The 55,883-nt window shown below is 57.8% G+C and carries 59 protein-coding genes and 1 pseudogene (1 of these 60 only partly in view); 46 read left to right on the top strand and 14 right to left on the bottom strand.

From position 1 onward, the window contains the following. Positions 1-25 precede the first annotated feature (25 nt). Together KBY99_RS00615 and KBY99_RS00610 are read left to right on the top strand one after the other, a co-directional pair. Entirely contained in the window at positions 26-262 is a 237-nt protein-coding gene (locus KBY99_RS00615) for a type II toxin-antitoxin system Phd/YefM family antitoxin (RefSeq protein ID WP_254931000.1), read from the top strand. Further along, a complete protein-coding gene (locus tag KBY99_RS00610) occupies positions 262-708 on the top strand; it encodes a type II toxin-antitoxin system VapC family toxin (RefSeq protein WP_254996709.1) in 447 nt (148 codons plus the stop codon). Before KBY99_RS00615 ends, KBY99_RS00610 begins: the two co-directional genes overlap by 1 nt. On the opposite strand, the gene KBY99_RS00605 is transcribed toward KBY99_RS00610, so the two are convergent. Beyond that, positions 705-2,129 carry a DEAD/DEAH box helicase gene (locus KBY99_RS00605; RefSeq protein ID WP_254996708.1) on the bottom strand — a complete coding sequence of 475 codons (1,425 nt, stop codon included), beginning with the start codon at positions 2,127-2,129 and terminating at the stop codon, positions 705-707. The genes KBY99_RS00610 and KBY99_RS00605 overlap by 4 nt on opposite strands. A 106-nt stretch (positions 2,130-2,235) precedes the next feature. Between KBY99_RS00605 and KBY99_RS00600 the strand changes: the two genes are divergently transcribed. The 17 genes from KBY99_RS00600 to KBY99_RS00520 all read left to right on the top strand — a co-directional run bounded on the left by KBY99_RS00600 (position 2,236) and on the right by KBY99_RS00520 (position 17,165). Then, positions 2,236-2,439, top strand: coding sequence for a ribbon-helix-helix domain-containing protein (locus KBY99_RS00600; protein WP_254996707.1), 204 nt, complete (start codon positions 2,236-2,238; stop codon positions 2,437-2,439). A 10-nt stretch (positions 2,440-2,449) separates the two neighbouring features. After that, on the top strand, positions 2,450-5,077 hold the full coding sequence (locus tag KBY99_RS00595; protein ID WP_254996706.1) for a primase-helicase zinc-binding domain-containing protein: 2,628 nt from the start codon (positions 2,450-2,452) through the stop codon (positions 5,075-5,077). Between the two features lie 287 nt (positions 5,078-5,364). Further along, positions 5,365-6,057 carry a PD-(D/E)XK nuclease family protein gene (locus KBY99_RS00590; RefSeq protein WP_254996705.1) on the top strand — a complete coding sequence of 231 codons (693 nt, stop codon included), beginning with the start codon at positions 5,365-5,367 and terminating at the stop codon, positions 6,055-6,057. Between the two features lie 104 nt (positions 6,058-6,161). Then, a complete protein-coding gene (locus tag KBY99_RS00585; RefSeq protein ID WP_254996703.1) occupies positions 6,162-6,545 on the top strand; it encodes a hypothetical protein in 384 nt (127 codons plus the stop codon). Positions 6,546-6,549: 4 nt separating this feature from the next. Beyond that, positions 6,550-7,083 carry a hypothetical protein gene (locus KBY99_RS00580; protein WP_254996702.1) on the top strand — a complete coding sequence of 178 codons (534 nt, stop codon included), beginning with the start codon at positions 6,550-6,552 and terminating at the stop codon, positions 7,081-7,083. Next, positions 7,083-8,738: a terminase gene (locus tag KBY99_RS00575; RefSeq protein WP_254996700.1), complete on the top strand. Its 1,656-nt coding sequence runs from the start codon at positions 7,083-7,085 to the stop codon at positions 8,736-8,738. Before KBY99_RS00580 ends, KBY99_RS00575 begins: the two co-directional genes overlap by 1 nt. Positions 8,739-8,776: 38 nt before the next feature. Then, positions 8,777-9,256 (top strand): sigma-70 family RNA polymerase sigma factor, encoded by a 480-nt coding sequence (locus KBY99_RS00570; RefSeq protein WP_254996698.1) that lies wholly within the window; start codon positions 8,777-8,779, stop codon positions 9,254-9,256. A 30-nt stretch (positions 9,257-9,286) separates the two neighbouring features. Further along, positions 9,287-9,718 (top strand): hypothetical protein, encoded by a 432-nt coding sequence (locus KBY99_RS00565; RefSeq protein WP_254996696.1) that lies wholly within the window; start codon positions 9,287-9,289, stop codon positions 9,716-9,718. Between the two features lie 535 nt (positions 9,719-10,253). Beyond that, complete coding sequence (locus tag KBY99_RS00560; protein ID WP_254996695.1) at positions 10,254-10,622, top strand: hypothetical protein; 369 nt, start codon at positions 10,254-10,256, stop codon at positions 10,620-10,622. Beyond that, positions 10,619-12,046 carry a tetratricopeptide repeat-containing serine protease family protein gene (locus tag KBY99_RS00555; RefSeq protein WP_254996694.1) on the top strand — a complete coding sequence of 476 codons (1,428 nt, stop codon included), beginning with the start codon at positions 10,619-10,621 and terminating at the stop codon, positions 12,044-12,046. Before KBY99_RS00560 ends, KBY99_RS00555 begins: the two co-directional genes overlap by 4 nt. A gap of 101 nt (positions 12,047-12,147) precedes the next feature. Beyond that, a complete protein-coding gene (locus KBY99_RS00550) occupies positions 12,148-12,702 on the top strand; it encodes a COP23 domain-containing protein (RefSeq protein WP_254996693.1) in 555 nt (184 codons plus the stop codon). A 2-nt stretch (positions 12,703-12,704) separates the two neighbouring features. Continuing rightward, complete coding sequence (locus KBY99_RS00545) at positions 12,705-13,457, top strand: hypothetical protein (RefSeq protein WP_254996692.1); 753 nt, start codon at positions 12,705-12,707, stop codon at positions 13,455-13,457. A 179-nt stretch (positions 13,458-13,636) separates the two neighbouring features. After that, entirely contained in the window at positions 13,637-14,239 is a 603-nt protein-coding gene (locus KBY99_RS00540) for a hypothetical protein (RefSeq protein ID WP_254996691.1), read from the top strand. 21 nt (positions 14,240-14,260) lie between these two features. Beyond that, on the top strand, positions 14,261-14,461 hold the full coding sequence (locus tag KBY99_RS00535; protein ID WP_254996690.1) for a hypothetical protein: 201 nt from the start codon (positions 14,261-14,263) through the stop codon (positions 14,459-14,461). A 227-nt stretch (positions 14,462-14,688) separates the two neighbouring features. Further along, positions 14,689-16,092, top strand: a complete 1,404-nt coding sequence (locus KBY99_RS00530; RefSeq protein ID WP_254996689.1) for a DUF4055 domain-containing protein — start codon at positions 14,689-14,691, stop codon at positions 16,090-16,092. Then, positions 16,089-16,592 carry a hypothetical protein gene (locus KBY99_RS00525; RefSeq protein WP_254996687.1) on the top strand — a complete coding sequence of 168 codons (504 nt, stop codon included), beginning with the start codon at positions 16,089-16,091 and terminating at the stop codon, positions 16,590-16,592. Before KBY99_RS00530 ends, KBY99_RS00525 begins: the two co-directional genes overlap by 4 nt. 9 nt (positions 16,593-16,601) lie before the next feature. Next, on the top strand, positions 16,602-17,165 hold the full coding sequence (locus tag KBY99_RS00520; RefSeq protein ID WP_254996686.1) for a hypothetical protein: 564 nt from the start codon (positions 16,602-16,604) through the stop codon (positions 17,163-17,165). 200 nt (positions 17,166-17,365) lie between these two features. On the opposite strand, the gene KBY99_RS00515 is transcribed toward KBY99_RS00520, so the two are convergent. Next, positions 17,366-18,508 carry a LysM peptidoglycan-binding domain-containing protein gene (locus KBY99_RS00515; RefSeq protein WP_254996685.1) on the bottom strand — a complete coding sequence of 381 codons (1,143 nt, stop codon included), beginning with the start codon at positions 18,506-18,508 and terminating at the stop codon, positions 17,366-17,368. A 40-nt stretch (positions 18,509-18,548) separates the two neighbouring features. Here KBY99_RS00515 and KBY99_RS00510 point away from each other — a divergent pair, with 40 nt between their 5' ends. The 4 genes from KBY99_RS00510 to KBY99_RS00495 all read left to right on the top strand — a co-directional run bounded on the left by KBY99_RS00510 (position 18,549) and on the right by KBY99_RS00495 (position 22,244). Continuing rightward, a complete protein-coding gene (locus KBY99_RS00510) occupies positions 18,549-18,770 on the top strand; it encodes a hypothetical protein (protein ID WP_254996684.1) in 222 nt (73 codons plus the stop codon). Between the two features lie 471 nt (positions 18,771-19,241). Further along, the gene (locus KBY99_RS00505; protein WP_254996682.1) at positions 19,242-20,039 is read left to right on the top strand and encodes a hypothetical protein; all 798 of its coding nucleotides are present in this window, start codon (positions 19,242-19,244) and stop codon (positions 20,037-20,039) included. 1,042 nt (positions 20,040-21,081) lie between these two features. Beyond that, positions 21,082-21,945 (top strand): hypothetical protein, encoded by an 864-nt coding sequence (locus tag KBY99_RS00500; protein WP_254996681.1) that lies wholly within the window; start codon positions 21,082-21,084, stop codon positions 21,943-21,945. Positions 21,946-21,962: 17 nt separating this feature from the next. Beyond that, complete coding sequence (locus KBY99_RS00495; RefSeq protein ID WP_254996680.1) at positions 21,963-22,244, top strand: hypothetical protein; 282 nt, start codon at positions 21,963-21,965, stop codon at positions 22,242-22,244. A gap of 141 nt (positions 22,245-22,385) precedes the next feature. On the opposite strand, the gene KBY99_RS00490 is transcribed toward KBY99_RS00495, so the two are convergent. Together KBY99_RS00490 and KBY99_RS00485 are read right to left on the bottom strand one after the other, a co-directional pair. Further along, positions 22,386-22,670: a hypothetical protein gene (locus tag KBY99_RS00490; RefSeq protein WP_254996679.1), complete on the bottom strand. Its 285-nt coding sequence runs from the start codon at positions 22,668-22,670 to the stop codon at positions 22,386-22,388. A 10-nt stretch (positions 22,671-22,680) separates the two neighbouring features. Continuing rightward, on the bottom strand, positions 22,681-23,433 hold the full coding sequence (locus KBY99_RS00485) for a C39 family peptidase (RefSeq protein WP_254996678.1): 753 nt from the start codon (positions 23,431-23,433) through the stop codon (positions 22,681-22,683). Between the two features lie 84 nt (positions 23,434-23,517). On the opposite strand from KBY99_RS00485, the gene KBY99_RS00480 reads away from it, so the two are divergent. The 10 genes from KBY99_RS00480 to KBY99_RS00435 all read left to right on the top strand — a co-directional run bounded on the left by KBY99_RS00480 (position 23,518) and on the right by KBY99_RS00435 (position 29,715). Continuing rightward, complete coding sequence (locus tag KBY99_RS00480) at positions 23,518-23,922, top strand: hypothetical protein (RefSeq protein WP_254996677.1); 405 nt, start codon at positions 23,518-23,520, stop codon at positions 23,920-23,922. A gap of 83 nt (positions 23,923-24,005) precedes the next feature. Then, on the top strand, positions 24,006-24,941 hold the full coding sequence (locus KBY99_RS00475; protein WP_254996675.1) for a major capsid protein: 936 nt from the start codon (positions 24,006-24,008) through the stop codon (positions 24,939-24,941). Between the two features lie 11 nt (positions 24,942-24,952). Beyond that, complete coding sequence (locus tag KBY99_RS00470) at positions 24,953-25,390, top strand: hypothetical protein (RefSeq protein WP_254996674.1); 438 nt, start codon at positions 24,953-24,955, stop codon at positions 25,388-25,390. A 5-nt stretch (positions 25,391-25,395) separates the two neighbouring features. Continuing rightward, the gene (locus KBY99_RS00465; protein ID WP_254996673.1) at positions 25,396-26,004 is read left to right on the top strand and encodes a hypothetical protein; all 609 of its coding nucleotides are present in this window, start codon (positions 25,396-25,398) and stop codon (positions 26,002-26,004) included. 13 nt (positions 26,005-26,017) lie between these two features. Continuing rightward, a complete protein-coding gene (locus KBY99_RS00460; protein ID WP_254996672.1) occupies positions 26,018-26,812 on the top strand; it encodes a hypothetical protein in 795 nt (264 codons plus the stop codon). Between the two features lie 347 nt (positions 26,813-27,159). Next, on the top strand, positions 27,160-27,282 hold the full coding sequence (locus KBY99_RS00455; protein ID WP_254996671.1) for a hypothetical protein: 123 nt from the start codon (positions 27,160-27,162) through the stop codon (positions 27,280-27,282). Positions 27,283-27,548: 266 nt separating this feature from the next. After that, positions 27,549-27,902 carry a hypothetical protein gene (locus KBY99_RS00450; protein WP_254996670.1) on the top strand — a complete coding sequence of 118 codons (354 nt, stop codon included), beginning with the start codon at positions 27,549-27,551 and terminating at the stop codon, positions 27,900-27,902. Next, positions 27,863-28,504 (top strand): hypothetical protein, encoded by a 642-nt coding sequence (locus KBY99_RS00445; RefSeq protein ID WP_254996669.1) that lies wholly within the window; start codon positions 27,863-27,865, stop codon positions 28,502-28,504. The genes KBY99_RS00450 and KBY99_RS00445 overlap by 40 nt, the downstream gene beginning before the upstream one ends. A gap of 95 nt (positions 28,505-28,599) precedes the next feature. Further along, positions 28,600-29,163, top strand: coding sequence for a hypothetical protein (locus KBY99_RS00440; protein WP_254996668.1), 564 nt, complete (start codon positions 28,600-28,602; stop codon positions 29,161-29,163). A 3-nt stretch (positions 29,164-29,166) separates the two neighbouring features. Continuing rightward, positions 29,167-29,715, top strand: coding sequence for a hypothetical protein (locus KBY99_RS00435; RefSeq protein ID WP_254996667.1), 549 nt, complete (start codon positions 29,167-29,169; stop codon positions 29,713-29,715). Between the two features lie 76 nt (positions 29,716-29,791). Here the strand turns inward: KBY99_RS00435 and KBY99_RS00430 are convergent, their stop codons facing one another. The 5 genes from KBY99_RS00430 to KBY99_RS00410 form a co-directional block, all read right to left on the bottom strand. After that, positions 29,792-29,965 carry a hypothetical protein gene (locus KBY99_RS00430; RefSeq protein WP_254996666.1) on the bottom strand — a complete coding sequence of 58 codons (174 nt, stop codon included), beginning with the start codon at positions 29,963-29,965 and terminating at the stop codon, positions 29,792-29,794. Positions 29,966-31,149: 1,184 nt separating this feature from the next. Continuing rightward, on the bottom strand, positions 31,150-31,473 hold the full coding sequence (locus KBY99_RS00425) for a hypothetical protein (protein ID WP_254962144.1): 324 nt from the start codon (positions 31,471-31,473) through the stop codon (positions 31,150-31,152). A gap of 152 nt (positions 31,474-31,625) precedes the next feature. Then, positions 31,626-32,024 carry a LexA family protein gene (locus KBY99_RS00420; protein WP_254996665.1) on the bottom strand — a complete coding sequence of 133 codons (399 nt, stop codon included), beginning with the start codon at positions 32,022-32,024 and terminating at the stop codon, positions 31,626-31,628. A 58-nt stretch (positions 32,025-32,082) separates the two neighbouring features. After that, positions 32,083-32,367, bottom strand: a complete 285-nt coding sequence (locus KBY99_RS00415; RefSeq protein WP_254996664.1) for a hypothetical protein — start codon at positions 32,365-32,367, stop codon at positions 32,083-32,085. Between the two features lie 39 nt (positions 32,368-32,406). Beyond that, complete coding sequence (locus KBY99_RS00410; protein ID WP_254996663.1) at positions 32,407-32,988, bottom strand: sigma-70 family RNA polymerase sigma factor; 582 nt, start codon at positions 32,986-32,988, stop codon at positions 32,407-32,409. An 833-nt stretch (positions 32,989-33,821) separates the two neighbouring features. Between KBY99_RS00410 and KBY99_RS14880 the strand changes: the two are divergent. The 3 genes and pseudogenes from KBY99_RS14880 to KBY99_RS00400 form a co-directional block, all read left to right on the top strand. Next, positions 33,822-38,045, top strand: a pseudogene (locus KBY99_RS14880) (DEAD/DEAH box helicase); the annotation flags it as partial. 1,690 nt (positions 38,046-39,735) lie between these two features. Continuing rightward, positions 39,736-39,981 carry a conjugation system SOS inhibitor PsiB family protein gene (locus KBY99_RS14875; RefSeq protein WP_409996509.1) on the top strand — a complete coding sequence of 82 codons (246 nt, stop codon included), beginning with the start codon at positions 39,736-39,738 and terminating at the stop codon, positions 39,979-39,981. 286 nt (positions 39,982-40,267) lie between these two features. Further along, complete coding sequence (locus tag KBY99_RS00400) at positions 40,268-41,530, top strand: RecB family exonuclease (protein ID WP_254996661.1); 1,263 nt, start codon at positions 40,268-40,270, stop codon at positions 41,528-41,530. A gap of 754 nt (positions 41,531-42,284) precedes the next feature. Here the strand turns inward: KBY99_RS00400 and KBY99_RS00395 are convergent. Next, positions 42,285-42,635, bottom strand: coding sequence for a hypothetical protein (locus KBY99_RS00395; protein WP_254996660.1), 351 nt, complete (start codon positions 42,633-42,635; stop codon positions 42,285-42,287). A 409-nt stretch (positions 42,636-43,044) separates the two neighbouring features. Here KBY99_RS00395 and KBY99_RS00390 point away from each other — a divergent pair, with 409 nt between their 5' ends. From KBY99_RS00390 to KBY99_RS00360, 7 genes are all read left to right on the top strand, one after another. Further along, positions 43,045-43,368 carry a hypothetical protein gene (locus tag KBY99_RS00390; protein ID WP_254996659.1) on the top strand — a complete coding sequence of 108 codons (324 nt, stop codon included), beginning with the start codon at positions 43,045-43,047 and terminating at the stop codon, positions 43,366-43,368. After that, on the top strand, positions 43,361-43,795 hold the full coding sequence (locus tag KBY99_RS00385; RefSeq protein ID WP_254996658.1) for a hypothetical protein: 435 nt from the start codon (positions 43,361-43,363) through the stop codon (positions 43,793-43,795). Before KBY99_RS00390 ends, KBY99_RS00385 begins: the two co-directional genes overlap by 8 nt. Further along, positions 43,795-47,082, top strand: a complete 3,288-nt coding sequence (locus KBY99_RS00380; protein ID WP_254996657.1) for a hypothetical protein — start codon at positions 43,795-43,797, stop codon at positions 47,080-47,082. The genes KBY99_RS00385 and KBY99_RS00380 overlap by 1 nt, the downstream gene beginning before the upstream one ends. 236 nt (positions 47,083-47,318) lie before the next feature. Further along, complete coding sequence (locus tag KBY99_RS00375) at positions 47,319-49,193, top strand: hypothetical protein (protein ID WP_254996656.1); 1,875 nt, start codon at positions 47,319-47,321, stop codon at positions 49,191-49,193. Beyond that, the gene (locus tag KBY99_RS00370) at positions 49,190-50,152 is read left to right on the top strand and encodes a hypothetical protein (RefSeq protein WP_254996655.1); all 963 of its coding nucleotides are present in this window, start codon (positions 49,190-49,192) and stop codon (positions 50,150-50,152) included. Before KBY99_RS00375 ends, KBY99_RS00370 begins: the two co-directional genes overlap by 4 nt. Continuing rightward, positions 50,149-50,856, top strand: coding sequence for a hypothetical protein (locus tag KBY99_RS00365; RefSeq protein ID WP_254996654.1), 708 nt, complete (start codon positions 50,149-50,151; stop codon positions 50,854-50,856). Before KBY99_RS00370 ends, KBY99_RS00365 begins: the two co-directional genes overlap by 4 nt. Before the next feature lie 5 nt (positions 50,857-50,861). Then, on the top strand, positions 50,862-52,163 hold the full coding sequence (locus KBY99_RS00360; RefSeq protein WP_254996653.1) for a DNA cytosine methyltransferase: 1,302 nt from the start codon (positions 50,862-50,864) through the stop codon (positions 52,161-52,163). 40 nt (positions 52,164-52,203) lie between these two features. On the opposite strand, the gene KBY99_RS00355 is transcribed toward KBY99_RS00360, so the two are convergent. After that, the gene (locus KBY99_RS00355; protein ID WP_254996651.1) at positions 52,204-52,470 is read right to left on the bottom strand and encodes a hypothetical protein; all 267 of its coding nucleotides are present in this window, start codon (positions 52,468-52,470) and stop codon (positions 52,204-52,206) included. Between the two features lie 396 nt (positions 52,471-52,866). On the opposite strand from KBY99_RS00355, the gene KBY99_RS00350 reads away from it, so the two are divergent. Continuing rightward, positions 52,867-53,136 (top strand): hypothetical protein, encoded by a 270-nt coding sequence (locus KBY99_RS00350; RefSeq protein WP_254996650.1) that lies wholly within the window; start codon positions 52,867-52,869, stop codon positions 53,134-53,136. A gap of 206 nt (positions 53,137-53,342) precedes the next feature. Here KBY99_RS00350 and KBY99_RS00345 read toward each other — a convergent pair whose 3' ends face one another. Together KBY99_RS00345 and KBY99_RS00340 are read right to left on the bottom strand one after the other, a co-directional pair. Next, on the bottom strand, positions 53,343-53,705 hold the full coding sequence (locus tag KBY99_RS00345; RefSeq protein WP_254996649.1) for an AbrB family transcriptional regulator: 363 nt from the start codon (positions 53,703-53,705) through the stop codon (positions 53,343-53,345). A gap of 138 nt (positions 53,706-53,843) precedes the next feature. Further along, positions 53,844-54,485, bottom strand: a complete 642-nt coding sequence (locus KBY99_RS00340; RefSeq protein ID WP_254996647.1) for a thermonuclease family protein — start codon at positions 54,483-54,485, stop codon at positions 53,844-53,846. Positions 54,486-54,583: 98 nt separating this feature from the next. Here KBY99_RS00340 and KBY99_RS00335 point away from each other — a divergent pair, with 98 nt between their 5' ends. After that, on the top strand, positions 54,584-54,913 hold the full coding sequence (locus KBY99_RS00335) for a hypothetical protein (RefSeq protein ID WP_254996644.1): 330 nt from the start codon (positions 54,584-54,586) through the stop codon (positions 54,911-54,913). 3 nt (positions 54,914-54,916) lie between these two features. Then, entirely contained in the window at positions 54,917-55,471 is a 555-nt protein-coding gene (locus KBY99_RS00330) for a DUF4236 domain-containing protein (protein WP_254996643.1), read from the top strand. Positions 55,472-55,475: 4 nt separating this feature from the next. Here the strand turns inward: KBY99_RS00330 and KBY99_RS00325 are convergent, their stop codons facing one another. Beyond that, positions 55,476-55,883, bottom strand: partial view of a hypothetical protein gene (locus KBY99_RS00325; RefSeq protein ID WP_254996642.1) — the end only. It continues 444 nt past the right edge of the window; only the last 408 of its 852 coding nucleotides appear in the window; its start codon lies off the right edge, out of view; it ends in the stop codon at positions 55,476-55,478.

The raw sequence follows: 55,883 nt of genomic DNA, 5'->3' as shown, positions 1-55,883 counted from the left end.
TTGGTCATCCAGATGGTCAACGGCCATGGTGCAGGTGACGGTGGCGGAAGCCAAGACCCAGCTCTCCAGCCTTCTGGATGCGGTGGAGGCTGGACAGGCGGTGGTGATCACGCGTCGCGGCAAGGCCATCGCCGAGCTGGTGCCGCGCTGCAGCGTGCGTGATCTGCTGCCCCAGCTCGCAACCCTGCGTGGCTCGTTACCCGAGCAGCCGACCAGCGGCGTGGAGACCATGCGGGCGTTGCGGGATGAGTCCGGCGCCTGATGCTCTACATCGACACCTGCGTGTTGCTGGCGGTGCTGACGCCGGAAGCGCACTCCGCCACGGCAACGGCGTTTCTCGCTGAGGCCAGTGCACCGCTGGCGATCAGCTCCTGGAGTGTCACCGAGCTCCATTCCGCCCTCGGCCTGAAGGTGCGCACCAAGGCACTGAGCCAGGCGCAAGCCGAGGCGGTGCTGCAGGGGTTTGAGCGCAGCCTGGCGCCGGGCCTGCTGGTGCTGGAACTGGAGCCGCAGGACTTCCGCAATGCCAACGCCTGCTTGCGCGGCTGGAGCACGTCCCTGCGAGCGGCCGATGCCCTGCACTTAGCAATCGCCAGCGGCCGTGGCGCCACCCTTTGCAGCCTCGATGCGCCGTTTGTCGCGGCGGCCCAACAGCTGGGCCTGGAGGCTGAACTCCTGGGAGCAGGCGGCAAGCCAGTCAGGCATTAAGCGCTGCGCTGCCTGGCAGCCCACACATGCCTGGCCCAGCCCGGCTTGTAACCACGCTCCTGCTCCCGCTCCAGCAGCTGCTCGAAGGTCCGGCAGCCAGCTGCCGGGTGCGTGCGCCGGGGCCTCTGTTGCTGGTTGGGCTTGGGTTTGGGCCGGTGGCGGGCTGCGCCCGTGACTTCAACCAGTTCACCCTCAACCTGCTGGAGTCCGCGGCGCTGCTCATCTCGTTCGTCAGCCAGGAACAGATGGCCGCAGTCGGGGCAGACCTGAGCCGCGCTGGGGCAGCTGCAGAAGCAGACCGGGCAGTCCTTGATCGGAATCGAGACCCCCTCGCGTCGGCGCCGGCCGGCAAGGTTCCACTCGCGCTCATCGGTGGGCAGGCCGTGGCGATGGGCATTGCCGACGTGATCGAGGATCACGGCTTCCTGTTTTCCCGGTGCCGGCCGCAGGGCCCGGCCGACCATCTGCAAGTAAAGGGAAAGGCTGGCGGTGGGGCGCATCAGGATCGCGCCACCCACAGAAGGGATGTCAGTGCCCTCGGAAATGATCATGCAGCTGCTGAGCACCTCCACATCGCCGGTGCCGAGACCTGCGATCAGGCGTTTGCGCTGATCAGCTGGGGTGGCGCCGCTCACCGATGCGGCCCGGATTCCTGCAGCGCAGAAAGCTGCGGCCAGCTGCTCGGCGTGCTCGATGGTGCAGCAAAAGCAGATGGCGGTGCCCGGGTATAGCCGGCGGCGGTAGTGCGACACCGCATCGCCAATGGCGGCCCGATCCCCAAAGGCGCGTGCCGCCTGCTCCAGGTCGAACTCGCCCATCTGCCGGCGCTGCAGTTTGCTGTTTCGCGCCGCTGGCCAGGAGAACACCTTGGGCCGGGCCAGCCAGCCCTGTTCGACCAGCCAGGTCGCTGAGGGACCAAGCACCAGGGCCTGGAAATAGCCGCCGGCTTCCACGCCCAACCCCTTGCCATCGAGGCGTTCCGGGGTGGCGGTCTTGCCGATCAGGTGGGCGCCTGGCCAGGCCTCGATGATCCGGCCCCAGACGTTGCCTGCCACCAGGTGGTGGGCCTCGTCCTGAATGATCAGATCTGGCGCCGGGAGCAGTTCAAGCCGCCGGACCACGGTCTGCACCGAGCCCACCGCCACCTGCAGCCCCTGGATCCGGTGGCCGGGAGCGATTACATCGGGCTCAAGCCCCCAAGCACGCACGGTGCCGGTGAGCTGCTCGATCAGCTCGGCCCGGTGGGCCAGCACCAGCACCCGCCGGCCCTTGCTGGCCGCGCCGCGGGCGATGGCGCCGATGGTCTGACCCTTGCCCGCACCGGTGGGCATGACCGCACAGACCCGGCGGTGGAGCTTGAGGGCGGCGCGGAGATCGGCCAGCAGTTGCTGCTGGTAGTCGCGCAGGACGATCGGGGCCACTGGGATTACAGGCGATCAGGATGGTAACTAGCCACTATCCTTCTTTGGCTCAGCCTAGCGAGAGCTGGCCTAAAGCATTAGGCTGTAGTTCACGAGCGGAGTTCCCATGTCTGACTACGCCCTGCCGGTGAGTGTCTCGATCACCCAAGAGCAACTGGCCTGGCTTGATGCGCGGCGTCGGCACGGCTCCCTGAGTCGCTCAGCCGCCCTGCGCCAGGTGCTCGACGCGGTGATCCACCGTGAGTCCCTGGTTCCCGCGCCTGATCGCGGCTCTACGGGTAACCAGGAGCTTGCTAGCCAGGGCTGGTGAGCGACATCCCATGGCCGATGCCATTGCTGCGGCTCGGGGCCGCTGGCCAGAGATCCTTGCGGCCCTAGCAGGGCTGAGCGACGCGGAGCTGAGCGATCGCCATCAGCCCTGCCCTCTCTGCGGCGGCAAGGATCGCTACCGCTTTGACGACAAAGATGGCAGCGGCTCCTGGTTCTGCAACCAGTGCGGCGGCAAGGACCAGCGCGGTGGTGCCGGCTCAGGCGTCGACCTGCTGATGCGCCGGCAGGCCTGGAGCTTTGTGGAGGCGGCCCGGCAGGTGGAGGCCTTCCTTGGCCTGGTGCCCGTTGGGCTGGACACCAGTTCCGGCAAGGCTTCAAGCCTCAGCGGCAAGCCCTGGCGCATGCCCGAGAAGCCTCCCGCCGATGCCCCACCGCCCCCGTTGAACCGCGGCGCCACCGCCCAATGGGCCTACCGCAACGGCGCCGGGGAAGTGCTGTTCTGGATCCAGCGGATCCGGCTGCGCAGCGGCGGCAAAGCCTTCCTGCATCGCATCTGGCTGGATAGCGATTGGCACCGCCCCAGCCGCCGCGATGCCTTCTCCTGCGACTGGCCCGCACCGCGGCCGCTCTACGGCCTGCCGGGCCTTGGCCTACGACCAGAAGCGCCAGTACTGGTGGTGGAAGGAGAAGGAACTGCCGATGCGGCCGCGCGCCTGTTTCCGCAGCACGTGGTGCTCACTTGGGCCAACGGATCCAAGGCGATCGGCAAGGCGGACTGGACGCCACTGGCCGGCCGCTCGGTGACGCTCTGGCCCGATGCCGATGCCGCCGGCCTAGCGGCAATGGAGAACCTGACCGCCCTGCTGCATCCCCTCGACTGCCAGCTGCAGCTGGTGGCTCTGCCGGCGGACCTGCCGCAAGGCTGGGACCTGGCCGACGCCGACTGGACGCCTCGGCAGGCCGCACGGCAGCTAGCCAAAGCGGTTCAGCCATGGACGGCGCCTGACGCCGGATGCGATGGCGGCAGCGGCGATGGGGCTCCACCACCGCCAGCCCATGCAGCGGCCTCCAGGCCAGCAGCCCCTTTCCTCTGCCTCGGCTACGACGCCGACGCGAACTTTTACCAACCCTCGAGCACCGGCCAGGTGATCCGCCTGCCCCGCGGCTGCCACACCGCCACCCACCTGGTGGCGTTGGCGCCGCTGGAGTACTGGGAAAGCCTCTACCCCAGCCGCACGGGGGTGAACTGGCCGGCGGCGGCCAGCGATCTGCACAAGAGCTCCGCCGCGATGGGGATCTTTGCGGTGGAGCGCATCCGCGGCCGCGGGGCCTGGTGGGATGAGGGCCGCACCGTGCTGCACCTCGGTGATCGCTTGATCACCCCCGATGGGGAGCACCCGATCACCAAACCCTTTCGCTCGCGGCACATCTACCAGCGCCTCAAGCGCCTGGAGGGCCCCTGCGCAGTGGAGCCCCTGAGCGTCGCGGAGGCCGGAATGATCGTGGGCATCGCCAACCGCTTCCGCTGGGAGGTGCCGGCCTCAGGCACCCTCCTGCTCGGCTGGGTGGTGCTGGCTCCGATCTGCGGCGCCCTGCGCTGGCGGCCCCATATCTGGCTCACTGCCGGCGCCGGCTCGGGCAAGAGCCAGATCCTCGATCGCTTCGTGGCAACGCTGCTCGGCGACCTGAGCCTGGTGGTAGTCGGCGCCACGACCGAGGCGGGCCTGCGTCAGACCATCTGCTCGGATGCCGTGCCGGTGGTCTTTGATGAGGCCGAGAGCAACGAGAAGGGCGACCAGCAGCGGATGCAGGCGATCCTCTCGCTGGCACGGGTTGCCAGCAGCGAGAGCAGCGCCGAGATGCTCAAGGGCTCACCCAGTGGGGATGTCAGCCGCTTCCGGGTGCGCTCGATGTTTCTGATGTCATCGATCGCCACCGCCCTCAAGCAGGGCGCCGACAAGAGCCGCTTCGCGCAGCTGACCCTGCGCAGCCCCAACGAGATGGGCAAGGAGGAACGAGAAGCCCATTGGCAGAATCTCGATCGCGATCTCGAGCACCACGTCACCCCTGAGCTGGCGCGGCGGCTGATCGCTCGCACCGTCTCGCTGATCCCGGTGATCCGCCAATCGGTGGTGGTCTTCTCCTCTGCCGCCGCACGCCACTTCGACTCCCAGCGCCTGGGTGATCAGTACGGCACCTTGATGGCCGGCGCCTGGTCGCTGCTCAGTGATTCCGTCCCCACCCAGGAGGAGGCCGAGCACTGCATTGCCTGCCACAACTGGGAGAGCTACAGCCAGAGCACCGAAGTCCCGGACGAGGCCCGCTGCATCCAGACGATCCTGCAGCGCCAGGTGCGGGTGGAGACCGACGACAAGCCCGTCACCCGCACGATCGGTGAACTGGTAGAGCTGGCGGCCTGCCACAGCACCTGCCTCCACGTCAGCGCGGGCTTAGCCACCCAGACCCTGGGGCGCCATGGACTGCGGCTGGATCAGGACCGCCTGCTGGTGAGTAACACCGCCAAGGCGATTGAGCACTTCCTCGTCGATACCGCCTGGCAGAACAGCTGGCCTGTGGTGCTGTTGCGCTTGGGCGGTGCGCAACGGGCAGGACCGGTGCGCTTCTGTGGCGCCGGCATGGTCAGCCGTGCAGTCGCCATTCCCCTGAGCGTGCTGTAACCAGCAGCCGTTACAAAACGGCCAGACATAACAGCAGCGGTAACGCCCAGACCCCATGCACCGCAAGCGATCTGGGCTTCCGTAACGATGTAACGCTTCAGGGAGCACATAGAGCACCCTATGAATTCAAAGACGAATTGACACCTTCTCAACCAGACGCTGCTGCTTGCTAATGCCTCTATATCTGAAAAAGGGTTACATCGTTACAGGCACCCCCAGAAGCCACTACAGGCAGGCGATCTCGGCTGTTACGCCCACCGTCACACCGCGTCACAACTGAAACGGCCATGACTATCACCACATCCACCTGGCTTGACCCCATCCCCGGCCTTTGGCGGGATGAGGCAGCCCACCGGTACTGGCTCGGTGATCACCTGTTCCCGGTGTCGATCACCGGGGTGCTGGCCCATGGGCTGAGCGACTACGCCAAGCGCTCGATCGAGGCCAAGCGGTCGATCTGGGAGCCGCGTGGCACCACCGTGCACTCGGCTCTTGAGCACTACAGCCAGGCCCGCTTCTTGGCGGGCAAGAGCGCCAGAGAAGCTCTGCTGGACGCCGAGATCATGCCCGGCCATCACCAGTACCGGGACTGGATCCTGCCGCTGCTGCAGCTGCCGCTCTGGGATGAGGTGCGGGTGATCGCCAGCGAACGGCTCAGCTGCTGTCTGACCCGCAACGTGGCGGGGGCCTTTGACGGCGCCTACGTCTCACGGGCCCTGAGTGAGCGCCGGGGCCACGAGGTACGGGTGCTTTACGACCTCAAGACCCTCTCGGCCCACGGCCGGCCCTATTCCACCGCAGCCCAGCTCGGCGGCTACATGGTGCTGGAAGCAGCCCAGGGGAACCACTACGAGCTTGGTCAGACGATCTGGAGCAAGCCCGGCGAGGCCTTTTGCAGCACCTTCTACAGCCGTGAGAAGTGCCTGAGCGCCTGGGCCGCCGCCTGGAGCTGCTATTGCTCCGCCCGCAGGCCCTTCTGAGAGCCAGGATCAATGTGAGCTAACTCAGCAATCTGGCTTGTAGATGCTGGCCGCTAGACTCAGCAGACTCGGAATCATCCGGGCGACTGTTTTGATGTTCCTCGATGGCGGACCTCCTGCTTGCTGCTGCTCCCCCAACACCGGCCGCCGATGCGGTAACTGAGGCTGATCTCGATGATCTGCTGGACGCGGTCACCGCGATCAAGGCGCAACAGAAGGAGCTGGAGCAGCAGCTCGAGCGACTCCTGGAGGCCCTCAACACGGCGATGGCCAGCGGCCAGCTGGATCCCTCCTTCTCCCACAACGACTGGGCCTTTGCCCACAGCACCGGGCGCCTGAGCTACGAGTTCCCACCGGAGGTGCAGCAGATCGAGCAGCAGCTCAAGGCCGCCAAAGAAGCGGCGATCCAGCAGGGCAGCGCCACAGAGAAGCGCGGCAAGCCCTTCTGGACCATCCGCCCCCCGAGAACCCAGCCCCTGCCGTTCTGAGCTGATGCCGCCGCGCGCCCACAACTTCAGCGCTGCTGATCCGGTGGAGGAGCTGCGCTCCGCACCAGCTGAGCAGGACTCCGATGGAGAAGCGGTGTGGGAGCCGGTGGCGGTAGACCCAAGCCGGCCGATCAGTCAGACCAACCCGCCGCGGCGTTCACCCCATCACGCCCAGACCCCCAGGGCCACTGCCGGGGAGGTGGAGCGGCGCATCGCGGAAGCCCAGCTCTGGATCGCGCAGCGGCTTCCTTTGGTGGAAATCAGGGCGAAAGCGGGCCAGAGCTGGGGGGTGAACAACGTCAAAACGCTCAATCGCTACCTCGACCTCGCCCGCGAGCGGATGGTGGAGGAGCTGATCACCGACCGGCGCCGCCATCAGGCTGAGCAGATCTTTGCCCTCAATGAGTGCGCCCGCCGCGCCATGGAGGCTGAGCAGTTCAGCGCTGCCGTTGGTGCCTTCCGGGTGATCGCCGAGATCGGCGGGATGCTGCGCGCACCACTCAAGCCACCTGAATCGCTGCCCGGGAGAAGGCTCTGATGGCAGGCCTGCTCCTAGATCCGGCCACCGACCTCTGGGCTGACTGGGGCCTGCTGGATGTTCCTGATCCCAACCGCAGCCAAACCCAGCAGCAGGGCCAGCAGAGCTTTCGTGACTTCATCGTGGCCGCTTATCCCGGCTACGCCTTCCACACCTGGGCCGAGCGACTGATCGCACTGCTGCAACGCGTTGCTGATGGCCAGCTCAATCGCCTGATCGTCTGCTGTCCTCCAAGGCTGGGGAAATCGCTCCTGGTTTCCAAGCTGTTTCCCGCCTACTGGGTGAGCCGCTACCCAACACGCTTCTGCGCCATTGCTTCCTATTCAGCCGAGCTGGCCTATGCCCATAGCCGAGAAGCTCGCCTCTACTACCGCGCGGTTGGTCATCCCCTCTCAAAAGACTCCACCGCGGTGGGCAACTGGCTAACCCCCGAGCGCGGCGGCTGCATCGCTGCCGGTGTGCGCGGACCTTTCACGGGCAAGGGCTACGCGCTGGGGATCATCGATGACCCCTACAAGGGCCCAGAAGATGCCAACTCCGCAGCTCAACGCCAGAAGCTGATCGAGTGGTTCCAATCCGTCTGGCTGACTAGAGCAGAACCAGGGGTGAACGGCGCCGCAGCGGGTGCCCAGGTGGTCGTGCTGACCCGCTGGCACCAGGACGATCTGATCGGTTGGCTGCTGGAGCAGGAGAGCGGCGATGCACCGCAGGCCTGGCATGTGCTCAACCTGCCGGCCACCTGTGAACCCCCCAAGCAGCAGCTGCAGTTCCCGGCCACCTGCACCGTTGAGCCGGACTGGCGCCAAACCGGTGAACCGCTCTGCCCGGAGCGCTTCCCGCTCTCTGAGCTCGAGCAGATCCGCATCCGCGCTGGCAGCTACTGGTGGAACGCGCTCTACCAGCAGCGGCCTTCCCCGGCGGAGGGCCTGCTGTTCCAGCGCCAGTGGGTCCGCCACACCCTGCCAGCGCAGCTGCGATCCGGACACACCCAGCAGAAGCCCTATGCGCCCTTGGTGCTCAGCTGCGATCTGAGCTTCAAGGGTGGGGATGGGAACGACTACTGCGGCTTTGTCCTGCTGGGGCTTCACAGCAACTGCATCAGTCGTCATCCAGCCGGAGACGCCTTGGCCCAGGGCCTGCAGCTGCACCGCAGCGCGGCACTGCTGCCACCTAGAGCGTCATCCACTGCGCACGTGCCAACTAGTCCGGCGGCAGACGAGGCCGCAGGTGGTGCGATCACCGTGCTGTGGAGCCAGCACCAGCGCCTCGATCTACCGGGGGTAGTGAAGTTTCTCACCCACACCCTGGCTGATCTCAACCAGCGGGGCTTCACGCCCGATGCCGTGCTGGTTGAGGACGCCGCTAACGGCCCGGCGGTCTGTCAGCTGCTCCAACGCCAGATCCCTGGACTGATCGCAGTGCGGCCAGTAGGCAGCAAGGTCAGCCGCGCCCATGCCGTCGCCCCCTTGCTTGAGGCCGGCCAACTGGGCTTTTGCGCGGGCAATGACGACTTGATCACTGAGCTGCTGGGTTTTCCCAACGCCGCCCATGACGACCTGGTGGATGCCTTCTGCCAGGGGGTGATCTGGCTGCAAAACCAGCACTGGCGCGGCAGCGGCAGCAGTGCCGCAAGACCGCTGCTCTTCTCCCGCTGATGGAGGCAAAGCCCCCCTCCCCTCACTGCCGCCCTGCCATGAGCCCTACCTCCCCAAAACACTGCCGTCAGCGACCCTGCCGTTCGCCCCACGGCGCTGCTGATGCTCTGGTGGTGGAGCATCTGCACTTTGCGGCCAAGGTGGCGGGCAACTACGCCCGCCGCACCGGCCATCCCAAAGAAGACCTCGAGCAGCTTGCTGCAATTGGGTTGATCAAGGCCTCACGCCGCTACGACTGCAAGCGGGTAAACCGCAGCAGCTCCAACTTCATCGCTTACGCCAGGCCGTTTGTGAACGGTGAGATCACCCACTACCTGCGCGATAAGGGTTTTCTGATTTCAGTGCCAGGTCGCTGGCGAGAGCTGCATGCCAGGGGGCAGAAGTTGCTGCGGCAGGGACTGGCTCCAGCTCAGGTTCCGCAGCAGCTCGGGCTCACGCCAGCGCGCTGGGCCGAAATCGCAGCGGCCTGCTCGGTGCGGGTGGTCGCGATGGCCTTTCCGGAACAAGATGGCTCCTGAAGATCTATTTCATAAACCCTCGTCAGTTCAATGCAAAGCGTTAACCCATCCGATCTGAATTCAAAAGGAGCGGAAGCCCCCTTTGCGGCTACTCAGGATCCAACATTCGATGCACTCTTCAAATTGGCAATACAAGGCGACCTGCGGGTCTATTTCGCAGCAATTCCGCTAAGGCTGATTCGCCCCTATGCGCCCGAGTTCAACTTCTTAATGCTTCCCGGTGGAGAAGCAATCATCGCCGCGATAATTGCTCAGGCTCGGCAAGGACATTTTCCTCGTCTTTGGGTTTACGAAAAAGACAATACATTTGTGATGTCAGATGACTATCCTCAATACCATGCTTGCATTCTGGGGCAGCCTGACTATGTGCCCTGCTGGGTGCTGGGGTATCCCCAGCACATCGCGGCAAAAGATGTGCAAGGCCCAGTCGATGCAAGGGAGGCGGCTGGAATTAGCCCCTAATCAGCGATCAGGTCGCCTGGCTGCTGGCTTGCCATTTCACTCCTTGCATGAGAAATGCTCTGCGCTCAGCACAAGCTTTGATGATTCCTCGAGCATTGTGCCCTGGGCATTCATTTGGACATCAGCCTGAAGCGCCGCTGCTACAAGAGTTGAACCTGGTGCGCCAACTCTATTGGTCCAGGGGTTCACTTCAAAGTAATGGGCAAGGCCTCCACGTAAAACATCTTTCTTTCCTTCGAAGATCCATTTGCGATCGGGAATAATTAGTCGTGATGGGTACGCGACAGCGCTTATGGAGCCTGGAGAAGCGGGCGAGGCACCTAACATTGGGAAAATAAATCCACTAATAGACCAAAATCAGTGACCGCTTCAAGAGTGATGGGGCGATCTTCTATTCAGGGGAAGTTATAACAATGTCCATATGAGCAGAGAAGACCACAAGGCATCCATGCACAACAAATTTATACAAATGTTAACATGGCGGCACCTCTCTAAGGCAAAAGATGGTAGACTTTAAATAATTACAAAAGGCCAAATGAAGCTGCTTCACTATTTTATTGGGGGATTATTCTTGTTGGCTCTGGACCAGCCACCGGCACTATCAATGACAGAACAGGAGATGGGAAAGGCCATAGGGTTGTCCGCCATCGTCGACTGCCTCATTAGAACAGGAAAAGAGCCAGAAAAGGAGAGAGATCCAATGACAAAGTATTTTTTAGAAAGGAACAATTTGACTCATGCCGAAAGCTACATTAAGAGCGAGAAGGGGCGGACGGCAGTGACCATAGTTTCGGCAGGAGGCTTTCTGGATGAAAAATGTGAATTTAAATCAATGGATAAAGAAACGATGATAAGGCTTAACAGAATATTGGTGTACTACGCCCCTAAGGAGAGAAAAAATTGATTAGAGCTTTGAGAAGAGCAAAATTAAATACATGGAACTTATTAGGAGTATTAATTTTGTGCTGCTCTGCCGAGCTTGCATGGGCAAAGGCAAAAGCAGGCACTTTTAATCCGGCCTCTGTTGTAAGAATTGAGGGGCCTGTTCAAGGTAGTGGAACACTAGTAGCCCAAAACGGTGATATTTACACTTTACTAACGGCTTGGCATGTACTCAGCTCAGTTCGGGAGGGTGAGGAGCTTTACGCCGTTACAAATACAGGAGTATCCTATCGAATCCCGATAAAATCAATCATACGAGTCGGAAATGTAGATATCGCCCTGGCTAGATTCCGCGGCCCCGATGGATTAAAGATAGCAGAAATATCAGCTGAAGATGTGAGAATGGGAGAAGACGCTGAGGTGATCGGATACCCTCTTGCTGCATCAAAGAAGTTGGCTCTTAACAAGGGGCATATTGTTGCAAATGCGAAAGTAGGCGTTGAAGAAGGTTACCAATTGCTCTACAAAATTGAAACCAGCCCAGGAATGAGTGGAGGGCCCGTTGTCGATAAATATGGGAACGTGGTGGGTGTTCACGGAAGAGGCGAGCTTAACGAGACTACCTTAGATGGAATTGGGCCAATAATGAAAACAGGTGTGAACTATGGGGTCCCGATTAAATATCTTCTTTTGCACCTCCTAGGAAAGGACGCTACTCACAACAACGAAGAACCAGTAACATATGATGACTACTATGCCAAAACAGCCCGCCTTTGGCGAAGCAAAAAAGATCGTGGTGGAGAATATGGCATAAGGCTAGCATCCAGGTTGATAAATCTAACCACTGACAACGCATTGTTGGCGTGGGCTTACATATTCCGCCGCGACATGTATCAAGCAGCTCACCAATATAAAGATGCTTTGAAAGACAATACTTCGGCATACTCGCTTGCCGAGGACTCGAACCTAAAATACCTTTTAATTGGATCCGAATGCTTACTCTACTGGAACCTCAAAGACATTACAAGCGGAATTGAATGCTGGGACAGGGCCAGTTCAATTCGACCCACAGAACCAGGTCCATATAGTTTGCGGGGGCATCTTTGGTCTAGCATAAAGGAATGGCATAAGGCTCTAAATGACTTTGAAAACGCATTAAAGAATGGCTCAACAAATATTGACGATCTCATTGCTGCCTCCAGGATGAGCTGGTTCCTTGGGGAATATAGTCAATCAATCACTTATGCCAACAAAGCCTTATTTATTGATCCATCAAATATAGAAGCAATCATCCAAAGAGCGGTTGTCTTTGAGAGTAAAAAGAACTATCCTGAGGTAATCAAGGATTTGACCAGGGCCACCCAGCTACTGAAACCAGATGACCCCAGAAGATATGATGTCAAATTCTCGTTGATCAGAGCACAGAAAAATGTAGCAAATCCTTGAGCCATTCTCCATATCCAAAGCCGCCAAGCGCTTTGGAGTCGCGAATGAAAGCTGGCGAATTGTACTATTGCTGCTAAAATCAACATTGCCAAACCTGAACCGTGAAGTACGTAAATCTGGTTATTTTGTTCCTGCTGGCTGGCCTCTGTGGCAATGCCCGGGCGAGTTCAGCATTGGCTGCCAGCTTTGCTTGTCAGCCTATTAATGGCATTCCCGCAACAGTCGTTCAAACAAAGGAAGGGAAGCGAGTCCCAATTATTTTTTGGAAAAGCAACACCTTTGCTAATTCTGGTTGGCCCCCATTAAAGCGCTGCCAAGAAGTCACAGCAAGATTTCAGTCTTATCATTCAGATGGTTCTCTTGAGTTTATTACAACAGGGCAAGTAAATAGTCTTCCTGCAATTTGCGTAGCGAAAAGTGAAGGTGGGGCTTGTGCAGGTCTGCTCTACACGCTTAAGCCCGATCAAAATGCAGCGAGCACGCTTTTGGATCTTTTCAATATTCGGAGCCAACCGAATGCAGCTCCGTTGGAGGAAACGACCTCAAGGCCCTATTTAAGCATTGACTCACTAATTACTAGTAATTCGCAATCACTTGCAGGGCAAAGTTCTACTAGTCCAAGCATGGCTCCAAGGAGTAATACCCCCTTGTTTTAATCATGAGCAAAAAGTGCCTCCTGTCATTATTACTTCTCTCTGCTCAACTAGCTGGTCATGCTATCTTCGCCGCTTCCAGCAAAGCTGATTCGGAAAAAGACTTAGATGAATTGATTGGACTGGTCAAGCAAACAGGCACAAAGGTACTTACTTCCTCCAATTGCGAGGCCAGAATATCTGGATTCTATCTTCCACCTAACAAGGAGGGTACTGGAGATAGGCTTGTCTTTTGCACTAATAATATTGACCTGAAAGACACAAGCGCCTTGTGGGAGGTATTGGCCCACGAAGTTGCGCATGTTATGCAGGCATGTGCTGGCGGACCAATTTGGAAAGATATTTATCATCCAAGACTTCTACGAGGTCTTAAAGAACAGGCCCCTCACTACGCCGAAATTCTTAATCAATATAAGGGTGAAGACAAGTTATTGGAACTAGAGGCGTTTGACATGGAGCTGAAGACTGCGCGTGAAGTTAAAGAGTTATTTGTCAATCTATGCATGCAGCCGAAGTCTCACGAAAGCAGCACTGGGGAACCCCCTGCACTTCCGAATAGCATTTTCGAGGTTGTCGGAGGACGCAACTCCTTTATGGAGCTCATGGCCTGGGCATCCAAGAATTTACGCTCTAACCAGCTTGCAATGTTAAATGATGTTCTCGCTTCGGGCAACATCTCTGAGATCAAACGCAGCCTCCTAGAGCTTCAATCTATGTATAATGACTCACGCACATATCAGAATTACAGGCTATTCTAGGGATGGCGATGTAATTTTCTTCGCTCGCCTTGCCAATCTGCTGCAGGGATTAATTAGAGCTGGTGAGCTCTTGTGCCAATATTTGTATTTTATTTGTCTAGTTATCGTTTGAAAATGGTATGCCCGACAACTCCCTAACCCCTGACTGCCTCCACAGGATTGGAGGGGCCCAGCTCTTCATGAGTCCAACATGGACGCCTGACCAAAAGGGGGTCAAGGTCCAGATCATTGATGTCTTTGCTTTAGAGCTGGCCACTGGCTATGACAAGGACCCGGAAGGAAGGCTCCTCCTCAGCTCAGAGCCCTCAGTCAGTGCTGGAAGGACCTGGTCACTGGCGAAGGCATGCCAACTAGTCCGAAACGACAAGAGGCCCCATCGTTGGGTGGTACTTCACCGCCATAAGAAGGCGTGGGGCCTGTTCTGGGCTGGTGGTGGCCTGAACCAGTGCAGAGACGAACTGACCAAGCAAATGGGCTCTGAAGCCTCAACAAGCGCAATCGTGCCTGCTACCCCAGATGCTCTGCTGAGATTGATCTTGACCCTTGAGGAACCAGAGGTCGAACCTGTCCTGATCACCAAGATCAAGAAAGCGAAGAAGTCCTCAGACGAGGAGGAGATTCCTGATTGTGGACAGAGCTTCCCCTGGAGGGCCGTTGCGCTCACCTCAGCTATATGGCTTACTGCTCTGGGTGTCCTTGGGGTATCTCTAACAAGCCAAATACAAAGGCAAGACCAGCGGCTTCAACAGCTTATTGAGCGGATTGAGCTCAAGGATAGATGAACCTTCAGACATCCACCAACAATGAATCTAAAACCACAATTTAGCCACGACAAGAAGATAATGGATGAGCGGCTCATGCTTCAAATAAAGTTTGGCAACCATCCAAAAAGGATTGAACTCTTCCCGGAAGGAAACGCACTACCCCATGAAGATGGAAACTGGATTCCGCAAATTGAGCATGGCCAAGAGTGGGATGCTCGAATGGGCAAGTGGGTGGAGTAATCAACCCATCTCTAGATAGTTTAGGTCAAATCGATAGGCTGTTATGGGACTCACCGGGCGGTGTCTTCTATAAGCAGAACTTCACCGAAGTCGTTGCAGTCAAAGGTCTTGGCCTGGTTGTTTGCCAATGGCAACGACGTCTCGGCAGAGGCTGGAGGAAAAACTGCGCAACCACACGTAAGCAGAAGTGCTGCGGCAAAAGGAGTTGGACCTGCGCCCCTGGCCATGTGCTCAACCTTGGATCCTCACTCCATTCTGGACGCCCGACACAGATCCATTCATCTCTGCTGACTATTGAGGAGCGTCTGGCTCTCGTCCTCGACTGCTGGAATCTGCTTGAAGACCGAAAGGAGCACTACCTGCCCCGCGGCGAGCGCGAACCCGAGAGCGCCTACCGCCGCCGGCTGGAGGCGGCGTTGCCGTCGGGCTTCTTCCGTGATGCCCTGCGCACCTTTGCCGGGATGCTGGCCTCCAGCCACTGGCGGGAACTGCCGGCCTCGCTGCAGGCGGTGATCAGTGACGTCGATGGACGCGGCACTGATCTGGGTGTGTTCCTGGAGCGAGCCGACCTGCTGGTGCTCAGAGATGGTGCGGCCCTGGTTGGGGTGCTGCCACCAACGCACCTCTGGCCCAGCGAGGGCGACCGGCAGCAGGCGCTGCGCAGCGGCGACCGCTTATCGCTGCCGCGGCTTGTGCTGCTGGAGCGGCGGGATGTTCTCAACTGGCACCTGCCCGATCCCCAGTCGCTGCCCGACGCGATCAGCTTCAGGCTGCCCAACCCCAAGACCCAGCAAGAGCCCCTATCCGACGAACTGCCTCAGCACCCCTGGCTCTACGGATCAGCGGCTCTTGATGACAACGGCATGGCCATTGAAACCATGGAGCTGGTGGCCGATCCGCAGGCACCGTCCGGCTGGCGTAGCCAGCGCACCGGCCTGCAGTACTACCGCGGGATCAGCCAGCTGCCGCTGATCTGGTACGCCAGTGATGGCGCTGCCTTTGGCGAGGGGGATCTGCCGCATCTGGGGCTGGCGCACCAATACCTGAACCACTTCCGCTGCCAGAGCGACTACCAGGAGCTGCTGTACCGAACAGCACTACCTGTTGGGGTGCGGACCGGTGTGCAGGGTCCCATGGGTGGGGACGGCTCTGCCGGCGAGCCGGTGGTGCTGGGTCCCAATAGCGTGATCGACCTGCCGGAAGGCGCCAGCTTCCAGTTCGTGGAGATCCAGGCCCGCTCGCTGGCGGAACACCGTGCCTGGCTGGAATCGCTGGATCAGGGCATGCGCCGTGATGCCCTGATCCCCTCCGGCGCCCAGGGGGCACCGCGCACCGCGACCGAAATCTCGATGGCGGCCTCCCAGGCCTATGCGCTGCTGCAGAGCCAGGCGATCCAGAAGGCCTCGATGTTTTCTTCTCTGCTGGAGCACTGGTGCGCCCTCACTGGAGAAGCTTTGCCCCACTGGGAAGGTCCTGCCTTGCTGGTGGAGATCAGCCCGCTGGCCCCTGCACCCAAGCCGCAGCCAACTGTGGCCGAGATGCTGCAGCTGCAGGAGCGGGGAATCATCAGCGAGCAGGCCCTGCGGCAATGGCTGGGGGATCTGGCCGGCATTGCCCCGGCATCTTCATGACCACCACCAGCAGCACCTGGCAACCGCAAGATCAAGAAGCCATCCGCCAGGCGCTGGCCCTGCCGGCAACAGTTCCCTGCCTTGATGCCATCGGGCGGGCCATGGCGGACTTGGAGCGCCACCACCCAGCTGGGATGCTTAGCGCCCGCGCCCTGCTCGATGCGGTGGCCCTGATCGATCAGCAGTTGCTGGCGCCTGGCCCTGATCAGGAGCAGGCAATCGAGAAACAGTCCTCCTCCGGCCCGATCGCTGGTTCGGTTGCAGCCGGCGGAGATGCCCCACTGCAGAAAGCCGACGTGATCGCCTACGACACGGGGCTGCTGCGCCAGGAAAGCGAAACCGTCTACGCCAATCCCCGCTCCAGCGCGGCTGCCCTGCTTAACCAGCGGCGCCGCTACGGCGACCAGCTTCTGCTGCTCCTGCCGGGACTGCCCAGCTGGGTTCAATTCACAGCTGCTGCCGCAGGGATGACTGGCAGCGCGGCCCTGCTGCGGGGTTGAACGCCGGCAATGATCAGCCCCCGCCAGTTCACCAGTGGCAAGCACCAGCGCAATGCAGCTCTGTGGGCTCCCACCCCCTTGCAGCCATTTGCCAATGCCCGGCTACTGCTCGGCGAAAACGCCATCCCTGGTGACACCACCTCTGCTGTGGTGGCCAGCCACGTTCTCGAGTGTTTTCTTGAGCGCTCCCGCTACATCACCGCCAGAGATAACGGCCCTGGTGTTGAAACCGGTGACTTCACCTTTCAAGGAATGATCTGTCGTGCCACCCGGCTGCCGCCGCACCCTGGTGCGATCTGGCTGAGTAGGGAGCTGCAGTGGAGTCAGAACGGCCGGCGTGTCTCCACTGCTGGCAGAACCGTTGTGACTCCCTGCGAGGGCGCAATTTGGCTTGGTGATCTAACCCTGCTCAATGCCGCAGGTGATGCGGATGTCGATCCCTATGCCCAATGCACCTTGTTCACGGTGCTGGAGTTTGGTGCCAGCTACGGCTCAGGCGGCATCGGTGGCCTGGTGCAGCCGCTGATTGGTGAGCGGGTGTTTGGCACGCTTAAGCCGAATCGGCTGGAGTGAAGGGAGGTTGTGGCTCCTGCTTGATACCTCAGCCAGCAGCAGGAGCAAAACCTAAAAAACCCGTACATCCAACTCAAACTCATGCAAACGAATGACCCAAGACTTCTTCTACTGACGAGGACATAGCCAAGCAACGCCTACTAGGAGTTGTGAGCCAACTCACCGAAGATCACATTGGGGAGAATGAACACTCACGGCACTCAGACGTTTGCACAGAGCGCAGCCACCATCTCGTCTTCTCCTTGTCGTGACTTATTTCCCGGCCCAGCGGGCTCTCTCCACTTGCTCCACCCCGATGCAGTTGTGTATCCAGCAACCAAGAGGCGATCACAGCTCACCCCTACCGTCAAGCGCGTTGCAGAGCCTCCACATTCAGCTGCGGTAGTCCGTGTGCCATTTGAGTTCAGCCTCCACCCGGCCCAGTCGTATTTGCACTGCCCATAGGTACGCCATTGTGGCGTGTAGCTATTAGATCGAATGCGCTGAAGTAGGGCTTGCTCGTTTGGACTTAATGGTTTGACAGTCGGCCCACTAACAGTGTTCTGGAGCCCTCGCCAGCGCACCACCAATCCGCTGTTGCACTCCTGCTGAGACAGGGCGCCTACGTCGCATGCCTGCTGGTGGGCTGACACGCTGGGATTCATGCCAGAGCCTGAACTGATCCGCGCCCGCTCCACTGGACTCAACACCCCATCCCGCACGAGTTCATCTAGAGAGGCATCAAAGGGGGCCGGTGGCCGGCTTGGCAGGGCAGCCGGATCAAGCCGTAACGACTCGGCCAGCGGCACGGGTGGTGTCGCTGGCGGCATCTCGATTGCCGGCTGGGGGCGGGTGCGCTCCGAAAGGCGGACCGTACTTCCCACCACAAGCCTTGCGGTTTCTAGACCCGGATTGAGACGCAGCAGCTCTTGCAAGGTCAATCCATAGCGCTGAGCAATCTTTACGACTGTGTCACCAAAACGGACGGTGGCGCGCTCCTCCACAGGAGCCAAGAACTGGAGAGGAGGAGTGCGGCGCAGTTCGCTGGTATCAATCTGAGCAATCTGTCGTACTTGACGGGAGAGCTGGCTGGGAATAACAAGCCAGTCACCTTGACGGAAGTGGTGGTCTTCGTTGACGTCGTTGAGCTTGGCCAAACGCTCTTCATCGAGCTTGAGGTAGCTGGATAGTTCTTCGATGCTGATGGGCAAACGCACCCTGACATAGATCTTGTCGATGCTGGGAGCAGGTAGGGCAGTGATCAAAGCATCAACAGAAGCCTTATGGATAACGACAGGGTCAAGAGCTGCGACCACGGATGGCAGCTCAACACCCAGCAGGGGTGGCGGGATATTGGTCAGCATTGCGAGCAAAGCCGACCTGGCAAGAAGTGCAGCGGCTTGCATGGCTGATCAATATGCAACCTTGACCGTGCAGCATGGCAGTTCAGGTACAGCTCTGACGGCATTGGCCCTGTTGTTCGACGTGATCGCGGACCTGCCTGAAGGCATCACTGTGATGCCAGTCTTAGCTGCTGATAAGGCCGAGGCCCTGAAGGCTGCCAAAGAGCTATTCCCTGGCCATCGGGTCACGCTGGTGATCAAGGAAGGCGATCCCGGTACTTGAACCGCCAAGGAATCGCCGCAGAGCTTCACCTGCAATGCGGCTAGATCTCCTTAAGCAGAGTTGCGACGCATTGCAGCAAATCAATGCGAAGCACCAGTGGACATTCTGTGGAGACCTGCCCATACTCCGCTCAGAAGCCCTGTGTGAATGGACGCTGATTTTCTCGGACCCTTACTTTTTCCTTTGATTGTTGGGGCATTTGCGTGTGCCTATCTTACCCAACAGGTGGCTGAAGCAAAGGGTTACAACCCCATAGACTGGGCGGTTAAAGGCTTCTTATTTGGACCACTAGGGCTACTGGCCGCAGCAGGTCTCCCCGATGTGAAGTCCAGAAAATACCTCCGCCTCCTTGCAGAGCACCAAGGCGCCATAGAACCGGAACCCCCTCAACTCCCTCCATACGAGGGCTAATGGCAGGAATAGGTACAATCAGACTTCCCGTAACAGCTCTTACACTTCTTCGGCCGATCTATGATACATGACTTTACTAATCACGCCAAGATTTTAGACGTTGCCATCCGCATTGCAAAAGAAGATGGTATATCAATTCCGAGCAATGCAAACCTAGAGGCGAAAAGCTTTGCTGGGGTCTCCAATTATTTTCTCATTGATTCGCGCGATAGGCCGTTGTACAAAATAAATATTACAAGGATCAAGAAATACTTAGATAGAAATATCGAGGTGGGCGATACGACTGGTCAATTAAATCTACAATCAAAATGCGAACAGCCACTCAGCAAAGATACAGATAGATCATTGGATTTGGACGGCCCTTCTGTCAACATAGGGGCACTTTATAAAATTAATACTGATGGATTCCTGTGCAGTGATTGGCTTAATGATTTGCAAGTGGCGGAGAAAACTAAGGCCCTAGATTACATCATTGCTCTCCATCGTGAACTCGACGGAAAGCTAATTAGTGAATTACTTGACAATGATGAAAACTGCCTGCTCAAGGTGATTGATGCCTATGGAAATCAGCAAACTCCCTTAGAGTTGGTGACCACTAGAATATATAGTTTTTATCTAGAACCACAAGAGTTGTATTTTGGATCAAAAGAAGTAGCAGATGCATTTAGCTTGAAACTTATAGGACTTCTGGAATGCCTTGACCTTGTAAAGGTAATATCAGGCGTGAATTATCTCAACCTGGAAGCAATAAATCCGGAGCACGCGGATAGCAATTACACGAATGAGATGCAAGAACTTATTGCTTTATATCATAGTTTTCTGCCGAAGAACGCGGGCCTTTTGTGCGCCTGTAGCTAAAAAAGCAGTTGACAATCAGCATGTCATTGCGATTGCCAGGCTCTCACTACACGAGAAAACCAAGATTCAATCAATGAAACCCGATAAAATCAAAAGTCCCTGCACCATAAAGCATTAAACTCATTTAAACGCCTACCCTTGAGTCGACGGTGGTGGCTATATCTGTCTCATCGAAGAACCAACGCTGCCGCTCAACCATGAGGTCTCAGGCGCACTTCTTGATCCGTTTAACTGCCGAGTAAGGGGCTGCAGCGGTACTAGTGGCAGCTGGTGCCGGCCTGGTCACCAATGGCGTTGGGGCGAATGCTCTGGGGAACACCTCGACCAGTGCCCCCTATCGCCAAGATGGCAGCGATGGCATAGGTCTAGGGGGTGAATTTCATGCCTGCGGTTCTGCGATGGTCTACACCCAACCCAAAGTATCGCCAGAAGCCTGGTTACATCTAGCCATAAACAGTGAGTCCTAGCCGATCTCAGTCCATGCTGTTGCCCACCCGCTGCTGAGCAGGCCCTCTTGCTTGCCCCTGAGCCCTCCCACGACCGACGGCCACCAGCTCACCGTCAGGCTGGCGCTTAGATCGAGCTTTGCAACCCATCCTCCAGTTTGGGTTTGCCTTTTGGCTGGTTCTCGCCGGAATCTCAATATTGAGAATTGGCCCTCTGTCCAGACCTGATGACTATGGCCGTGAATTGGAACAGCCACAACCCTTTCGGCTAAGAGCTCTAGCTAGCTGGCGTATCTGTTGTTATCGCAGGTTCTCAACCTTCCGGCCCTTGCTGAACATCCAGCCCAGCAACTGCACTTTCCAGATACCTGCAGCATTGAACCTGATTGGCGGTATCCAGGTCAGTTGCACTAGCGCTTGGCCTGCAAATTGAATTTCCCATCTTAACGGAGGACTAAGACTTTTTCGGCAGCGGTATCTCCACATGGACGACTCGCACGGTGTAGATCTACTTGAATAGTTGACCTGTCGCCTCGGCAACAGGGAATGGCAGCGCCGCGATGGGCTGCCGATTCCACTGACAGCCGAGACGGGTCATGGCCACAACCACAACGCACAACAGCTCCAGGGCAACTGATGAGAGCAGCGAGCTGTTTGAGCAGCACCACCAGGAGACTGCTGAACTAGAGAGCAACAGCACGGCTGACTATCAACCCGCTGAGCGCCAAGTCGGCATCGCTCTGGCTGATGCAGATGAGCCCAGCGCCAGCGAGATCCAGCCCAGTAACGGCCTCGGCGATGCCCTCAAGGCCGAGCGCAGGCGCAGCAACAACCTTGAAAAAGAGCTGCGGGGTCTACGGCAGCAGCTGACCCGCTTCTCGGAGATCAATCCCGAGGAATACGCCCGCCTGCAGCAGGCCGAACGCCAGAAGCAACTGCTCGAGCAGCAGGTGGAACTGCGCGAACGTCAGATGGAAGAGGCCTCTGCTCGCAAGGTGGCAGCCGTTGCAGCGGAACGCGACGCGGCCCATGAGCGCGTACAGGAGTTGCGCAAGGAGCGGCTGCTGGAGCGCGCTTTCTCAGAAGCAGAAGGCCGCACCGGCGGCGATGGGCGCGGCACCTTTTTCCAAGTATTCAAGGGCCAGCTGGGCGAGAGCTTTCGGCTCACCACCAGCAAGGACAGTGTCGATGTGCTGGAACCGCTGGACAGTCAGGGCCAACCGTTGCTGGGGGATGACGGGCGGCCACTGAGCACCGCTGACTTCCTCGATCAACTGCGCATTCACCCCGTCTACGGCTTCCTGTTTCAACAGCGCGGTGCCATGACCGGCAGCCCAGGGCTGGGAGTAGCACCTGCGGCGGCCGGTGGCTTTGGCGAGGTGCTCAACCCCCAGGCGATGAGTGCAAGTGAGCTTTACCGCGCTGGCTTTGTCACCAACGGCCGCAGCCCACGTCGCTGAGCACAGCCGTTCAGCCGATGGCCAGCCGCTACTACCTGGTGTTCTGGAGCCGCCGCTCGACAGCCACCGTGGTGCCGGCTGCCACAGCTGCTCAGGCCCGCACTAGAGCCCATGCCAGCCATAAGGCGGGGTACGGCACCCTCCTCTCAGCCCGCCAGGCCAATGCCGCAGACAGTCGACTGATCCGCAAAGGGGTCTGGGTGCGTCGCCGCAAGGACGGCAGGAGTCCACAGTTCGGCACTGCTGGTGCACGAACAGCGGCCAGACGCCAGCGCAGCCTCTACCGCAGCTGGTTGTGACGCCAGGACTCAACCCCTATGCCAAGGCCCATGACGCCCTACGCCGACTGGATCTTTACGGCGGTGAGCACCCGGCAGCATCCTGCTGATTGTTTGGCTGGTGCTGCGGACCAGGCCGTAAAAGCAGAAGACCGCTCGCGTTCAAGGTGGCGGCCCCACCCTTGAGATGGCCGCTCCCCCCAACAGCGCCAGCAGCAGGTTGAGGGTGGAATCAAAGCCTCCCTGCAGCTGCTCCAGCGTGCCGGGGCATACCTGGCCGACGGCACGGCCAGCCATAGATCGCTGGCCGCAGATTCCGGCAGCCAGCCCGTAGACCAGCAGCTGGGCGGAGATCACCACCGCCAGGGTCTTAAAGACAAAGCGCTCACGATCAAACGGTGGCCGGGGTGGCGGCAGTGGTGTGAGCGGCGGCGGTGCTTCTGCCATGGCCTGCTGCTCAGGGATGGCAGGTGAGCAGCCAGCCGGTGCCATTGCCATCAGCCTCCCAACGGGGCTGCCAGTTCTTCCAGCTGTAGTGCTGGCCTGCACCGTTGGTGTTGGCGGTGTAACCACCTGCGACTAGATCAGCTTCTCCATTGGGGTCGTTGTGAATGGCCACTGCCTCGGTGAAACCGATCACCACACTCCAGTGGCCCCCACCTGATGGAGCAGATACAGAACCGTGATGCAGCCAGCCCACGGCCACTGGCCGTCCCAGGTTGATCTGTTGCTCCAGTGCTGCTCGATCTCCATTGGTCGCGAAGTTCGCCGTTAGCCCCAGGGAGCGCAAGGCCGAGAGCTGGGCCTCTGCACTTGTGCTGTCGCCGTATTTGGCACGGATGACGTTGTATTCATCGTCGGAGCCGACCTTGCCCCAGAAGCGGGCGAGCATGGCGCAGCTGCTGGAGAAGCACTCGCGGTAGCCGGTGCCGGAGGCGTTGTCGTTCTGGTTCTCCCAGGCCACCGGCAGGGGATTGGCATGGGCTGATGTCTCTGGAGCGGGGGGTGCTGGTGGTGCCGATGAGAAGCTCTGCCGCCAGGGGGCTGCCTCATTGAGGATCGCCGGGTCAGCACTGATCACGGCGAGCCGCAACTGCTCGATGCCCTCGAGTTGCTGGGGCTCTGACTTCCAGGCATCCCAAAACTGCTGCCAGCGCTCAGCTGTGAACGGTGCCTGGGCAGCAGGAGTGGCAGTCGGAGTTGCGGACATGAACAGCAGGGCAGTCCTTTGCTGTTGCCGCACCACCACTCCACTGCTTTGAGCTCAGACTGGGAGCAGGTCGTTTAAGTGTTTATGTGCCTCACTCCTGAGAGCCACGAGCAGTACTGCCAATTTGCGCTAAATCTCGCTGACGAGAAGCTGCTGGAGCTTGATGCCCACTACAGGGAGAAGTGTGGCAACTCTGTGGAATGGGAGCTGCACGGCATCGTGATGAATGAGATCCACCAACGTCGCCAGTCCAGGAGGCGACAACTTGAGCGTTCCCTCTGGCTGGCCAGTCGCCGCGGACGTTGTGTAGAAGCGATCAAGCGTTGGTTGATCAGCTGTGGGCTCTGGAGTTCGGCCGCTCCTGAACGCAAGCGTCCGCGCTCCTTGATCGGGCTGGTGATGGGGCTGTTTTTCGAGAGCTACCAGAGCAGCAGACGACTAGCGATCGAAACACTTCCAGGCCGGCAGACCCCGCTGGAGCAACTCTGAGGAGAGGCGAGAACGGGTTGCGCCGCTGTGGCCAGGTGGTCGGCAATAGCCCCTGACCTCCTCGGGGCGCTGCCCCCTGTGCCATGGGCCTCACCCTGATCGAGGCAGCCAAATACGAGAACCGTCTTGAGCACTTAGCTGTGCTCAAGACGTTTTCAGAGGGCGAACTGCTCGCCCGGCTGCCGTTCATGAACATCGCCGGCAGTGGCCTGTTTTATTCCGCCGAGCAGGAACTGCCCTCAGTCGGCTTCCGTGCCGTCAATGAGGGCTACACCCAGAGCTATGGCGTGGTGGATCAGCGCGCAGAGGCGGTGCACCTCTTTGGTGGTGACGTGGATGTGGACCGCTCGATCGTTGACCTGATGGGCCCTGAGGCCCGTGCCAGCCAGATCGAGATGAAGGTGCGCTCCATGCGTCTGACCTTGGAGGCGACGGTGATCAACGGCGACACCAGCGCCAACCCGCGGGCCTTTGACGGGCTGAGCAAGCGCCTGCAGCCCGGTGATGCAATGGCGATCGACAACAGTGCTGGCGCCGGAGCTGCCGGGGCCCCGCTTGATTTTGATCGCCTCGATGAGCTGATCGATTCGGTGAATGCCTACGGCGGCAGCAAGGTGCTGGTGATGAGCAAGGCGATGCGCCGCCAGCTCAATGCCCTGGCACGCTCCACCATGGGCGGCGGGGTGTATCAGACCAGCACCAACTCCTACGGGATGACGGTGCACCGGTACCAGGACTGCGACATCTTGACGGTGGACCGCGATGCCCAGGGCGTCGAGGTGATGGGTTACGACGAGGCGGGCGGCACCAGCTCGATCTACTGCTGCACCTTTGGTGATCAAGGCGTCACCGGTTTGCAGGGCCCCTTCCAGGGTCGGTATGGCATTTCGGTGCGGGATCTGGGCGAGGTGCCCGATGCCCCGGTGTTCCGCACCCGCGTCGATTGGTACGTGGGCTTTGCCGTGCTGCATCCGCGTGCGAGCGGCCGGCTGTTCAACATCACACCCGCTGGGGCCTGAGGAGATCACCGATGACCTACGCAAACGGCAACCCTTTGATTGATGCGGAGACCACCCTGGTGGGTTGGACCAACCGCAGCGCGATTCGCAACAGCGAGCGCACCTACATCGCAGGTGATGAGGTGCTGCTGAACACCAAGCTCGATGCAGCGTCGCGCTTCTCGCTGGTGGTCTCCCACCCCGGAGCCCAAGGCCCGGTGGAGGTGGAACTGCAGCTGGCGCCGGTGCTGCGCGATGGCACAACCGGCAGCTGGCTCACGGCCGCCACCGTCGCCCTACCGGCAGAAGGCGGCCGGGTGGAGGCGTTCATCAGCGGGCGTGACATCCAGCTCAACGTTGCTGACCTGGCGGATGTGGACCTGCCGGCGGTCTGCTTTGCCAAGGCACTCGTCACCCCCGAGACCCCGGAGGGGATGCACGTGGGCCTGACCGCCACCATCCCCGCCTGAGCGCCATGTCGACTCTTGTTCGCCATGACCTCACTGACCCCGCCATTCCCGAGGGGATGGTGCGGATCGTGCGGGGGGGCAGCTACCGATTCATCTGGCCGGTGCATCTGGGCGGCTGGCAGAGCCTGGGCTGGCAGTTGCAACCGGCAGCAGGTCTGATAGCGCCGGAGCCCAGGCTGCCGGAGCCGCAGACAACTGCGCTGCCTTCTCAGGAGCCGGCGTTGGAGCTGGACGTGGCACCCCCAAGCGATGCCAATCCATTGCTGGACGAAGTGGAGGTGGAAATGCAACCGGCAGCAGCGAGCACCGAGCTGCAGAGCGCACCTTTCCGTGCCGATTCACTGAGCGCACCTCTCGGTGCCGATTCACTGAGCGCACCTCTCGGTGCGACCTTCCAAGCGATGACCAAGGCCCAGATCATTGAGCACTGCTCGAGCGTCTATGGCGTGGAGCTCGATGGCAGCCAGACCAAGGCGGAGCTGATCGAGCAGGCCATCGCACTGGAAACCCAAAACGCCCTTACCCCTGCTGCTGCATCAGGGTCAGAACCGCTGCTCCAGCCGGAGAGCGATGAGCCCCTGCCTGATGAGCTGCTGGATGACCCGCTGATCTGAGGAGGAGCACCGCATGTCCCTGAGCTTGCGCACCCCGGCGATCAGCAGCAGCGGCATCCGCGCGCAGCTGATTCGCCTGCTGCCGCCTGTGGGTTGCCCGGGTCATCCGATCTGGGTGCCGCCCAATGAGGTTCAGCGCTGGGAGCAGCTGGGGTTTGGGCGTGCGCCGATCCCGGCGGCTGATCTGGAGCTGAACTGGCAGCCGGCTGGTAAGGAGTCCGGCGGCTTGATTCCGATCGAGCTGCTACTCAACCCACGCCACACGCCCCCCAATACGGTGACGGTGGACTGGGGTGATGGGGTGACGGAGACCCTGCCCTGGCCGGTTGGCGGCGACGGCAATGCCCGACTAAGGCATGGCTACGCCAGCCGCAGCGACTACACGATCACCGCTGAGCTGAGCGGCAATGGCATCACTGCCGCCCTGCTGGTGAGCTTGGCGGGCTGCTCGATTTGGTCACCCGAACCGCCAGCACCTGGTCCTGGTCCAACTCCTGGCCCGGGCACGGTGCTGCCCTTGATCCCTGGTGCTGGCCTTAGTGGCGCTGCCTACGACGGCAGCACAACCCAGCAGTGGAGCCTGACGCGATGGAGTGGCGGCGGCAGTGCTGGTGGTGTGCCAGCCAGCGATGGATCCAGCTCCTTGTTCCTTTGCGCTGATGGCACCTGGGCCATACCGCCAGGCGGCAGTGGTGGAACGGTTTGGTTTAACGGTGCTGGACCACCGCCGGTAACCCTCAGTGGTGCTAATCCCGGTGACTACTACCTGGACAACCTCAGCGGCAACTTTTATGTGCTGGAGGTTTGATCGGCAATAGCGAGTAGGTCGCACCGCTAGGTGCGCTCAGCAAATTCGCACCGCTAGGTGCGCGCGGCAACGTTGCAGCTGATTGATGCCCTGGAACCAGAGCTTGAACCTTGTTGGTCCAACAGGTCCTGCAGGTGCTGCTGGAGCAAGCGGAGAACCAGGTGCTGCTGGCCCAGCTGGAGATATTGGTCCTGCAGGTGAAGTGGGCCCAGTAGGGCAGCAGGGTCCGGCAGGACCAGCCGGTCCGGCTGGTGAAAGTGGCCCGGCTGGAGAGGCCGGCTTAGCTGGAGATGTTGGTCCTGCCGGCATAGCTGGTCCTCCAGGAGAAGCTGGTCCCGCCGGCCTTGATGGGCCCCCTGGGGAAGCTGGACCGCCTGGTGAGCCTGGCCCTACTGGAGAAGCTGGGCCAGCTGGCGCTGCCTGTAATACCGAGTTCCGCGTTGATGCAGGTGTGCCGCAGTACTACCTAGCTGCAGAAGGACGCTGGGGAAACCTTGCTGTTTTGGCAGTGGCTTCTGCGCCCGCTATTGCAACAGCTGAACTGGATCCAAACCTTGAGGCCCGTTCCCTTGATCCAGCCATAAACCAAGACAGCGCCACCTCTGGCGAGGGCCAATGAGCTGGCTAGAGGCGCTCAACCTTGCCGGGCCGGCTGGTGCCGCTGGAGCACAAGGAGAGGTAGGAGCGCCAGGCCCTGCTGGACCACCTGGCGTGGCAGGGGCAGTGGGCGAGCCTGGTGCTGCCGGCCCTCAAGGCCCGCAAGGAGTTCAAGGGCCCCTTGGCGCTCAAGGCCCTCAGGGCTCTCAAGGAGCGCCCGGGGCGCAAGGTAGCCAAGGCGCTCAAGGGCCCCAGGGACCGCAAGGCCCTGCAGGAAATCCTGGTCCAGCAGGAGCGCGAGGCGCTATCGGGCCTACTGGTGCAGCGGGACCACAAGGCCCTGCAGCTACTAGTGATTTCCAGGTACTTGCTGGCGTTCCCCATGCCTACCTGGCAAACCAGGGGACCTGGGTGCCGCTTGGCATTGAGCCGCTTGCTCCTGTTATTCCAGAGGTGGGCGCACCCATCGGCGGCGGCTACTTTGCTGGCTTGATTAGCCATACGGCTGATGGCAACCCCACCCATTACCTAATCGTCGCGCCGCGTGATGCGGGTGCTACTGGCGGCTCTAATACCGGCATGCCCGAGGTTTACCCGCAGGCATACAACCCGACCTATAGGGACTATGGGCCAAGCGGTGGTTGCGGCAGCAGGCATGACGGCTGGGCGAACACTGAGTGGATGATCCAAAATGGTGTTCACCCTGCTGCGCAGTGGTGCGCGGCATTAAACATCAACGGCTACGACGACTGGTACATGCCAGCGCACTATGAGCTGGAGATTGCCTACTTCCATCTCAAGCCAACAGCAACGCCGAACGTAGCTGATCCAGCCTATGGAGATGGGATCAACCCATATGCAGTGCCAAGGCGTGACTACCTATTCCCCCCATACGTGCCAGCCCAGTGCTTAAACCCTGCCTTTCAGTGGGGAGGCGCGGAAGCATTTATACCAATTATTCACTGGACATCATCAGAGAGGGATACTCGTGATTGCTATGTCTTGAGTATGGATAGTGGTTTGTTTTCTTGGATGCCCAAGATATTTATTTCACCCGTGCGCGCCATGCGCAAGATCCCCTACGGGTCGCTCTAGTCCAGTCAGCTTGCTGAACGCGGCTGCAGCTGCGGCTAGCGGTGCGATACGGCAATAGCTGCTGTTGACACACCGGGCTACTGGCCCGCTTGACCATGGCTTGGGTAGCAGGTGGCTCTCTTAAAGGCCCACAGGGTGAGCAAGGTATTCAGGGCGCCCAAGGGGTGCAGGGCCTTGCTGGCGCTGATGGCGCCCAAGGCGTCCAGGGACCACAAGGAGAAGCTGGCATCCAGGGTCCGATTGGTCCTGATGGTGTTCAAGGCCAGCAGGGCATCCAGGGTGCTGCGGGTTTGGGCATCACCTTTAAGGGCCAAGTGGCGACAGAAACGGAGCTGCCAGCTGGTGCAGCCCAGGGCGATGCCTACATCGTGCAGGCCGATGACTCCTTTCAGGTATGGGATGCGGCCAGCAGCACCTGGGTGAATGGCGGCTCGATTCAAGGACCACAGGGAATTGAGGGCCCTGCAGGCGTTGCTGGCATTCAAGGAGAAATAGGCCCTGCTGGCGCTCAAGGCGTGGAAGGACCAGCCGGCGTGCAGGGCACGCGCGGTACGGGCTGGTTCAACGGCAGCGGCGCTCCTGCAGCTGACATCCCAGGTTCGATACCCGGTGATCTGTATTTAGATAACGCCACGGGCGACGTGTACACGCTGAGCTGAGCGGTGGCCTGGTCGCTTGCTGCCAACCTGCAGGGCCCTGCTGGGCCGAGCGCGGTGTCGGCTGATGCCGGCAACAGCGCCAGGCTGGGCACTGACGCCAAGGTGTTTGTGCCCTCCTCCCTTTACGTCCTGCCCGTGGCGACGGCAAAGGTGTTGGGCGGCATCAAGGTGGGTGCTGGGCTGAGCATCACCGCCGACGGCGTGCTCAGCGCTGCGATGGCCACCACCTATGTCAATAAGGCAGGCGATGTGATGAACGGCCCGCTGCGCTGGGCCAACAGCGGCGGTGTTTCAACCTTCAATGGCCGGGACGTTTACCTGTACTACGACGGGACCTTCTTTCGCTGCCAGCTGCCGTCTTCTAGATCAGCCTGGCGAATTGAGAACAGCAGCGGCCAGGTGACCTTTGGCTCTTGCCCTGCAGCAGCTAGCCCGCCGGTTGCGGCCAGTGACCTGACCAACAAGGGCTATATCGACAAGCTCATAAGCGCGGTTTTAGATGAGCTGCAGGCCCTCAAGGCAGAGGTGGCAGCCCTCAAGGCCGCGACCTGACTGCTTGCTACTTGCTCGCTGCTGTCTTGCGTCAATGGATTGACCGGCGGCCTCATGGGCCGCCGGCTGGCCGGCATTAGACGGACCAGCGCAGGGGAGGCTCGAGCTCTTGCTGCTCCTCTTCCAACTGGATTAGCCACCAGGCGGCTGGATAGGCGGGCTCGGGCTGTGGCTCCTGCCATTGACCGGAAGCTTGTGCTTCTTCCCAAGCATCAATTAAGGACTGCATGGTGGTGGAGAGCGGGAACATCGCTGTGATGCAAAGAACGCGCACCTGACACCCCGAGAAGCGGGGAAAACTGGAGAGCGATTTTGCACAGCCGATGGCACCCCTCCACCCAGCTGAGGTGCTGACTGAGCGGCTTTGTTCAGAGCACCTACCGGTGCGGCAGCGGGCACGGGCCTTTGCGGAATGCCCGAGCGGGAGCGAGCGGCTGGAGCAGGCAGGCCGCTGCTCTACTTCCAGCTGGCAAGCGAGCAGAAGCGGCAATGGAACCCGAGCAGGCGGGAGCGGTGGAATCCCCTGACTCGCTATTGCCCCAACGGGAAGTGCACGGTTTGCACGGCTTGCACGGTTTATTCAGCGGCCGCAAACGCCGCGCAACCCCGACCAGGCGGGAGCGGGTGGAGCAAGCAAGTCCGCTGCTTTGGTCTGTTACCTGCTCTCTTTTGCTCTCCATCCACCTGCCCCTGCCACCAAGCCAGCACCCCAGTGAAAGGGGGCCTATGGCCCCCCCAGGGGGGATTAGCAGACTGAGACGGTGACGCCGGGGAGGCCCTGGAACTTGCGTGCAAAGGCAAATGCTTTTTCAGCAGGGATTAGCCGCATCTTTTTGACCGGCTTACCGCGCCTCCCTAAGTGCTCAACGGTGCAGGGCACAGCGCCGCTCTTTTTGATACCGGGGGCGTAGCGATGGACGATCAGCAGGCGGATATTGCAGACGGGGCCTTGTGGAGCTGCCATGGAATTTTGGCGAGGAACCCCCAGGTGACGCCCCACGGCGCAGCAGCAGGCAAGGGTGGCGCAGCCACTTGCGCAGCCCTTTCCGTCTGCGAGCAAGTGAGGGCAACCTGCAAGGGGTGCTCGACGAATTAACAGCAGGACCCCACATCCAACGGTGCTGGTTCTGTCCGCCGGCTGGTTGCTACGGCCAGGATCAACCAAAGCAAGCGGGGCTGAGTGCTGCTTCTACGCAATGGGGCGTTGAGAAGGCCTCAAGGGATGCGGTCCTGCTGACTGGCATGACAAAGGACCTGCATTTCAGGCACCCGGTGTGAGCCATGCATGAGTGCCCAGCTGGGGGGGCCAGAGGCCCTCTCAAAAACTGGCGTTGGCAGGGCTCTGGTTCAAACAACCGAAATTCGGTGGTTTGAATTGATCGGCGTCAGCCAGCAAAAAATGGGCCAGCAGAAACTGGCCCTTGGATTGCCAGCTCAGATAAGCGCCACCTCCCCAGGGAGCAGAACCCGGCGCTTCTGAGCAGCCGCTAACACCTCTTGGCGATAGAGCTCTTCTCCAGCTGCGCTGAGAGCTGAATCGATGGCATCGATTCGTGCCAGGCACTGAGCGATGGCAGGCAGCACCTCCTCTTCTAAGAGGGTGATTTCCTCTTCTCCATAGGGCTGCTCGCTCCAGGTGCGGCGCAGCGGCAGATCACGGCGCAGCAGCTGCTCGATGGAGCGCGAAGCGCGATCAAGCAGCAGGAAGGGATCTTCCTCAGGGCGGCAGAACTTGGACTGAGCGGGATAGGTGGCCATGGGATTCGGCGCCAGGTGTGGCGCAGCGATGGGACCGATCCCAGAGGCGTACTGACGCAGGAAGGAAGCACAATGGAGAGGACCTGGAGTAAGCCCCACCGGAAGCTGACCCAGCTAGGGCCAGGCCTCTGCGCAGGTCAGGCCAGGACCGATCAGATTTTTCGCAGACGCGGCTTGTTGAGGTGATGCACCGCATGCACCACCACGCCAAATAGCCCTGAGCGATCAAAGACCTCCAGGTCCAAAGGAATTGCTACCTCTCCTGGCCGCACCGGTTCAAGCAACCACTGCTCTCCCTGCCGCAGTAGAGGCCGCATCAAGAAGCTGCCCTGGTGGGCCACGACGACGACATGGCCGGAGCAGGGTTCAACGCTGCGGTCGATCACCATCAGGTCGCCATCATTTATGCCGTGCTGGCGCATGCCATTGCCGCTGGCCCGCATGTAGAAGGTGCAGACCGGGTTGGGAATCAGGGCGGCATGGAGATCCAAGCCCTCACCCAATGAACCCAAGCAGAAGGGCACAGGCTCGCCAATAGGCAGGTCGGCCAAAATCAAACCAGCAGCGGCAGCAGTACAGCCGTTCTACTCCTGGTGAGGGTGGGTCGGCTCAGCTGCCTGCTTCTGGCCAGGGCACAAGCTTCATATCCCCCACCTTGTTCCAGGTTTTGCATTTGGAATCAGCCAGCCGGTAGATGGCCCTGCCGTCTGGTCCGCTCTTGGTGATGACCAGGACCGGGGCACCAGGCCAGCCAATCCGCCAAAGCTGCTCATCACCTGCCAACACAATCAAATCGCCAGTGGCGGGGTGCTTGAGGTCTGGGGCCATCGCTGCACCGTAGAAACCCACAGGCGATTGGCTGCCAAGCCGCAGCGCAATTGGAAGGGCTCGCACGGCTTAGGTGCGCCTGGATCCGCGCCAGGTGGCTGGGCACTAGGCCCCCAGCTGCTGGCGCAGGGCCTCAAGAGCCTTCTTCTGGGCCCGCTGCACCGACATGGCGCTGATTTGCAGCTGCTCTGCTGCAGCCCGCAGTGACAGGCCCTCAAGGATGGTGAGCCGCAGGGCCGTGGCTTGCGGCGCAGGCAGCTGATCTACTAGCTGCTCCAGCGCCAGATCATCAGCGGGGCCGGCTGCTTCTTGCTCTGGGCTGGCCAGCTGATCGAGCAGGCACGACTCGCCAGCGGCATGGCCATCAAGGCTGATGTGACCCAGTGGGCACTGACCCTGCTCATGCAGCCGCCGTGGAATGCGCACCAGCCGCACCCGATCGCGCAGGTGATGCTGCAGGGCACCTGAGATGCAGCGGCGCAGATAGGGCTCTGCCGGCTCACCTGCTTTGCAGCGCAGCACTGAACGGAGCAGGGCTTCTCTGGCCACTTGGATCAGATCCTCACGCTCAACCAAAGGGAAGAAGCGGCGGGCTACAGCTGAGGCAACGGCATCAGCCAGGGAGAGGTGCTGGAGCACAAGGGCATCGCGGGCACGGAGGGCAGAGCGGGAAAGCGGGGCAGCCATCTGGGGACGGCAGAGAACCCCACCCCCAACGGCCAGCCGCAGCGAGGTGACAAGGACGCCCCAACGGGGCGCATGGCTAGATCCTTGACGCAGCGCGAGGACTGGACGAGGGATTTAGGTGGGTGTTTGACGGCTCGGTGGCAACCAGCCCCAAATTCCCCCGGAGTCCCTGTAGCAGGTAAACCAAAGGTCAACCTTGGAAAGGTCTGTGGTGCATCTGCTGAAACCACCTGGACCCATGAGAAGACCCTTTTAGATGTCACGAGTCACGCATGGAGCGGGATCTGGGTGGTTCCTTCGGGAAGCCGCGCTATGCCCGTGAAAATCTGGTTGCCGAATAAGGGGCACTGTTACTGGGTAATCGGTTGGAGATTGGCAGCGAAACCTAGATCCATGCCGCTTATCATGGTTACTGGAATTAGCCTCAAGGCAGGACCCTGGGTGCGTTTAAGGGTTTTAAGCCCAGCGTGGTAGCGGGGGACCTGATCATTCTGGAGGCATCGACCGGTGCGCCGATGAAGCCGGCTCAACATGATGTTGCACAAACTTGTCAGACTGGCTATGTTTGTGTTTGTGAATAGCTCTGTCTAATGAGAGAAATGGAAAAGAGCCAAGGCCTCCCGCAGAAAATATTATTTTCGCAATACTTAACCCGTTCATGAACAAATGATGGACAGCCAACATGGACATGAAAGTATGGGGCCGGCAGGGGTCAGCTAAGACGAAGTAACGGGAGTGCGTATCAACAGATATATTTGCTCGACATGTCAGGGATATCTCTGACCAAGCTCCAGTTCTGAAAGAGCGCTCAATCTAAATCGGCATCCGAATTCATGCACGACCCGATCGGCGCCTTCCAGCGCATCCGCGAGCTTTACCTCAGCTATCTCGATACTGCCTTTCGGATTGAGGATCCAACCCTTCGGGAGGAACGGCGGACTCTGCTACGCCAGCCAGGTCAGCTATGCACTTCTCCATTGCTGGAGGCCCAACCGCGCTGGGCCACTTACGACTATGACTTTGATCAAATCAGGAATGCAGAGGACACAGGTTTCGGCGAGCCTCTTGAACCGACGTTGGCACATCTAACCCAAAAGGCTCGTGAAGCATTCATTGACCTGATTGCTTGCGGCCTCATGCCATCCGTCGGCGCAGGGAATACTCGAAAACCTTTCCCTCCATATAGGCATCAGGCCGAGATGCTGGCCCGAGGCTGCCGCGACGCACAGGCAGGTGTCGTGACGTCAGGTACTGGTTCTGGAAAGACCGAAGCCTTCCTTTTGCCGATTCTGGCCACGATCGTGGAGGAGGCCACTCGGGAAGGGAAGGAGTGGGCCCGCCCGGAACAGGATTACCTCCAACGGTTCTGGTGGCGTATGCACGACGGGCTGCCAATTGCCGAACGGAATCAACATGGGAAGTACGAGATCCGTAGTGAAGCACATTTCACTGATGCACAGGCACTTGGATGGGATAAATATACTGTAAATAGAAAACGCATTGGCGAAAAACGAAAGCCGGCGATCCGAGCGTTGATCCTCTACCCGATGAACGCCTTGGTTGAAGACCAGATGTGCAGGTTGCGGTTGGCCCTTGATTCACGCGAAGCGCGCGAGTGTCAGGACCGACATCTGAATGGCAACCGCATCTTTTTTGGCCGATACACCGGAAAGACCAAAGGCGGCCCAGCATTTCGTATGCCACATGAGGAGATCCTCGGAAATCTTGACGCTCAGAATCTGCGGAAAACAGTGGCAAATGGCATTCCAGGTTTGCCACAAGACGGCACCGTGCTGACGGACTGGAGGAAGCGTGCAGCAGGCTCTCGGAAGCGCCGCATTGAAGAAGTGATCGTCGAGCTTTCCCAAGCAGATGACCTGCAGCGGGAAATCCGCCTAACTGCAGGTCTTGCAGAAGATCAGCAGATGGGGCTGGATGCTCCCCCTGTTGAATTGGACCGTGCCTTCGCATTCCCTTCTGTGGACGGAGGTGAACTGCTAACCCGCTGGGACATGCAGGACACTCCACCGGACATCCTGGTGACCAACATCAGCATGCTGAACGCCATGCTGAGCCGCAGCACAGAAGCTGGGATGCTGGAAGCCACTAGGGAGTGGCTGGAATCCGACCCCGCCAACCGCTTCACCCTAGTAATCGACGAGCTGCATTTGCAAAGGGGCAGCGAAGGAACCGAATTCATCTACCTCCTTCGGTTGCTGATCGCCCGCCTTGGTTTCGACGATCCGCAGCGTCACAACCAGTTGCGAATTCTTGGCTCTAGCGCATCGCTGCCGGTGGAAGGAGAACAAGCCGAGAACAGCTTCAACTACCTGTATGACGCCTTCGCCGATTTTGGATTGCCCTACGGTTCCAATCGGAATGACTGGATACAAGCAATCGTCCCGGGGTTCCCCCTTCCCATCCCAGAGGAGCTGCCATTGCCGTCGGGTCTCACCGAAGCGACCCTCCTGGATGAGGCAATTGACAATCTTCTTGAAAGCGAATGGGGCAGGAGGGGCATGCAACCCGATGAGTTATTCAGCCAAGCAGATCTAGAAGGCGATAGGGAGGTATTTGAGAAGTTTTTTGATGCAATGGACGTGGAGGAAGGGGAGTTAATAGAGCGCTGGGTTCGATTTGCTTATGGGGTTGGTGTTTTGCTAGAGAAAAAAAGCAAGCATGTTGGTGCAGCACCGCTGGCCACGACTCTGACTCACCTTGCCGACAACATCTGGGGCGAGACGGCATGGGCTGATTGCGGAGATCCAGACATACGCAATCGCCATATCGAGCGCAATCTGCGAGTACTCACTGCCTTCATAGGTGCAATCGATAGTGAAGGTCAATTGGCAGAGAAGCTCAAACAAACTGCCACTCAGCTTGAGCTTGACGCTACGCGATTTCGGGTCCACACCTTCTTCAAGAGTCCGGAGGGACTCTTTGTTGACGTGGTGCCGCCAGCATGGAGATCAGCTGATTTACCCGAGCGATGGCAAGGGAGGCTTTCGCTAGACCGCAAAGGCAGCACCTATTCAACCGCTAAGCGAGAAACTGAGGTGCGTCAGTTTGAACTCCTCTACTGCGAGGCTTGCGGAGAAACATTCCTCGGCGGTATCAGGAGTAGAACTGATCAGGACGATCCCGACATTCTCGTAGAGATCCTTCCCGACGAGGGGAGGATTGAGCGGTTGCCGGATCTACCAGTCGCCGATCGATTCGAGGAGCTGGCCCACGATCAGTATGTAGTCATCTGGCCCAAAAACAATGCAGAACAGCCATTAACCGACTCGGACCACCGGGAAGAAACTTGGATTCGCGGATTCCTTGATGTAGGCACGGGAATCGTCAAACGCATTCGGGGTAATGACCAAGGTCTGTTGCAACCCGTCTACGTCTTTAAGCGAAACGTGAATCAAAAGACAAAAGGACCTTTCACTGACGACCAGCCAGGCAGTCATACACCTTGCAGCTGTCCTCGTTGCGACACCGATTACGGCCCACGACGGGCTAAAGCTCGTATTGGACAACAGGTCTCGCCACTGCGTAACTTCCGGGCAGGTTTCGCAAAGTCGACACAGTTGTTGGCGACAGAGGCCTACGACGTGATGGCACGGGGGGGGGACCCATCTAAGGCCAAACTGGTGAGCTTCTCCGACAGTCGGCAAGACGCAGCCCGTTCGGCATTGGATGTGGAACGATTCCGCCATCAGGATGTGATCCGGGAGGTGCTGTTCGGTGAATTACGATCAGCTGCATATGACATCAAGAATGGTCTCCCTGATCAAGAACGTCGATTGGAGCGGCGGCAGAGAACCTTAAAGACATTCATAGAGGAACTTGCTGACAGTAGTGGCACCCCATCCAAGGATCTCCTAGAGGATATCGAGAATGAAAAAGCTGAAGTTAGAAAGCTAGAGAGAGAGATTATTCAAGCCAAGGCAGGAATTGTACCTTTAGCCGAGATAGTGGAAGTCACTGCTCCCAGGCCAGAAACTAAAGTTCTCCCATTCCTGAGCAGATTGCTTGAGCTTGGCATCCATCCCTACGATGAGCGCGGCATCAAGAAGGTTGAGATAGTAGGTGCAAGTAGTTCTTGGATTGAGTGGTGGCGGCTTTTTCGAAAATCACCTAATGGCGAAGGCTACTGTTGGCAGATTCCATCGGGGTACAACCTAGAAGAAAGCGACTTCGCGAGAATTGCCAATGTTTTCCTGGCGGAAAAGGTACTTAATGCCATAGGGGATGTCATCTTTAAGAAAAACTATTTTGCCCTAGAATCCACCGGCTTTGCCTATCCAGTCCCACTCGGATTATGTCTAATCAAAGATGATGGGACATTTGACCTCAGAAGACTGCAACAAGCTTCGGCGTGGATGCGAATCTATGCCGACCACTATCGTTTCGCGCCATCGGACTACCAAAGATGTGATGGAATAGACCCCTTCACAATGACAAGGAATTCGGGACTTGCCAAGACTGTCAGAAGGATCGCGGAGGCCAGAGGAGGTGTTGATCCAGTTGACTTTTTCCGGAACGGACAGGATCTCATGGCGGAAGCAAAATATTCCGATGCTTCCGGAGACTACGTGCGTCTCGCTCGGATTGGTTTTCGGATCGCTTCTGACTCTGATCCAGTTCTTAGGTGCACCAATTGCCGTCGCGTCCACCTACACCAAGGCATAGGAGTATGCACTCGTTGTGGCGGCAGCTTCTCGCCGCCTGACGCAGCAATGACAGTTGGCAAGTTGATCCATGGAAACTTCCTGGGGCGTCGTCTCGCACGTTCCCTTGAAAACAACGGCGATAGGGGAGATGTTTTCCGACTGCGTTGCGAGGAACTCACTGCGCAGACAATTGATCCCGCCCAACGCCAGCGCGAGTTCAAGGGCATCCGATTGCAATCTGAGCTTAGAGATCAGATTGCTCCGCATGGCATTGAGATGCTCATGGTCACAACCACCATGGAAGTTGGCATTGATATTGGACCTTTGCAGACGGTGCTGCAGGCAAACATGCCTCCACAACGATTCAACTACCAGCAGCGGGTGGGACGAACCGGTCGCCGTGGACAGGCCTTTTCCTTCGTGGTCACGCTCTGCCGTTCCAAGAGTCACGACCTCCACTACTTCAAGAGACCAGAGTCCATAACTGGGGACGCGCCACCTCCGCCATTTCTTGTCAAGCGCTTGTCCCGTATCGCCGAACGCCTCATCCGCAAGGATCGACTTGTGCGTGCCTTTGACTTGATTCGAACCGAAGATCGTCGTACTGGTTTACATCTATGGGCCGGTGATGTGGTGCGTCCGGTAGATGTTCATGGTGATTTTATCCCCACCTACGCTATCGTGAATGCTCCGGATGATGTTCGAGAGTTTTGGAAAAAGCGCCTGCTTCAAGCTCTTGAGAGAGGCCAAGATCAAACTGAAGCAAACGTAACTCTATTTGAGCGTGGCAGGAGGAAGGGCAGCGGTGACTATGAGGATCTGAGTGTTGAGAGAGCTCAAGAACTAATCCATGAGATTTTCACAACAACATCGACAGCCGCATCTAATACACCAGGTCTAGCTGCACATCTCGCTGATAGCGGTTTGCTACCCATGTATGGCCTCCCCACCCGCGTCAGGCAACTGGTAATAGGCCGAAGCCGCAACGATGGCTACGGTGATCAGGTTGAGACTATCGATCGAGATCTGGAAATCGCAATTTACGAGTTCGCGCCGGGAAACGTGCTAGTCCATGATAAGAAGGAACACCTCTGCATTGGCCTTACACCTCGAATCAATAGAGCAGGTACCAAATTTGTAACGCGAGGCCCTGTCGCTGATAGGTTTTTCCGCTTAGTCAACTGCACTGTTTGCGGATCACGCCACAAGCCGAATGAGGAGACTTCAGCCGACTCAACATGCCCTAGTTGCGGTGCGTTGATCGGCTCCGACACAACTGTCAATCTCTGCCTAGAACCAGCCGCATTCCGCACCGACTTTACCCCACGTTCAGAAGAAACAAGCCGCCTTCCAGGCGGCCGTGGTCGTTCACTGTGCGCTGACTCTCAGCCACCTGCAGAAGATCAATGGCGAGTGAGTGAGTCTCAACCTGGTGACAAATTGGCTGTCGATATACGATGGAATGTCTCTTCAGAATCAACCGTCTATCGCATCAACCGCGGCCCTGAGCAGGAAAACGGCGAAAGTGGCTTCATGTTTCATGGCAAGGTTGGAATACTTCAATCCAACTATAGGAAAGCAACTCCTGGCCCTTTGGGATCCCAGGCGATAGATGAACGCTGCTTAGAGGGAAATCTTTCAAGAGCTCTGCTCGGCGATGCACCAGTACCACTTGATTTTGAGGATCAGCCCGTCTTTTTAGCGGCCCAGCGCGTCACTGATGGCCTTTACCTTCAGCCAACTGGGCTAAACTCACTCTTGGCATTGGATCGCTTGGGCCGCAATCTACAGCTTCCGTTCGATTTACAAGGTGGCAGTGGAGATAATCAGGCAACCGGAGAGTCCTATTGGCAGGGTGTGCGCGCTGCTGCAGTTTCCGCCCTGGAAATTCTAGCTGGGCGAGCCAGCCTTAAACTCGACATTGATCGAGCTGCACTAGAAGTGCTTGAGCCGCGTCTATTCGGAGAACCCGATCGCCTCCTTCCCCTCTTCCAAATGGTTGATGCCCATGTCAACGGAGCAGGATTTAGTGCCTGGCTTGGCAAGGCGGATAGGAGCGTGCCTCCTATAGTTGACATCGTGCATGAACTGCTTGAATCACAGGAAGCGGAGAGTGGGTGGTTCCGTGACGACCATGCTGACGAATGCGGTGAGTCATGCTACCGATGTCTCAAGAGCTACGACAACCAAAGCCTTCACGGTCTGTTGGATTGGAGGCTTGGTCTTTGTTACCTGCGCGCTTTCGCGGACCCAAGCTGGGCATGCGGCATTGACGGTGATTTCTCCTGGAAAACGCTTGAACACTGGCCGCAGAAGGCCCGGTCATTAGCCGAGTCAACTGTCATGCTCTGGGGAGGAACACTAGGCACAGATACGATCAGGGCCTTCGTTCCGACAGGTTGGAGCCACGAGCTGACCGCTTTCCGCATCCCGCTCGGTGCTGGCTCACAAGCACGGCTTAGCCCCTGGATCATCGTGCGACATCCGTTATGGAACTGTGGCGCTTCAGTTGATGGTCCCCTCGGAGACTTTAGGGACGACCTCTTAGGCGAAGGGCATTCTTCAATCTGCTGGGATGACTTCAACCTGAGAAGGCGTCGAGGCATGACAAAGCAATGGATCGTATCGATGTCTCCACGGATGCCACTTCCCACCAGGCGACGCCGTTCGCCTTGAAATCAAGCATTTGGGAGGAGTGGCCGGAACCGCTGCAATACGTCAGCGTGCCCTACCGATTCAGTGCATCCTCGTTAGGTAGTCCCTTCCGTTGCCCCATTCGGTGCTTCGCAAGGGCTGGCGAACTTCATGCAGCAACAGCACCAGGAATCGCGTCTCTGATCGGGTCCGCCATTCATACTATGGTGGAGCGTGGAAATCTGACACGTCCTGAACGACTTCGCGAACGACTCAAGTCATTAGAAGCTGTCATAAAGGATCATCTGGAGCGACTTCCTCCTGCGCAACGCCGAGGGGTCTTGCCGTTAGAAGGGAAGTATCGAGACATGGCAGCTCGGTCCCTGGCTGCCGCATGTATCTGGTCTTTAGGCTCAATGAACTATGGATCGGATGCACCAGGAGATTTTCCTGAACGTTCCAGCTCGTTCCAGGCAGGAAAACAACAATCATCCCAATGGACTAAAAAGATGGAGTCTTCTCATTTCATTGAGGAACCCCTTCAATCTAGTCGTTGGCGGCTGGAGGGTCGCGCTGATCTTATCCGACTCGAGACCGATAGAGTTGAGATTGTAGACTTTAAGTCCGGACGTATCATTGGCAAGGAGGGCGAAATCCTTGACACAATCATTCTCCAGATGCATGCCTACAGGCTTATGGCAGCAGAACGCTGGCCTGGTCATGAAATAAGACTGAGAGTGCTTGGTCAGGTGAATGTGGATGTACCCATAACCGCGGAATCAATAAAGAGAATTGAGGAACTGCTGGTTGAACTGGAGGCGAAATTCCCCAGCGGTATGGAACTTAACTCGGGGCTAAACGCCAGGACAGGACCGGCATGTAAGTACTGCCGGCTGCGGCCTATCTGTACGAGCTTTCTCAAGGCATCTCCCGGTGAGTGGGACCGAACCATGCCGCGCAGGGAAAGGATCTCGACGAATGACGTCTGGGGTCGTTTCTTGGAACGAGACGACAACTTCAGCGCGATCTTGATCGAGATACCTGATGGACGGAAGGCCAAGGTGTTCGGATTCCTACCGGAGGAGATTGATGAACTTATACCCGGAAGTGTCGTCGGGATCTTTGGGTGTGAAACGCAAGGTCACCCGGCGGGAAGTGGTGCTCTTAACCATCCAATCAATTGGTGGATTCGTCGACTTGGTCGCGAAGTAGCCGGAGTTCGACTATTTGTTCGAAAGAGTTAACAGACCTTTCCACGTACATGAGCTGCCGTAGGTGTAGTTTTTGCATGACAAGACCCTTGTCGGAGACACCTAGTTTCATACGTACCTCTGCAAAAGCGCCTCCAGAGCATCTATGATGTCGACGATTATGCGTAACGTCCGAATCACTTTTGGAATCCAAGAAACCTGTTTGCGATCATGGCGATGTCGCCTTGCCTGCCCTATGCAAGCTTCTAAAAAAGTTTTGCTTGAAGGTCTCTACGCAACGGCTGGAAAGATCAGTGCGGGCGCGACGGGGAGGTCATTGCGGTTTAGTCTGTAGCGGTGACAAGGGCAGTCATTCAGTGGTTCGACAAAACCGGAACCAGTTTAGTGTCCTTACTAAGAAATGAGGCAACTAGCACACGTGACTGAAGAGTGCGAAGACAATCATTGGGAACGAGATCGTCAGCGATTCCCAATACTTAGCTTCGACAAAATGTTCCCTTTGTTGAAATATTAATGCTGACAGCGCTGAAAATCGGCTTCGACAGCATGAGTTTCAACGACATGCATTAGTTCAACAACTGAAAGCCAGTTTTTACCACAATGAAGCATCCCATGACAGTTGACACAAACAATTACCAAGTCGCTGGTGCGAGTTCTTTCACCATACAAAAGAGTGCTGATTGGCTTTATGCGATGGCATTCTGCAAAACCACTGCAATGCATTCCATAGGTTCTGATGAAGTCAAATCCGAAGAACTCGCACTCAAGCTCCTCTTAGTGTCATAGCTTATTTTCTCTTCGCGGCAGCAAGACTTTTACTGCGTTCGCAGATCATGTGCACCCACGTCAAAACCTTCCCCTCAGGTGCCTTCTGCTCAACTTCATCCATATTGTTCTCAAGGCAAACATCACCGGTCGCGACGGCTTTCCTGATCGCAGTAGATACTAAGTTCAACCGCTGAAGATCGCATGAAAAAGTAGCCCATACAACTTCCTCAAGTCGAGAGCCCCACTTAAGGTCTTTCCCTTCATAGCTCGGACCAAACATCAGGAAAGAACTTAGCATCATTCCGGCACCATTTGGATACCGGAAATCTGCATCAAGGTCCTGTCTACTGTGAATTGGAAGCAGATTCAAGATTTTGCTGAGTTCTTGTACTTCTGGGTTGGTCTTGCTTCCACGAGCCGAGGGAACTCGAAAGTAGAGGTTGAGCGGAAGTATCTACTCATCACGACACCAATCTGGATTACCGATGAAATCGCTCCGGCTCTTTGCTTTGAATCGGGCTGATGACTAGTAGTCAGGAAGCAAGTCCTACCCGATTCTGTACTGGCCACGGGATCTTGAACTATACTGATGACGGTTTAGTGTGCCTTCGGTACCAATGACTAACCCGCGTGCCGATGACCGGGGGGATCTACCGCCTTTTCGTTCCTCCAAGGAGTTCCCCATCTCTCCAAAGCCCGACAGAGTTCCGGCCCTCTATTCCGAATGCTTCAAGGCACTAAGTGAGGCTAATGATGCACGGCGTATTCTGAGAGTGAGGATGGACAAGAAAAGGGAAATGATCGCGGAAATTCGACAGGAAGTTGAGCGATTGGAGCATGATCTAGAACTTGAGGCTGATACACGTATGCGTCTTCACGCAATGAACGAGATGCTGGTTGATGCCTTGCGGGAAATCCAACAGACGACCGACGAGTTCTCCCAAATTGTCGACGAAGCCCAGAGCGTCTCACGAACTGGCATGGGGAGTTTGATTGCGAAGCTGAAATTAGTTGTAAGTCGTTGGCGTGACTCGAAAGTCCGGCAGCAGAGGAGAATGGCGCCTTCTGGCACCCTCGGACATAATGGTGGGAACGATGGTTGAAGCCTTGGTCAATCAATCCGATGACCGTCTTCGCGAGACGACTTCAATCGCCGACCTGTTTCTTGAGACGAGTCGAGAGCTCGCCCGAAGCGATGCAAGGACCTATCGATCTGTGGATCGTCATCTCGCGAGGACCAGGGAAATCTTGAACAGGGCTGAAGCCGATATTGAAATACCACTCCTAGCGGAATTACCTCAAGACACGCTTCTTGAGAAGCCAAGTTATGAAAGACAGACTCGCAAGTCTCTAGAAAGCCTCTGCAGGACTAATGGGATCCGTGGGTACACGCGCATGACGAAAGAAAATATGATTTCTCGACTGAAGGATGGTGGAGTGCCTGCGCCGCCGGTTCCCCTTGATGCCCTCACGAAAATCGAACTAATCGCCCTTCTAGAGGATGCTGTTCAACGTATCAATCAGCGATGATGAATAATGATCCGGATGACCTAAGCATGCTTCCGGCACATCCGGACACTGCTGGACTCCTTGAGGCTTACAAATTATGCCGCATGAAGCTCGTGAGGGCCAATAGATCACGAAGCGCCCTTAATGGTCACGACGAACGTCGACATAACGTAATTCTCGATCTTCAGGTACAGCTTGAGGAGCTGGAGACAAATCTTCGCGGCGAGGCAGTCACGAAGTATCGAATCCATGAGCTCAACGCCAGGATCGCTGAAATCCTAAAGGTCATGGAGACCGGAAACGATGAGATCGCATCCATCGTCGAAGAAAAAGGTGATACGGGGATCACCAGCTGGGTGATTCGTGTGGCTCGGCTCATACCGATTATGGTCCGCCTACGTGAGGTAAAGGCAAAGGCTTTTCGTCTGCTGGGGCGAGATCCCTCATCAAATCTCTACCTCTCCGTTTTCAACGAACTTTCTGTCCAAGAGGTTCCCGTTGAGTTTCACACGCCAGAACCAATACTCGACCTTGTTCGCGAACTAGATACCACGATCTCGTACGATTGGCGTTCTTGGGATGCACCAACCTGGAACACGCATCTTCTCGACTATTGCTTCTTTCGCAATGCCGACGAACCAGCGTGGGCTGGCATACCGGCGACGGAAGAGGAGCTCCGGACCCTTACTGGTGATGAGGATGGGGACCCGATGGAGATGGCGCAACGACTCGTTAATTCTTTGGAGATTCAGGCAGCTGCACGCAAGCATCCAGACGGACGGTCATTTACCACCGGCGATTTCTTTCAGCATCAGGTAAGGGACTATCGTCATACCGTTGATAGCTGCCCGCAGTATTTCTCCTTTCTCTGGCTTACTTGCCTGATAGCCCAGGGCTATCCGGACCCGCAGGAAGAGGGTGAATTTCATGCCCGATACGAACGGGTCTTTGGCAGGCGAGAGAACCAGCAGCTCCGATTGCTTCCCTTGGCGTGGAATGAACTAGGCCACTGGCTCGCCTTGGACGATGTGGCACTAGGAACTGCTCACCGCAGGCTGGAGCTGCCGCCGGTCGATCCGGGGCGGCGTCTTATTTCTCACTCATGGAAGCTTTCGTTCCCGAGGCGGAGCGATCGCAAGCGACTTCAGGAAGGATTTCATCGCTATATATGCGAAGGGAACATTGATCCCTGCTCCATTGATCTGGTTGAGTTCCTCCATTCCTTTGGTGGTTTCGCAAGATCCTTCGCCACTGAACTAGAGGAGCATCTTTCGAAGCTCCGCGCCGGGGAGGCTCCCGAGGATTGGTTCACAGGCATTCTTCGTCGGGAAATCACAGCTTGGACAGCATCCTTTTCTCACAGCAGTGTGGACCCAGGCCAAGTCTTTGGTTCCCTGTTGATTCGACGCATCCCTGGAGAAGGCTTCGGGGTTCTCGTTTTGGAAAATGCGGCTCTACAGGATCCAGACTTTTCCGTTGTGGACGGTGAAGTCTTCAGTGCTCCTGGTTGGAATGTTCTGGTTGATACTCAGGCATCGGAGGATAGTTGGGCTGCCTTTGATGTTGGTGGGTTCGTACTTGATCGAGACGGACTTGAGCTTCCAGAAGCTAGTAAGTTCTTGGATGATGGTCTCTTAATCTTTGCGGCCGATCCCAGAGATGGTTTGCCACGCCTGCTGTTAAATCCGAATGCGGCAGATGCCAGCCATGTCCTAGTAGACGAGAGGAAGGCTGATGACTTTCTTGATGCGTTCGGTGGCAGTAATGAAGGATGCATTGAGGAGGGATGGACCTGTATTCGAGGTTTTGACGCCGATGCGACCGATCTCTCCGCCTTCCGCCGCGGGGAACCGATACAGGTAGACCGGGGGGCTGCTCTGGTACCGATTGGAGGAATTCCCTACCTCAACGGTTGGTTGCCCACCCAGTTGGGCCTCCCTTGGATACGGGTACGCGGGTCCGCAGCGCCCGAAAGTGTATTGCTCAGGGATGAGGCCGGTAACGAGGTTGCGTACGACCGATCCCGGGCGATCGGCGAAGAAGATCTCTGGAAAACTTCGCGAGACCGAGCCCCCATCACCCGACTCATTGATGGTGCAGCGAGTTTCGAAGCCTACTTTCAGGGCGTTGATCAGCTTCTCCGACGTCGTTTGACGATCCGAGCCCTATCCAGTCGGATACGTTTCATGCGTAAGCAAAGACTGGCGTTTCGGGAGGACTGGGGACGGCAGCTTGGTCCGTTGATCTGTCAAGCGACTCCCCCTCGAATCCCACCCGTTGAGGCCCTCCACAGAGCGAAAAACCTGGTTGCCCTTGCGGATCGGGCTAATCCCTCCCTCGAGCGCGAGTTGCTGGACGCCCTCTGCGCTCGCTTCGCAAAGCGCAGCTGGATCTCACGCCACGAGTTCTACGATCTATATCGCCGCCTAGACCCGAACACAGGGTCGCGGAGGGAATGGCCACTGTTAATGGAGGGTTTCCTGCGTGCTTGGTGTGAGGGGGGCTGGTTGGAGGAGGGCCTTGAGGAACGCCGCTTCCTCTGGCGGATCCACCCAATCGATCCACGCCTCGTCCGCCGACCGGACGGTAAGGCCCGTCTGGTGGGTCTGATCTCAAGCTCCGATCTGATCGTCGTCGTGGCCTGGGCGATTGCCTTGGGTGCGGAGCCGCCGAGAGCGATCAGGCCGGCAAATCCGCGACTGCCGCGGGGTTGGGAGTTTGCCGGTGATCTCAAGACGTTGGCAGTTAACACAGGCCTTGCCCTTGTCGAGCCTGCAGATTGGGTCGCCGATGTGACCTCCGATCCTTGGAAGGTGGAACCATTGGAGTGCGATGGGCCCGAATGGCCACCGTCTCCTCACGATCCGAAGACCCAGCTCCAAGCGATTTGCGGTTCCCGCCAAGGTGCACATATCGCCCGCAACGTCGCACCTGGCCAACGCCCGAACAACTCCACAGCGATCGTTTGCGAGGAGCAGGGCTTCGGTCGCCGCCGTTGGCGCACTGAAGGGCGGCAGGCGTTCGTCTCCACAATTCGGAACCGGGTCTGCCTCGCAGCCGCAGCCAAAGCAGGGAACGGTCTCTGGCCCTTCGGCATCGTGGAGAACACCAGGATTGAACGGGTTTTTGACTGCGATGCCTACCTACCGCTACCGATCGGGAGGGCAGCGGCATTGCTAGGTAACGAAATGCCTGGTCCGAACCTGGTCGATCGATCCAGTCACACCTATCGATATGTTCTGGATCCACCAACCGCCGCCGCACTGCGTACTGAGGAACTTTTGCCATTGGTTCCTTGGGGGCCATGAGCGGAAAGGCCCGATCCCTCCAAGGAGGAAACATCACAGCTACCGCCAGCGATGGTGTCCCAGCACGTACTCCATCGCCATTTACACCAGATAAGGCGTCGCACCAGGTCTCCTCTGCAAAAATAAAGTCCCGTCAAAGCTCCGCATTGCCTTCCCCACCTGCGAGCGATCGTGCGTCTCAACCGAACGGTGTATCGGAAGACACCCCGCGATGGTTCTTCGAAAAAAGGGGACGATTGGGAGGAGCCTCTGGTGAAACCGTTCCTAATGCCGTTGCAGCTTCGGGTCTGGGCATAGAGGATTTGTTGGTACGCGAGGCAATTCAGAACTCCTGCGACGCTGCGGCTCCCGTCGCTGGCGATGGGGGGGAGCGGGAAGAGGTTCGGATTGTTTTCCGCAAGCGAACTCTCCGGGCAGGTGCCCTGGATCGGCTGGTTGAGGACCTTCAGCTGGACGAGCTACAGCGACGCGCATGGAGCATTGACGGAGCCCTCTCGGAGGCCTATGACCGCTGGCTCGACGATCTACGAGAGCTCCCCGTCCTTTTCATTGAGGACTATGGAACCACTGGACTGGGTGGTCGTCTGGATCGACCTGACGAAGATTCTGACTTCGCCAAGTTCGTTTACGACTTCGGATTTCAAGGAAAAGCACGCGCTAAAGAGACCGGAGGCGGATCATATGGGCTGGGCAAAGGCGCTCATGCCAGAGCCTCGCTATTGCGTTGTTTTTTGATCCATACCGTTATCAAACCATTTGGGCGGCAGGGGGAACTGCCACTCAACGACCACATCGGCGAGAACCAGTGGTCTCGATTTCAGGGTGTATGTCATTTTCCTCTCCACGAGACCGAAGGCCAGATCTGGACTGGACGCGGTTTCTTCGGCCATGCTGAAGCCGATCGGGCAGATCCCCTTGCCAACGAGGCAGCTCAGTTGATGGCTGAGCATTTCGCCTTTCCGGACAGGAATGACGTTGACCGTGGAACCACTATTGCAATCCTCGGATGCACCGCGTCTACAGGCGAGCTGAAGCGTGCGGTAGAAGACTGGTGGTGGCCACGCCTTTTTCAGCACACTCTTGAAGTAGAGCTGATTGACGAAGACGTAGACAAAAATCTCATAACCCACCCAAGGCCCCTTAGCCGTGCAGAGATTGTTCCTTTTATTCGATGCTTTGATGCGGCAAGTGGTGATTTCTTCCGAAACTCTAAGGAATTGAGCTCACCTGAGCTTAAGCCGATTATCCATACCAGGCCGGGTCTGGATGAAATATCAAGTATAAAAACCCACCCAGTACCTGCTGGCCGCCTTGTCATGACTCAACTTGCTCCGAATATACGTGATGTGGAAGAACGGAGTGATCGTTTCATTGATGCAATGGCCTTGATACGTGGGAGCCGCATGGTGGTTGCCTACCGCCATCTTGGTTCGCGCGGACTTCCTGTGGCTGCCACGTACGTTGCCAGCGAGGCCCTAGATCACACGTTGATGCTGTCCGAGCCGATTACTCACCACGATTGGGATTCTTCTTCTGCGCGGCTATCGGATGTTGGACGGGAATCTGTTTCATCCCTTCTGAAGAGATTGGATCGTCATGTTCGCCGATATCAGACATCTCTTATTCCATTAGTAGACAATCTACCTGATCGCGCTATTGCTCTAGAGAATTCCCTCAGCTTTCTGTTGGGTGGCGGGGGAAGCTCCAGTGATAGCTTGCCATCTCAGGCAAAGGCGAGCGTCAAAACAACCAAAGCACTTCCAATTCACATTCACTTCCAGCCAAGCAACCCAATAACCTTGCCAGATGGCAGCCTCGTAACCGACGGAGTACTTTTAATCGACTGGATGGGAACTGCCGGCGCCAGGAAGGACGTGAGGCTCACGCTGCAAGCGGCCAGTATCGGCAATGACCGACTGGTTCGCATGGATAGTATCGCCGTTACAGTTCCGCAAGATAAATGCTGCAAAAATTCAAATAACTTACTGGCTTCGGTGCTTGATACAACGCTAAGTGCTGGCATCACCAAGTCAATCATGGTTCGAATCGGCCCGCATCCGGATGGAGTTCGCTTACGACTATTTACAGGCGGCGAGGAGATAGAGCCATGACCTCGTCAATGATTTTCCGCACATTCCACGACGCGCTACCTTTCCAGGCATGCGACGATTTATTACAGCTAACGATTGATCCTGATATAGACAGCGAGATCCCCGCGGTAGACGGTGGCGGCGCGGTAAATCTAGGCGGTCAACATATAGCAAAATGCCGCACTTGCCTTCGTTTTGAGTTTAATCTGGAAGAAGCAACTGAGCGCCTTGGCGTGGAAGCGCACCAACTCAAGTGGGCTCTTGTGGCAAAAGATCCTCAACTTCGTCGACTTGCTGTTATGGAAGAGTCAGATTTCCAACCTAATGGAGGAACGATCACGACACTGCTTGATCCCTACGCCAGTCGCGATTTAGTGGGAGCAAGGGGACTCCGCCTAGAGCTGCTGATAGCCCTTTCAGAGTCATTGCCGTCAGTATCAGGTCGACCAAAGGCTAAAGGTACTGTTATAGCCCGCAGTGTGGTCGAATTCCGTTGCCCTGAAAGGGATGCACCCTTTCCTATTCACTACTCTGGAACTGCCTGGTTCCTGGATCGCGGTTTGCCCAATGGAACTCTTTGGTGGCTGGAGTTGTTGGAGGGTGCTACTCCGGAAACGGAGCCTGCCGCGGCCATACGAATCACGTTGTCTGAAAACCTTCGCGCCGTGATCAACGGGTTGGAACGTGGCAACCCGGTTGCACGCTCCTATGCTGATTACTTGGCTTCCGACATCTTAGTTGAACTGGTGCGTGTAGTTATGGAGCTCCAGGATGATGCCCCTTTTCCAGAGGATCCCCATGGACTTCTTGGTCATCTGGCTAAGGCATTCGCACGCCCCGCTCAGGATCCAGTTGAAGTGCTTGAGGATATTCGTAGATGGCATCGACAGGAACCTGGGCGCATTCGAGCGGAAGCTCAGAACATTGTTGCCGCTACCGACGAGTGGCGAGCAATACGGCGAAGAGAGTCGGCGGCATGAGCCATCCATCTCTTCCTGCATTGAATGCAGCTGCAGCTTTTGATGCCCTTCAAAGTGGCGAACAGGTCCTCATAGAACCAGCGGTAGTGCAAATACAATCTCCAGATTGGGCACCGAAGATTGAGCTGGATGACCTACTAGGAGAGTTGACCGACTTGCACGCTGCCTATGGACTTCAGGCCAATGCAACTTTTGAATCACGAGCCTGCGTGGTGCTTCATAACAATCTATCTCCAACTGCGGATGCTGCCGCCGATGCTGGCTTCTGGCGTTGGCTGTCCCTCGGCCCCTTGCTACCCATCATTGAGCTTCGATATGAGTCTCTACGACCAGAACATGTGGGACTAGGTAGCCCCTGGGATGCGCTCTTGAGCCGACTTTGGTTCCGAGCCGACCTTTCGGTAGACCTCTACGATGAGGACCCATACGCCCTTTCTGGACTCGGAGATCTCGATTTCTGGAGAAGCCATGTGCTGCGAGCTGATTACTCTGCCTGCCGGCAACTTCTGAGAGCATTGCTCCGGTTCCAGTTCCCAGCGGAGAACGAATGTAGACCGCGGTTGAAGCCATCAGGCAGCAGCGAGTGTGGAATGAGAGCATTGGCCAAGCGAATCAAACTCCGGCACGCCGTGGTTGCCTTTGAGCTATTGAATGAGGCAGATTGCAGATTAGAGCTTGAGACTCTTTCAGAGGGCCTGGACTGATGACCATGGTTGCGACTACTTCGCTTGAGTCAGGAGCTGGTCTCCGATTAATACACCACTTTGTTGGTCCCTCTGATAGGCCGCGCATTGAGCGGATCCTCCTGCGAGGCGGTGAACGCTTTGTCGTCAGCCTGGAAATTCCGCAGGACTTGCGACATCTTGACGATGCACGCACGGCTTGGGACATTGCTGAACTTCGGGGGACACCAATCAGTTATCCAAAGCCAATTGGCACCGCGAGGATCGTTGATCTTTTCTGTGGCTGCGGTGGATTCGCCTGGGGAATTCGAAATGCCTTGCTTCATCAAGGAATTCGTACAATCTTCACCCACGCCTTTGACGTCGACGAGAAAGCCCTAAATGTCTACGCCAACAATTTCTCCCCACTGGTCACATCGCAGGACAGCGTGGCGATGCAAGTGGACTACAGTCTGCGCCTAGTAGACAGCAGGGCAAAATTTGCCTACCCACCCGAGATTCTTGTTGATGCCGAGACTCTAATTGCAGAAGTTGGTCGTACAGACTTCGTCATTGCGGGCCCCCCATGCCAAGGTCATTCGAATCTGAATAACTACACTCGCCGCAAGGATCCCCGCAATATGCTCTATCTGACCACAGTTGCATTAGCTGTTGCTCTCAGAGCTAAAAACGTACTGATAGAAAATGTACTTGATGTCCAGAACGACCATTTCATGGTCGTACAGCGAGCCCATGAACTCCTAGAGACGAGTGGTTATCAGGTGGACTCAATCGTCCTTGATGGTCCCAGAACTGGCTTACCACAGACGCGTAAGCGCTTCTTTCTGATGGCTTCGCTTGGCGATCGCCCCCGATCATTGCTTATACAACGTCAGTTTGAGGTGGCAAAAGTTCGCACCGTAATGGATGCGATCGGGGATCTTGAAGGCCAGTCAACCAACACAATCTTTGACAGCGCACCAAAGCTCTCCAGAACGAATATGGAGCGCATTGACTGGCTATTTGAAAATAACGCTTACAATCTAGTGAACGAGCAACGCCCGGATTGCCATAAGGATGGGCATAGTTATCCTTCTGTCTATGGTCGTCTGCATCCCGACCAGCCAGCCGGAACTATTACGACCGGTCTCAATTCACCCGGTCGTGGCAGATATATTCATCCCACAGAAAGGCGAACCGTAACGCCGCACGAAGCCGCGCGAATCCAAGGCTTTCCCGATACCTTTCTGTTTAATGGCGAGAGCATTGGCCGTAATTCCATGGCCAAGCTAATAGGTGACGCTGTTCCACCACTTTTCGGCATGATCACTGGATTGGCTTTTTCATAGGAGAAAACTCCATTAAAATCAAAATGGATTTACCAATGCTTCAGTCCAGCCAGCCCTCGTCAGCGGCCCACTCATATAAAGCCTCTTCAAGCTCCTCAAGTGAACCTTCCTTGGTGATATTTGCGATCTCAAGATAGAAAGAGCCATCGGCATTGCGAATGAGGTGCAACACCTCCTCCCTGGCGCACAACTTGCTCGTTACTAACTCGTTGTTCCAATAGCTAAAGACCTTCTCACCCCGTCCATCTGCATCAACCCAGGTAACCCTGAGCGTTGCTCGAAATTCACTGAGTGTGACCACTGCCACAAAGCCGCTTCAGTTGATGATATAAGCATATTAGCCAACAGCGTATTGTATTTTGAAACTGCTTGACATGGGAGCATTGCTCTTGTTTATCCCGTTGTACGGCCAACTTGCAAGAATGGTTTCAGCACTGCGTGCATCTGAGCTAAGGCTTGCATAGCTATGAAGCTTGCTGAGATCCACAGGGCCGTCGATGAAGGGCTCCGGGTACACTGGCAGAACAAGGGCTATGAAGTTGTTTGCTTCTCCAATGCCCGCCGATATCTGATCAGATGCCAGGCAACTGGTCATTGCATCGGATTAACCCAGGCCGACGGTCTAACCCTGAATGGACGGGAGGACGACTTTTTTATCGGTGAATCCTCATTGACCTGAAGTGTCCGTTCTTCATCATCGAAGTTGAGCCTCCTCTTTATCTCAAGTCTATTTCTGCAAGTCAAAAAGCGGCTCCAACGGCATCACATCCAGTATCCCCCGCACCACCACCTTCAGCTCGTCAGTCAGTACTGCTCCCTCGATAACGCCATCGCCGATGCCATCGAATGGATTGGTCTCTTTAGTGAGCCCGACCATCCCACCAGCTGGATTGGGGTGGAGGTAAGCAGCATCAATGGCGACTGGCGCACCTGCCGCATGCCGGGGCCCTTGCTCTGTCCGCTGCCGCGCTGAGCTACAAGGCCTAACCAGCTTTTGCTTGAGAGCTGACAACAGAAACCCCCGGGGTGAGCGGGGGATTATCTGGAGCAGCCGGGCAAGGGAGTGCAGGCGCTCATGCCGACACCTAACTCATGGCGCCTGCGTTCACTGTGCAAGAGATCACAGTTGGTGGGTGCATGCGCGCAACAAATGCTCACTAGCAGACGCCTAGCAGCTGCTCACTCCTCATCTGCGCTGCCCAGGGGAATCAGCTTGATCTGCTTGCGTCCCAGCTTGATCTCAAATTCATCGCCGGGTAGGAGGTCGAGCACGGCTGTGTAGGCCTTACCCACTAGCAGGTTGCCGTTGCCCTGAACAGTTGCGATATAGCTAAGGCTGCGGCCACCCTTGCCCCGGCCGGCGCTATCGGTGCCGAGGCTTACACCCTTGGCACCGAGCAGGGCCTCATAGAAGGCGGTGAAGTTGAGGCGCTCACTGCCATCTTTTTTGGTGCTCACATAGCCGCACTCACGCACGAGCTCGGACTTGGAGACATCGCCTAGCTCCTTGACCTTGGCGAGCAGTTCGGATCCGGTGAGCATGATGATATTTGCCTGGTCTTCAGAAGGTACCAAACTCAGATGCTGTGTCAATCCACTACATCAGTAGGCAAACCTTTGCTGCCACAGGCTTCTACAAAAACCAATAATGCTGCTACGCGATATGGCAAACGATGACTGTCAGCGGAGTGCTTCGCAGGCTTCTCCATCGCCATTTCCATCTAGATAGCTGTGCCCTTGCCGCAGCAACTGCTGGGCCTTGGCGTAAGAGCCGATCTCTGAGCAGCGGTAGCGGCGTCCGTCGTGAGTGGTGCCATCAGGGATGGCCGCTGAACGCCGTCCGCGGCGGAAGTCCCATGGGCGGGTGATGCCGCCCTCTACCTGCCAGACGCCAAAACGCCGCCGGCTGGCTCGGTATTCCGCGTCCAGATACTCCTTGGCATCGCAGCCGCTCAGGTACTGCCGATACGCGAATGCCTGACCGTCCTCCACCAGCGCCAGGTTGATGTTGACGTCCGAGATCACCTCGGCAACCGAACGGCCATAGCGATCGGTGGTCTTGACCTCGAGGCTCACCTCGCGCCCGACAGGGAGCCGCTGCTGCAGGTAGCTGCGAGCCTGCTGCCCGTGGGGGCTCTGGGCGGTCTCCGGGGCATCGATGCAGGCCAGCCGTACGGTCACCGCGCGGCCGGCCTGACGCACCCTGATCGTGTCGCCATCGCCGATCGAGAGCACGGTGGCCTTGATGCCCTGAGCTAGTCCGCCCGCTGGCCAGGCCATGGCAGCCAATGCCACCACACCCAGCAGAAACTTTCTAGCCATTGCCGGAGTTTGCACCGGCAGCCTTTTCATGCTGTTCCTGCATGACCTGGATGTAGCTGGCTGATCTGCGCCAATCTGTATCTATGACTCCAAGGACGATGGTCCGCAATCTGCTGCTGCTTGCCTGCGCGATTGCAGCTTTGGCGGCAGGAAGTGCCCTAGCCCAGCAGCCGGTGCAACCCCTGCCCAAGGTGGGAGGCTGTCCGCTCGGCTACTACAGCTCTGGCGGCTACTGCGTGCCCAGCTCCGGGGGCAACACCCGCGGCGCCATCGAGAAAAGTGGTGCTGGCTGCCCGCTGGGTTTTTATTCCTCTGGCAACTACTGCCTCAGCAGCCCCAGTAACGAGCGCGAGGCGATTCAGAAGACCGGCAAGTCCTGCCCGCTGGGCTGGTATTTCTCAGGCAACTACTGCGCCAAGAGCCGCTGAGCCATGGGTTTCCGCTTTCGCCGCTCCACCCGCCTGGGCCCGCTGCGCTTCAACTTCAGCAAGGGCGGGCTCAGCTCGATCACCGTTGGCGGGCGGGGCGCCTCGTTCAACATCCCCGTCGCCCGCAGCGGTGGTGCGCGCACCACGGTGGGCTTGCCCGGCACCGGTCTGAGCTGGAGCGTGGAACATGCGCCGGATCGTCCAGCCGTGATCCCTGCGGGGAGAGCGGAAGGGCTGCCCAACAGCCGCCGGCTGCGGCCCGGTCAGCTTGATGCCCTTAAGCAGCAGTTGTTGGAAGTGCTGCGGCAGGAGCTGTTTGCACCCAGCTCCACTGGGGAGCAGCTGTGGGAGCACGGCCTGGTGAGCCGCCTGCTTGCTGCTGGCTCCTTAGCTGCACGAACCGCTGGTCTGCTGGCTCTGATCGAAACGCCGGAGGCGATGGAGGGCTACCTGCTGAGAGCCCAGGGGCAGGACGATGCCAAACGCCGCGCCCAGCGCTGTATCGAGGCGGTGCAGGAAGCCTCTCGTCTGGCGACGGCCAGGGGCTGGTTGTGCTGACTGCTCAGGCCAGGCGCTCTTCTGAGAGCTGGCGGAAGGCATCGTTCAACAACACCACCTCGGAGAACGACTGCTCGAGGTCAGAGAAGCGCTGGGGGTCAAACAGCTGATCGAGATCGAAGTTGAGAATCGGCCGGATGCTGGCCGGAACGCTGAGGAAGTCATTGAGCTTGCGCAGCATCTCGGCAGCGCTGGCGTGGGCCTGCTGCAGCTTGTACTCCTCCGCCTCAAAGGCAGTCAGCGCCTGCTGCAACTGGGGAATCGCCGATTCGAGCAATTCATTGCCCTCGGCTTTCTCCAGTGTTTCCACCAGCGCTGACGTCAGCCCCGCCAGCTTGGTGAGAGCATCGGCGGTCCAATGGCGCTCCTTGAGGCAAGCCATGGCAGCGCGCACCGCCTTGGCCTCCACCGA

Origin of the sequence: Cyanobium sp. Maggiore-St4-Cus (genome assembly GCF_024345615.1) — a bacterium.
Taxonomy (GTDB): Bacteria; Cyanobacteriota; Cyanobacteriia; order PCC-6307; family Cyanobiaceae; genus Cyanobium_A; species Cyanobium_A usitatum.
Note: the sequence above shows the minus strand (reverse complement) of the source record. Positions and strands in the feature narration are given on the sequence as shown.

Bases quoted from the DNA above. Each gene is read 5' to 3' on its own strand.
- KBY99_RS00525 (WP_254996687.1), top strand. From the start codon at position 16,089: ATGACCACCACCAGCAGCACCTGGCAACCGCAAGATCAAGAAGCCATC.
- KBY99_RS00370 (WP_254996655.1), top strand. From the start codon at position 49,190: ATGACCTCGTCAATGATTTTCCGCACATTCCACGACGCGCTACCTTTC.
- KBY99_RS00505 (WP_254996682.1), top strand. From the start codon at position 19,242: ATGATACATGACTTTACTAATCACGCCAAGATTTTAGACGTTGCCATC.
- KBY99_RS00340 (WP_254996647.1), bottom strand. From the start codon at position 54,485: ATGGCTAGAAAGTTTCTGCTGGGTGTGGTGGCATTGGCTGCCATGGCC.
- KBY99_RS00570 (WP_254996698.1), top strand. From the start codon at position 8,777: ATGAGCCCTACCTCCCCAAAACACTGCCGTCAGCGACCCTGCCGTTCG.
- KBY99_RS00500 (WP_254996681.1), top strand. From the start codon at position 21,082: ATGGCCACAACCACAACGCACAACAGCTCCAGGGCAACTGATGAGAGC.
- KBY99_RS00465 (WP_254996673.1), top strand. From the start codon at position 25,396: ATGTCGACTCTTGTTCGCCATGACCTCACTGACCCCGCCATTCCCGAG.
- KBY99_RS00400 (WP_254996661.1), top strand. From the start codon at position 40,268: ATGGATCGTATCGATGTCTCCACGGATGCCACTTCCCACCAGGCGACG.
- KBY99_RS00515 (WP_254996685.1), bottom strand. From the start codon at position 18,508: ATGCTGACCAATATCCCGCCACCCCTGCTGGGTGTTGAGCTGCCATCC.
- KBY99_RS00425 (WP_254962144.1), bottom strand. From the start codon at position 31,473: ATGGCCACCTATCCCGCTCAGTCCAAGTTCTGCCGCCCTGAGGAAGAT.
- KBY99_RS00585 (WP_254996703.1), top strand. From the start codon at position 6,162: ATGGCGGACCTCCTGCTTGCTGCTGCTCCCCCAACACCGGCCGCCGAT.
- KBY99_RS00360 (WP_254996653.1), top strand. From the start codon at position 50,862: ATGGTTGCGACTACTTCGCTTGAGTCAGGAGCTGGTCTCCGATTAATA.
- KBY99_RS00485 (WP_254996678.1), bottom strand. From the start codon at position 23,433: ATGTCCGCAACTCCGACTGCCACTCCTGCTGCCCAGGCACCGTTCACA.
- KBY99_RS00335 (WP_254996644.1), top strand. From the start codon at position 54,584: ATGGTCCGCAATCTGCTGCTGCTTGCCTGCGCGATTGCAGCTTTGGCG.
- KBY99_RS00455 (WP_254996671.1), top strand. From the start codon at position 27,160: ATGGGCCCCCTGGGGAAGCTGGACCGCCTGGTGAGCCTGGCCCTACTG.
- KBY99_RS00365 (WP_254996654.1), top strand. From the start codon at position 50,149: ATGAGCCATCCATCTCTTCCTGCATTGAATGCAGCTGCAGCTTTTGAT.
- KBY99_RS00535 (WP_254996690.1), top strand. From the start codon at position 14,261: ATGAATCTAAAACCACAATTTAGCCACGACAAGAAGATAATGGATGAG.
- KBY99_RS00380 (WP_254996657.1), top strand. From the start codon at position 43,795: ATGAATAATGATCCGGATGACCTAAGCATGCTTCCGGCACATCCGGAC.
- KBY99_RS00510 (WP_254996684.1), top strand. From the start codon at position 18,549: ATGGCTGATCAATATGCAACCTTGACCGTGCAGCATGGCAGTTCAGGT.
- KBY99_RS00480 (WP_254996677.1), top strand. From the start codon at position 23,518: ATGTGCCTCACTCCTGAGAGCCACGAGCAGTACTGCCAATTTGCGCTA.
- KBY99_RS00345 (WP_254996649.1), bottom strand. From the start codon at position 53,705: ATGCTCACCGGATCCGAACTGCTCGCCAAGGTCAAGGAGCTAGGCGAT.
- KBY99_RS00475 (WP_254996675.1), top strand. From the start codon at position 24,006: ATGGGCCTCACCCTGATCGAGGCAGCCAAATACGAGAACCGTCTTGAG.
- KBY99_RS00595 (WP_254996706.1), top strand. From the start codon at position 2,450: ATGGCCGATGCCATTGCTGCGGCTCGGGGCCGCTGGCCAGAGATCCTT.
- KBY99_RS00385 (WP_254996658.1), top strand. From the start codon at position 43,361: ATGGTTGAAGCCTTGGTCAATCAATCCGATGACCGTCTTCGCGAGACG.
- KBY99_RS00575 (WP_254996700.1), top strand. From the start codon at position 7,083: ATGGCAGGCCTGCTCCTAGATCCGGCCACCGACCTCTGGGCTGACTGG.
- KBY99_RS00540 (WP_254996691.1), top strand. From the start codon at position 13,637: ATGAGTCCAACATGGACGCCTGACCAAAAGGGGGTCAAGGTCCAGATC.
- KBY99_RS00580 (WP_254996702.1), top strand. From the start codon at position 6,550: ATGCCGCCGCGCGCCCACAACTTCAGCGCTGCTGATCCGGTGGAGGAG.
- KBY99_RS00430 (WP_254996666.1), bottom strand. From the start codon at position 29,965: ATGTTCCCGCTCTCCACCACCATGCAGTCCTTAATTGATGCTTGGGAA.
- KBY99_RS00590 (WP_254996705.1), top strand. From the start codon at position 5,365: ATGACTATCACCACATCCACCTGGCTTGACCCCATCCCCGGCCTTTGG.
- KBY99_RS00440 (WP_254996668.1), top strand. From the start codon at position 28,600: ATGGCTTGGGTAGCAGGTGGCTCTCTTAAAGGCCCACAGGGTGAGCAA.
- KBY99_RS00490 (WP_254996679.1), bottom strand. From the start codon at position 22,670: ATGGCAGAAGCACCGCCGCCGCTCACACCACTGCCGCCACCCCGGCCA.
- KBY99_RS00390 (WP_254996659.1), top strand. From the start codon at position 43,045: ATGGACAAGAAAAGGGAAATGATCGCGGAAATTCGACAGGAAGTTGAG.
- KBY99_RS00495 (WP_254996680.1), top strand. From the start codon at position 21,963: ATGGCCAGCCGCTACTACCTGGTGTTCTGGAGCCGCCGCTCGACAGCC.
- KBY99_RS00470 (WP_254996674.1), top strand. From the start codon at position 24,953: ATGACCTACGCAAACGGCAACCCTTTGATTGATGCGGAGACCACCCTG.
- KBY99_RS00560 (WP_254996695.1), top strand. From the start codon at position 10,254: ATGAAGCTGCTTCACTATTTTATTGGGGGATTATTCTTGTTGGCTCTG.
- KBY99_RS00615 (WP_254931000.1), top strand. From the start codon at position 26: ATGGTGCAGGTGACGGTGGCGGAAGCCAAGACCCAGCTCTCCAGCCTT.
- KBY99_RS00610 (WP_254996709.1), top strand. From the start codon at position 262: ATGCTCTACATCGACACCTGCGTGTTGCTGGCGGTGCTGACGCCGGAA.
- KBY99_RS00600 (WP_254996707.1), top strand. From the start codon at position 2,236: ATGTCTGACTACGCCCTGCCGGTGAGTGTCTCGATCACCCAAGAGCAA.
- KBY99_RS00410 (WP_254996663.1), bottom strand. From the start codon at position 32,988: ATGGCTGCCCCGCTTTCCCGCTCTGCCCTCCGTGCCCGCGATGCCCTT.
- KBY99_RS14875 (WP_409996509.1), top strand. From the start codon at position 39,736: ATGAACTGCTTGAATCACAGGAAGCGGAGAGTGGGTGGTTCCGTGACG.
- KBY99_RS00545 (WP_254996692.1), top strand. From the start codon at position 12,705: ATGAGCAAAAAGTGCCTCCTGTCATTATTACTTCTCTCTGCTCAACTA.
- KBY99_RS00565 (WP_254996696.1), top strand. From the start codon at position 9,287: ATGCAAAGCGTTAACCCATCCGATCTGAATTCAAAAGGAGCGGAAGCC.
- KBY99_RS00330 (WP_254996643.1), top strand. From the start codon at position 54,917: ATGGGTTTCCGCTTTCGCCGCTCCACCCGCCTGGGCCCGCTGCGCTTC.
- KBY99_RS00460 (WP_254996672.1), top strand. From the start codon at position 26,018: ATGTCCCTGAGCTTGCGCACCCCGGCGATCAGCAGCAGCGGCATCCGC.
- KBY99_RS00520 (WP_254996686.1), top strand. From the start codon at position 16,602: ATGATCAGCCCCCGCCAGTTCACCAGTGGCAAGCACCAGCGCAATGCA.